This is a genomic window from Legionella drozanskii LLAP-1, from assembly GCF_001467585.1.
Classification (GTDB): Bacteria; Pseudomonadota; Gammaproteobacteria; order Legionellales; family Legionellaceae; genus Tatlockia; species Tatlockia drozanskii.
This window is the reverse complement of the sequence record NZ_LNXY01000008.1, coordinates 1-57,671: the sequence shown is the minus strand read 5'-3', so window position 1 is coordinate 57,671 and position 57,671 is coordinate 1. Positions and strand designations below refer to the sequence as shown.

The following is a 57,671-nucleotide window of genomic DNA, read 5'->3' as shown; positions in this document are numbered from 1 at the left end:
ATTGTTTTGTGACAAACCTCTGCAGATATTGCTGTTTTTAAAAAAAATAGGTGGATGAGGAATATCATTACTCTATATAAATTAGGATTCTTCGCCCAATTAATCATGTTGCCTCGCTAGCTATTTCACGTAAATAGAGATACAGAGTAGGTTTTGAAATGCCCATCCACTTGACAAATTTCTTGAACAGTAGGTTCCCTGACCTTGTATAACTTAATAATCAACTGACATTTATTGATATCTAATTGCTTGGGTCCGTCCGCCAAGACGACCACATGGATTTACTTGATCTGCTTATAACAGGAATTTCTGGGAATTCAAAAAAAAATGAACCAATGTTGTCCGAAATGGCTTCGTTCGTATACGCCGTTATTGAGATTCAGGGGTCTATGCCCGGTCCCGAAGGATTGCCTGTATCAGGTGGAGAGTCAGGGGTATCATTGCCAGGTCCAGAAGGATTGCCTGTATCAGGGGAGTCAGGAGTTTCAGGCCCTGAAGGATCATCTGTAACAGGTGATTCAGGGTCTATACCCGGGCCCGAAGGATTGCCCGTATCTGGAGGATCAGGATTTTCAATACCTGGCCCTGAAGGATCGCCAGTGGCAGGGGATTCAGGGCCCCTGCCCGGTTTTGGAGGAATACTTTTATCAGATGGTGAGTCGGTGTTTTCAATGCTTAGGGATAACTGGTAAGGTTCTTCTAGATTCAGAAGTCTTCCAGTACCAATAGTTTTCGAACTATACGTAGCCTGCATTTTAATTACCCTAATGGAACTCTACCTAATAAAACCAAAATGAGATATATCACCAAGATAAGTCCAATAATACTGGCTGGTCGATATCCCCACTCTCTACTATATCCCCAAGTTGGTAATCCACCTATGAGAAAAAGAATTAATAAAATTAATATGATAGTGCCAAGCATCATGTCTTCCTTGATAAAGAGGGTTCTCTTTTAAGTATAGCTCGCAATATAATCTTATGAGAAAAATTCTTAATTATTCTCGATAACCTGTATTTTATTTAGGCCTTTATTCTTTTCAATTTCTTAAGCTTAGAGGTAATTAGCTTTATATTCTTTCCAAGTAACCATTTCCCCTCTTTCTTCGTCGTAAAGCTTTAGAGAAATCAGTTCCGACATATGTTTTAACCCAAATCGTGGTGCAGAATGAAAACAGTTATTCTCTTCATGGCATTTCGGCAACCTATAGAAGGGAATTCGGGGTACTAATGTATGTATGTGGTGATAACCAATATTGGCTGTTAGCCATTTGAGAGGCTGAGGTAAATCATAAAAAGTACTTCCTTTTAAGGCTGAATCTTGTAAATTCCATTCTTTACTCGAAACAAAATATCTATTTTTAAAATTATGTTGAACATAAAATAAATAAATTCCCAAAGCTCCGCTAAGCCATTGCGGTAAAAGTATTGCTATCAAAAAAAATTTTATCCCTCCCAATGCAATTAGAGAGCCATATAGAATAACAATGCCTATATTAGTTACAATCACACTTCGTCGCTCTTTTTTACCAAGTCCTTTTCGTTGACGAAAAAAACGTTGATCAATCATAAAGACGTAAATGCTCCCGAGAAAAAACATCACCAGACTATTTCGATATAAACGATATAACAATTGATTCCATTTAGTTTGTGTCTTGTATTCTCTCACGCTAAGAACCTCGATATCTCCTGCCCATGGGCGTCTATCCAAATTTCCACCACTTACATGGTGGATAAGATGTGCCTTTTGCCAATAATAATAAGGCGTGAAAAGGACAATGCCGGTAAATATACCTACCCAATCATTATGTCTTTTCTTTTTAAAAAGATTTCCATGACCTAACTCATGTTGAAGAATAAAGAGACGAACAAAAAGAAAACTAAGTGGAACTATTAAGATGAATAAAAGCCAATAATTATTTGATATAGCCCAATACAAAGTAAATAATCCAAAAATAAGTAACAAAGCGTTAACTGTTATTTCAGCAACACCACGCCAATTATTAATTGAAGTATAATTGTAAATATCAAATGGAAGCTGTTTCAAATCCCTCTCTCCAAATATGAGGCTATTAACTTTATATTTCAAAAGCTCTAGTTCTTTAGAGTAAGCTAAACGCATACTCAAAGTGAAGTGGATTTTGAAGAAGAACTTAGGGATGCAAGCGCATGACTCGAACCAGGAATCATCCGAGGATGGAGTTTTGTCTTAATCGCTTTGCCAACCATTAATTTTTATATCAAGATGGCTTAATAATGAAATAACTTCTGGGAATGAAAAGCTTGCTTTGGTAATCCTATTTAATTGGGTATCAATACAATAATTCATCGCATCGGTGAAATCAGCATGTTTTAAGTTTGTGTGCATGAACAAACTGTTTTGTAAGTCACTACCTGTAAAGCTCGCATGATTTAAATTGGCCTCTCTAAAATCAACCTCTGTTGCTTTACAATTCTCAATAATTAAATCAGCAAGATCTAGACCGAAAAAAGTCGAATGGCTTAGATTACTGGCGTAAAAATAAAGCGGGCTCGCAAGCTTTACTAAGGGCCAGCTCAATTCTGTCCAATTTATTCCCGAGAGTTTAGAGTTTTTAAAAGAAACTTCCGAAAATTTACAGCCTGGAAATTTTGAGAGCGATATATCACAAGATTCAAAATCACAATCAGTAAATTTTACTTTATTAAAAATAACCTCTCTGAATTTACAGTGTTTAAATTGACAGTTTTGAAATTCAATAAACTCGATTTTTGTATCTTCAAGCACAAGCTTAGTAAAGGTTTGATTAGTATAGGTACTGAGATCAAAAATTGGCATAACTCCTCTAGATGGATGCAGTTGATATTTCTATATACTATATCGTATTGATTCTTTTCTACCGAGAGATGTTGCATGCGTCAACTCAAGAAAAAACAGATTATCATCAAAGAAAAGCATAAACCGAGATCTGAAGATCAGATTCGTCGTGCCACTCAAGTCAAAACCAAGCCTATTAGACCGATCAAACAGGGACGCAAACTTAATTGTACACCCCCCTGCCTGCGAAAAAAACCACAAAATAAGAAACCGCGAAACAAAGGTTTTTATGGCTTAGGTCTCAGTCTTGTCAATGTATTAACGCCAAAGCAATGGATGGCATTGTTCTTTTTAATGAGCATCAGTGGCGCCTATGCCATTAAAGTCAACGAGCAACTCTCGCAATCAACGACAGTAAAAGATGATAATAAAAAACCAATTAAAGGTTCTCTAAATGACAAAGAAGATTGTGAAGAAAGCTCATTAGCAACCTTCAATAAACCAGATATTCGTTTAGGTGCGCGAGAGGGAAAATTAATTCCCGCGTCTTGTTTAGAGGGTAATAATGCTACTTGTTTAATCGATCAAAAAACGATGTCCTCCTTTGAGATTGATGTTCCAAAAATGAATGCTGTTTATGCGCAAATTTTAAAGAAAAATACAAAATGGCAAGCATCGATTACACTAACCTTGAAAAAAATATCAGCCACAATTATTTCTGAAGAAATAAAAGATATTTTTCATTCCTGGATTAGAGAAGTTACTATCTTTAAGAGCGCCTATCATTCTATTCAATCAGCCTATGCAGCCGGCGGTGGAACCTGTGATAATCATAAAGATCTAGCTCTCATCAAAATTTTTAGTCAGGCTATAAAATTCGGCCTCGAAGTGAAAGTTCAAGTCGTCATTGTTTTTACTGATGAAACGCAGACATCCTTCAAAACAAATATTGGAAAAAATCATCCACTTAATGGCCATACTTATTTATTAATTGATAGTGAAATTGAAGATGTCATGATTAAAAATGATAGAGCCGCTGTAGCTAAATATCTTGACGCTATAAAATCCGGGAGGATCCATGATACTTGGAATAAGAATTGTCGAGAAATAAATAGCGAGACAAGTGGTTTTTATCACGATGCAGCTTATTGGGATACTCTTTATATACAATCAGTTACCTTGGATTTTGAAGGCTTAAAAAAATTACCCATTGCTGCTCAACGATTACTTTGTCAAGAACTAGCTAGTGCGGGATTGCCTGTGGAATTAAATCAAACCTGCGGCTTGTTCACTCGAAAAGGTCAAAAACACAGCGAACAGAGGCAAAATCTGCAAACACAGCAATCCTTCGTTTTATAAAAGAAACCCCGCTCTATCTGTTTTTGGTAACTATACTAGACTAATAATTAGCGCCTTCAAGTGACGCAGGGAGAGAGGAATGAGTAACGTAAAAACCATCGTTATTACCGGGGCATCGCAAGGTATTGGAGCAGATACTGTCGAGCTTTTTCTCAACCAAGGATATCAAGTAGTTGCGAATTCGCGACATATTTCCGAGTCAGGACATTTTAAACCCTCTGATCGTCTGAAACTGATTGATGGGGACATTGGGCAACCAGAAACAGCAAAGCGAATCATTGATTTAGCGATTAGTGAGTTCGGAAACATTGATGCCCTCGTTAACAATGCGGGTATTTTCTTTACTAAGCCTTTCATAGAATATACAGCGGATGATTTTAAACGCCTTCTTTCTACAAATGTGGCAGGTTTTATTTATGTAACACAATTAGCGATTAAGCAAATGCTAAAACAAGGAGGCGGAGGCAGCATCGTTACCGTTACCGCTTCTTTAGTAGATAATCCAATAGCTGGGATGAATGCCTCTCTTCCAATGATTACAAAGGGTGGTTTGGATTCAGTGACCCGCTCCCTTGCCATGGAGTACGCAAAAGATAGTATTCGCTTTAATACAGTAGCTCCTGGCACCGTAGATACGCCGTTACACAAAAATACTCCCAACGATTTTTTACGTACACTTTCGCCAATGGGAATCTTATCAGAAGCGAGTGAGATAGCTGAGGCAATCTTCTTTTTAACCGAATCCAAAACTATTACTGGAGAAACTCTACATGTGGATGGCGGTGCTCATTTAGGAAAGTGGTGAAGTGGTATCATCAATGTATTGGCAGCCATGATGAATGAAAACGATTGTCATCAATCAGCATGACCACAGGGACAACAGCAAACCGTCAAAAGTTAACTTCAAAGTGCTGCGTGTAGCAAAATATATCCAGCAGCTTAACCCTCCACGAGCGCTGGAAGTAAGACCTTAGCCCAACGTTGAATCTGTGAAACAACAAGTTTCTTCAGTTAACGAATTGGTGGGCCAAGGCTAACTACTTAATTGTACACACGTCCCATGTTATCTAACTCTTCAGCATTGCCTGCTTGGAGTTCAGTATATTCTTCAATTAAAAAATCTATACCACTCTCAATTTCTTTTATCTGCTTGTCGAACAAATTGCGACCATCTACGTATAAACTATACGCTGCAATCATTAGTACCAGTGCAGATACAATTGCCATGGTTAATGCTAGCAAAGCCATGCCCACAGGACCTGTTGTCATGGCTGCACCAAAAATAATAATGCCAACAGCACTTACAGTCGTTAGCAAACCGTTAGTGAACATAAACAAACCGGAAATTATTTTTCTACCCTCTTCACTATTGAGGTCCTCTTTTAGGTGAGCAAGGCGGTTCTTTATTTCATTATGATCTGTTTTTTTATTATCAATGGTATTAAATATTGCTTGTTGAATACATTTTTCCAGTGGCTCTATAGTTGCAGAACTTGAAAGTCCTTTTAATTGATGAAGGCTAGCGGCCATCTTTGCAACATGACCTTTTAATTTCAATAGAGCATTATATTTATGGCTGCTACCTTCTAGTATTGCAGCGTCGACTAACATCCTTTCAATTAATTTTTCATAGTCCGTTGAAGAAAAGCGAGGAGTTTGAAGTCTTGTGAAAAAGAACATATTAATTAACCTGAGGAGTGGAAAGAATGCATGCTAATCAAATTTTCATCATTCGTCAACTGAATAAAGAACATGTATTGCATCTTATTTTTTAAAAAATTTTGTATAAAAAAGGTAATCTTCTCTTAAGTTATGCTAGGTATAATTGAAGCTAGGACTGTTGTTTTAGGATTGTAAAATGGCCTTTCATATTTTACCAAGAATTACATTAAATAGTGATTTGGATAGCATAAATAATTACATTCAAGAAGAGCATGCTTCCTGGGTAAAAAAACATGCACCCTCTTTCATTAATCACGAACAAATAAAAGGCATCCAATATGGCATTCTAAATTATCCGAAATTATGGTCTGGAACCCGTTTTTTTGAAACAAATATCGATGTAAATATTGATGAAGAATCTAAAAATAAAAACAATGCTTTTGAAGAAATTAACAAATTAATTAAAGATGCTAAAAAGAGTCATTCTAACCAAAAAAAAGAAATAGAAGAATTTGAGAAACAATATAAAAGATTCTTTAATACCTTAAAAGAGCGTTGTTTATTAAAAGCTATCACTAAAACGCTAGAAAGTATTGACGGGCCAGATCTTGATAAAGTTAAAGAAAATTTTCGCAAAACCTTAAACTATTCCTCACTGCTAAACATGCAAACCCGTTTCGATTGTTTGCAAGCTCACCGTGACGTAACCTTGCTTTGCTATGCCCTAAGAGATCAAGCAAATCCTAATGCGCAGAAACAAATTAAGCAACTCGAGGTTCTATCTAAACGCCTCATTGATATCCATTATGTAAACGCGAAAAAAATGAATCTGCTCGATGCTATTGCAAAAGATGTAACTACAGTTACTTCGTTTATAGGATTAGCAACGGGTGTAACCGCAGCGATATTGGCTCTTCTGTCTTTTGCTTTCCCTCCTTTGGCCCTTCCAGCAGTAATTTTAGGATTCATTAGCTTTGTTTCCTATACTTCAACCATTATTTCTACAATAAAAATGGCTCATGAAGCTGCTGAATATGGCAGAGGACCTAATCCAAGTGATGTAAAATGGTTAGTGACTGATATTTTATTGGCTCCTTTAAACCTGGTTGGTGGTTTAATTTTTGCAAAATTCGCTGACCTCTTCCATTCAGAACACGTACAAGCAATTATTAATACAGTTGGATTTGTTTGGAACAACGTCTTAAGTAATTTTGTCCCTGACGCAATCGAAGCCAAAGAAGTGACTATCGACCTATTAGAAGTTGGTTCGTCTTACACTCCAAAAGGTCAGTTAAAACAGACAAAAAGCGCTACATCATGGAAAAAAATGGGAAGTGCCTTAGCACTGCATGACCAAGAAGCTTCTGATAAAATTATCGCCGCTAAAAAATCCATCAGTACTATCCATGGAGTCGATGGCATTACTGCAAAAAACGGACGCGATTTTGCTTATGTAAGACTTACTAATGACAAAGCACCCACTGATTTACCAATAACAAAAAGTTATCATGGTCATATTCTTTTATGGGACCTTGGTTTTATAGGTTTAGGAACTTCAATTTTGGCTCAGAATATCAAAGATGCAGTTGCAGCTTATAAAGAATTAAAACCCGATTGCACAGTGGTTGATAGACTATCTAAACTGCTGATAATTCAATCTCGTTGTACTGCTTATTTAAACGAGTTTAAGCTTGTTGAAACATCAAAAGGTCGTTATAACTTTGTCCAAGAGTTATCTGAACATGTTAAAAAGGAAATAGATAATTTAAATAAATTCGGTCATGATAATGATCAAGAAGCAATTGTTTTGGTTGGATTTAAATCTCGATAGATGATAAAAAAAATATAGACAATAATTTTGTTTATATCTGATCGTAATCAGCTAGAATACTCTCTGTCTGACCTTAAATTATTGTATTTAAATCCATCTCGAATGAACCTGCAACTTCCATTAAATTATCATTCATATTAATTTATAGTGGCGAATTAAATTGAAAACAGTAGCAAATCCATATTTACCAAATTGTTTTAATCGAAGACCACCTTGACCACGAGCTAATTTACCACTCTTCCATCCGCCTAAAAAAGCAGGAACAAGCGGAACTGCCACTAAATAAGGGTTGCGGCCAATTAATCGAGCGAAATAATGTCTATGCTTTATTTCATTTTTTTTAGCAGACTTAACTTTCGTCTCTAATATGGCTATTGAATTCAACAGCTCTTTCCGTTGACTCACTTTCATCTCCCTCCTCTGAGGTTCTTAGGCAATTTCTTGTACGTGCAAAACTCATTTCCTGTAGCCGCTGTTTCATATCACGAATGAGATAAAGTGCTAGTGCCAAATTTAACACTAATATTGAAATAATAGCAGTTAAGGGTTGTTTGCTGAGAAGAATGATGACATAGCCAATTAAAATCATGAATGTCAGCCAAACAGTAATGGCCAGCGCAAGAAGGACAATAAGGCCAACAAGAAAAGGTAAAAGATTTAATCCGGCAAGTTTAGCTTCTAGTTTAAACAGAGCATAAATTCCTTTTGAATACTCGGTTTTATTAGAAAAAAAACCTTTTGCATGCTCGAAAAATTTCATTATTTCTTCAGCAGAGAAGATAAAATAAAGCCAACACCGCCGGCGATTAATAAAGAGGTTAAAGGATTCTCTTTCACATGTCTAATCAGATTGTCAGTAGACTCTTTGAAATAATCCTGCGCATCACAAACAGCCTGCTTCCCTTCTTCATACAATTCGTTGGCTTTGTCTTTCGCTTGTTTGTACATGGCATCAGCTTGATCGATACCCTCATCTACGGATTGTTTTATTTTATCCTCTTCAGAATTTAATTTTGGTGTATTTGATTTGCTCACGATTGACTCCTTGAAAATGAAATAAGCTGAATCTTTTAATATAGTCTAAAAAAATATTTTTTTGCATAAAAATTCAAGAGGAATGACCTAAAATATTTATTTATTTATTTATCTTAGCAAGTACAACGCATACTCGCCAGTCCTGGTCTCCCTCTTTTGTAGATTTTAGAGGGTTAACATCCCCCACCCTCCGCGAAAACGGGGCCGGAGCCCCGTAGTTTGAAACCATGGGTGAGTCTATCGCTTATCTTAGTTCTTATGAAACTGATCACGCTCGGTACTTCCTCTTAAAGCCGTAGTTGAAGATTCACCTTGCATAATAGTGTTTTGCACAGCATCAAAATAACCTGTGCCAACGAAAGCTTGGTGTTTAGTCGCCCTAAAACCTTGAGCTTCTTGGGACATTTCCTTCTGCTGCATGCGAGAATAAGCAAGCATCCCCTCTTCTCGATAAGATTTAGCAATTTCAAACATGCCAAGGTTAAGGCTATGCCAGCCTGCGAGAGTGATAAATTGGTATTTATAACCCATCTCGAACAGCTGTTCTCTAAATGTTTTTAAATCATGCTCTTTAAGATTTGCTTGCCAGTTGAAAGAAGGCGAGCAGTTGTAACAAAGTATCTTTTTAGGGAATTTTTGATGAATAGCATCAGCAAATTGCCGTGCTTGTTGAATATTTGGCTTTGAAGTTTCGCACCAAATCATATCAGCATAAGGAGCATAGGCTAAGCCGCGACTTATTGCTTGCTCAATACCGCTTTTTACATAATAAAAACCCTCAGCTGAGCGTTCACCTGTCAAAAAGACACGATCATTTTCATCAAAATCGCTGGTAATTAACGTGGCGGAGTCCGCATCGGTTCTGCCAATAATAAGTGTAGATACACCACAAACATCCGCTGCTAATCGAGCAGCTATTAACTTGTTCACCGCTTCTATTGTGGGAATCAAAACCTTTCCGCCCATATGTCCACATTTTTTTGCTGAAGAAAGTTGATCTTCAAAGTGAACTGCTGAAGCTCCTGCTCTAATCATGTGTTTCATGAGTTCGAAAGCGTTTAAATTGCCACCAAAACCTGCTTCAGCATCGGCAACAATAGGTGCATACCATTTTGTAGTACGGTCCCCTTCCAAACCATGAATTTCGTCGGTGCGTTGTAGAGCATTATTAATCGCTTCAACTAATTTAGGAACAGAATCAACGGGATATAAGCTTTGGTCAGGGTACATCTGTCCCGCCGAGTTGTGATCGCCTGCCACTTGCCATCCTGAGCAATAAATTGCTTTAAGTCCCGCTTGCACCGCTTGTATAGCTTGGTTGCCTGTTAGACAACCTAAAGCAGTAACTGGTTCATTTTCTTGTAACATTGACCATAGTTTTTCAGCACCATGTTTCGCGATGCTATATTCGATTTTTAGCGAAGGTCTTAATCTAATGACTTCTTCGGCCCTGTAAGGACGCTGAACTCCTTCCCAGCGAAGATTTGATTTCCAATCCTTATTTAGTTGATTCGCTTGTTCTTGCTGGTTCATAGTATTGTTTCCTTTGTTTATTAACTAATATGGAGTAGGCTGGCAGAGTTAAAAATTCATCAAAATCCTCTTTAGTAATCATACCAATGAATAACTGATACGCATTTTCCAATTCAGTCTCTTCTGATATTTTAGCAAATTGCAATTTAATTTTTGCTAATTCTTCTGCTGCCATATGGCTAAATAAACTTTTATCGAATTTTCTACCATCCTCAAGCACAGCGGCAAACTTTAGCCACTGCCATAATTGTGATCGGCAAATTTCAGCAGTCGCAGCATCTTCCATTAAATGATTTATCGGAACGCATCCATTCCCCATAAGCCATGAATGTAAATATAGGATTCCTACGCTAATATTATTTCTTATGCCCTTTTCAGTTATTTTTCCATCTGGAACTCGTAAGAGATCCTCTTGGGTAATCTCATAATGTGGTAAGGCTCTGTTAATTTGGTTTGCATTAGGCATCAATTCATTGAAAGCCTCAAGTGCTATAGGTATTAATCCCGGATGAGCAACCCAAGTACCATCTTGACCGGCATTTGCTTCCCGTTTTTTATCCGCCACCACCTTTTCCATGGCTTCTCGATTTGCTTTTTCATCGCCTTTGATAGGAATTTGTGCAGCCATGCCGCCCATCGCATGCACGCCTCTGCGATGACAGGTTGCTGTCAAAAGCCGAACATAGGACTGAAGAAAATGCCTTGTCATAGTTACTTCTTGACGATCGGGTAAAACAAATTCAGCATGATTTCTGAATTTTTTAATAAAACTGAAAATATAATCCCAACGACCGCAATTTAACCCCGCTGAATGGTCTTTTAATTCAAACAGGATTTCATCCATTTCAAATGCGGCAGTAATTGTTTCAATTAATACTGTTGCGCGAATTGTTCCTTGGGGAATACCAAGTAGTGCCTGAGCTTGTTTAAAGATCTCGTTCCATAGTCTAGCTTCTAAATGGGATTCCATTTTTGGAAGATAAAAATAGGGACCGCTGCCCTGCTTCATTAATTTTTTGGCATTGTGGAAAAAATACAAGCTGAAATCAAAAATTGATGCCGATACGGGCTGACCATTTAGGAGTACATGATCCTCAGAAAGATGCCAACCCCTTGGTCTTACCATGAGCGTAGCTATTTCATTATTAAGCTTATATTCCTTATTATTTTCAGGATTTCGATAAGAAATGGTCTTATCCACTGCATCGCAAAGATTAATTTGTCCTTGAATACAATTATCCCAAGTAGGCGAATTTGAGTCTTCAAAATCGGCCATAAATACTTTTGCGCCACTGTTTAAAGCATTAATAATCATTTTTCGATCAACAGGTCCGGTAATTTCAACGCGGCGATCTAATAAGTCATGTGGAATTTTGGCAACTTGCCAATCTGCCTTGCGGACCGGCTCTGTTTCTTTGAGAAAATTAGGATAGATACCTTGATCAAATTGCTTTTGGTTTTCTTGTCTTAGTTTAAGAAGTTCAATGCGCTTCGAGCCAAATTCAAGCTCAAGTGTTGCAAAAAAATCCAAAGCTTCTGGAGTCAAAATTTTGGCATAGTCTGCGTTTATTTTTGGTTTTATTGACAGTTCTTCCCTGCTCATTTGCTTAGCCTTTTATTTATCTAATCGTTATTATTATTAAATTAAAAAGTGATTATTAGCAATGAATTAAGGAGGCAAAAAACATGCCATGAGCCTAGCTGTTATTCGAAGGAATGTTGGTGGGCCTTGGCCTGAGGTATCGTCACTTTTTTTTGAACAAAACCAGGTGTTGCTCCAATCCGTAGCTCGCTCCGTTCGGGCTAAGTCCTTCGAGAGCCTCAGGATGCTCGGGTGCGCGTAGCGCTGTCTCGAAGTCTTGGTGAAAAGCCCCCTTCGAGTGCCTCAGGACAGGCCTTCGAGACATCGCTGGCGCTCCTCATCAGGCTGAACGTTCAGTAAAACACTGGATTTGGCTCCAAATCTTATTCAAAAAAAAGTGACGATACCTCAGGGCCTTGGCTCAAGCTATAATTCAATCACCCATCGCTATATCGAATGGATAATTTAATGATCTTTAGTGAATTCTAAGTTCAATCGATTGTCTAAAGAACAATATAAATTCGCTTCTTCTTGAATTTTAAAGAGGACTGCAGTGGTCTCTTTATATCGTTGACGTATTATTTGCCCCGCTTCTATCCAAGAATTCATATCTCTTTCTCTCTGCCTTTTCCAAGTACGGTTATATATGTCTTGCATTACTGTATTTTTATAAAAATATTTAACAATTTGATCAATAATGTTAATTTGACAATATTGTTCTTCAGGTATGGGAACAATACCCAAGGAAATAGCCTCAGTTAAACATTGATCACCGGCAACGCCGCATAAATCTGATAGACGCATGAGATCAAGTGTCAAAGCTTGAGGAAATCTATCTCTGAGAAAAACATTAAATTTTCTTCCGCCACGGTTTGATTTGTCGAGCAAGATAATATGATTAGAATTTTCAGAGTTTTTATTATAAAAAAACAAGTTGCTATAACCCATTTTTTTTAAAACGGCTTTAAAACTATTGTCATTTAACATTTCTAAAATAAATTGAGCTTTTTTATGCGGGGCACTTATAAAATAATTCGCATGCTCTTTAGCATTGCTTGCTGCAAATATGACAGCAGCTCTTTTATAACTTATTGGAAGATTATAATAGGCGAATGCAAAACCATTTTTTCCTATGAATTGATCTGGATCACCACCTTCCTTGCCCACAACTTGTCTCTGCAATAATGAATCACTCATCCTAAAAAGAATCTTGGCTTTTTTCACGTTCTTAACAATGGGTTCCAGACGTGAAAATTGCTGTAAATCAGACTCAATGAGTATTCCTGGATAATTTTTACCAATATTGCCACTTAAAGAAATAACGGGGGGGTTGTAAGGAGAATTTTCGTAAGTTCCGTATTCCCCAATAAATATTTTAGTATGAGGTGTTGATGATTTGTTGCGATTAAGTGAGTTGTCAAAAATGGCTGTTTCAATTTCCAACTTTGCTTCTTCAAAGAAGTATCTTGGTAGCTTCCACGACTCTTTTCTGTCATAAAATTCTAAATTAGGATACTGCTTAGTGTTTAAAAAATCGGGGGCAATTTCTTTTATTTTGGTGAAAGAGGTTTTATCTCCTATAATGTTTAAAGATGCTTGAGGATACTTTCTAAGTAAAAACTTGGCAATTTTAATACCCAAGCTAACATCCCCATAACCATTTTGATCTATCAGGTGTAGGATAATAGGCCCAGAAAAATCTGTTTGTATATCTAGCACTTCGTCGAATTTAATCATTCAGTGAAAAGTTTTGCTTTTAACTAATTGTAGACTGTTTTTATATAGTGCAGCTTGTGTTATTATTTGCTTCTTAATTTTATTGGAAGGATAAGATGCGTACATTTTTCTCTTCATTTTCAGCAAATAATAAGGAAGCATTTACTACACAAAGAGAAATCTTGGAAAAATATGGTCTAGCAGTTAATGATCAAGGAGAGGTTGTAGGGATGTGTCGGCCAATGACTAATACTTATCTCAGTCTTATTTTACAAGGAGAAAAACCTAAAAAATATCTAGAGGATGGTAAGAAATTCTTAGCAAACTCAATCGAAAGAGAAAATCGAGAATTGGAAGCAGCGAAATTAGGAGAAACTGATATTGATCATTCTGCTTTTAAAGAAAATAATGTTCCCCATGTCGACCTTATACTTCCTAAAAACCATTTAACCGAAGCAACCGTCACTGCTTTGCTAGAGAAAAATAAGCATCTTTTAATTACCTATCCGCAGGATAAAGCAGATCACGAGATTTATCTGGGAAGAAAAAATGAAGCAGGCCGTTGCCGTTTTTTTGATGCTAATATCAGAGGCGGTGAAAGAAAGGGGCGATGTGACGAATTAATTCACCAAGTAGTGGAAGCAATGAAATCTCAGTATACAAAGGAAGACAAGCCTTTTGGTGTTGGTATGGGGTGAAAAGGAGTGGTTATCCTGCACTATCTTTCAGGCTTATTTTTCAAACAATTACTTCAATGAACACTTCTAATTATGCTGTTATTTACATCAACAAAGCATAAATTTAAATAACATGCTCTTTTTTAAGTTACTTAATATTATATTAATCTTTGTTGGTTATTATATTCTCATATACAAGCACCAATGAGGTAGATAACATGCCAGAGAACAATCAGTCTTCAAATAAACAAGAACAAAAATCTATCCCAGGACTTTGGGAGGCCACTTATAACGTCATAACAGCGGCATTTAAGTCAGAAGTTGATCAGGGCTATAAATACCAATTCCCACAACGGAAAATTTTGCATGAAAAATCCCCACCTCATGTTCAAGCGGTTAATCAACATCTTGATAAAGAAGGAATTGATTTAGACCAAGAACATGTTGGCCATTTTGAACGAGGAACAAAGATCGATGAATACGAAGGTCAAGGATACTTCTCAAAGTTAACAAAATGGGGCAAAACAATAAAAAACGAAAAGAAAATAGCTAACTCCTTTGCCAAAGAAGCCGAAGAAGAAGCCAAGAAAGGTAGTGAAGCCGATCAAAAGAAACTTACTTATGCAAAAGCAGGCTATCTAGCGCATACTTTATTTGGCGCTGCAAAAGCTGCTGCGAATCCATATGTTGCGCAGGAGGACGTATTAGACGTAGGAAGTATAATTGATTATCACCTTGATTATCGGCAAAGTATAAAGTAATACTCTGCGAAATTTATATTAGAGTCTGTTAATATTTCACCTGCCCCCTACGTGCCGCGGCTTGTCCGCGACATCCAGTAGATCTAAATCATTAGCAAATTTCTAACTGTTCGCATAATTATTTTTGAACTAAAGCATACCTAAAGAGAACTTGCATCTGATTTATAAACCTACATACCCGTTATAATATTAAGTTGGTGCAAATTTTAGTCAATTCGCTTTTGCCCCATCTGTAATTTAACCCAAAATTGAAAGGTTCGGATATACAAGAGAGCGACAGGATCGCCGGCTAACATGTTAAACTGCTGGTCAAAAACTCATCGTCTCGTAATGAAAGAATCCCGCGGTCGTCGTTTTCATCTTGGCGATAAACTAGCAATGAGGTGTCTGTGGATAAAGCACTATTAAAATCTTCAGATTGTTTTAAACAATCATAAAATGCTACCAGATCATCAAGGTTGCTATCCCTATATAGCCTATAGCAAGGGAGTAAATGTGTAACTATCAAGGTGATTCCTGCGACTGCCAGCGCTATTCCTAGAACTAGTATTCCAACGGGGTTGATTGTTACTGCTAAGCCAGCAGTTAAGGCGCAGATTCCTATGATTATTGAACTAATGCTAGCTGCCATTATACCTGTAACAATCATTGAGGGAGTGAATGCCTCGTCTAAAATTTTTGTCTGTAAAAATTGACGATCTAATAAAAGTCTTGCGACACACAAATGAAAATTTCTATAATTACCTAAAGACGGATCTTTTATAAAATTTGTTGCATGATATAAGACCTGCGCATAAAAATCTTCATCCCGTCTGGAAATTGTCGCGGGAATACTTTTTAATTTGCAAATATTTTCTAGGAATTTCGCACCTTTTTGGGAGATTTCTATTGTTCTAGCTTTAGTTTCAGGTTGAAAAAAACGTGAGATTGACTTAGTTGCAACATACTTATTGATTTCAGCTTCAAAAAGAGCTTTTTCATCTTCAAATTTCAACATATTTCTCATAAAACATAACTTTGGAAAAATATTATAATAATTTAACCAAAAAATCAAAAAAGTATCCAACAAGGTGGGGTGCTGCTTGCTAATTTTATTATCTTTCGCCAAGGGACAAAAAACGTTTAGTACTTAATTCCCGTGAGTTTTCTAACACATTTTACGAGCATAGCCTTGTATAAGGCTGATTAGTATATTTAATCAGACTTATTGATTTACCAGTTACTTCCCTGCCCTAAAATGAAATTTTCAGTCAATAACTTTAATGAATAGTAGAGAATATTCTATAGAGTGTGCTCCTTGTTTAATCAAACTATCAATGTTTTAATGTCTGAACAGTCTTATTTTAACTCAATTTACTCATTATTAATGAGCGTTACATAGGCTTTCTATCCATTATTGATTCTTGATAAGGAGCAGGTTTTGCACCAGCTATATGGAAAGAACTAAAAAAACGAGAAAAATTAGCTGCGGAAGGCATAGCGGGAGTACATTCACGATCAAGGACAGATTGGATGGCCATGGAATCAAAGAGCTCAGTACATTTGGGCCCTATTTCTACCTCTTTATCAAGAAGAATAGGTTTCAATAAACGCATTGTTGCTACATGATCAATAGCAAATAATTGTTCGATTGTATCAGCTCTATCATGAAGGACGAGAAATAATAATTCCGTTCCATTGGGCTCCTTTTTTCGTTCTTTAAGTACTTTTAAAAATAGAGCCATTGTCTTTTGATACTCAATCCAATAAATACTGGAGGGCTTGGGAGCAGGAGAATTGATTATACTACTAAAAGCTATATCAGGGTCGGCATTATTCGCTAATAAAAATTGCAGCAGCTTGACTTGGTGATGCCCTACTGCTCTATATAGAACAGTACTTCCTTCGATTCCTAAAGCCTGATCAATAGCAATCAGTTGATTTGTTAAGGCGTATTCTATAATTGCAGTTTGCCCTGCACTAGCAGCTTGAAGCATGGCTTTTTCAAAGTTCTCAGTAAACGGTTTTTTTGCTTCTTCTAGGTCGTTCTCGAGAAGAGATACATCGCTAACTGAAGAAGAAACATGAGATAATAAAATGCGTGCTTGTTTTTGTTTCAACTCATGGCGTAATTGAGCATAAACCTTCCTGAAACAGGGCAAATGACCATGATGAGCTGCTATAATCAATGGATCAGTTAAGCTCCTCGCTGATTTAATAATCCGTGCCGAATTTTCATTAGTTGGGGCCGCTTGTCTATGGCGTTCTAAAAAATCACCAAAACCTTTCAACATAGACATTTGTCCTTCTAAAACAATGCTTTTGTAAAGGTAGGATAAATCCCAGGCGGTCTGTAGCGCTCGATTTTGTGAATAATTTAAAAGTTCAAGTAATAAATCCAAATGGCCAGCTTTAACAGCAAAATAAGTAATCGTATCCCTTGGAGCAATTTCAATTAATCCGTGCGAATCGTCAGGTGTTCCCATATTAAGCAACGAGGGGCATTGCATTAAACTCATATGCACCACGTCTCTTTTGTTACAGATTACCGCCCAACGAAGAAGATATAAATCGTGTTCTAATTCAGCAGCTAGGTCTATTGTTGGTGTGTCTTCTTTAAGCTCTTGCAGACCAAGGAGATAAAAATAATCTAAAACAGTTAGCCGGGTAAATCGTGCTGCGATTTTAATCAATAAAAAACTGTTTGCGCTTAAATCCTCAACTGTGAGATTCGCTGCATGAATTTGATCGATTGAACCAGCAATAATTAAAAAAATGCGTTTTCGAGTTTGAGAATCAAAAGATCCATATTCTTCTGCACAGAAGATTGCAAACGTTTCTTTCCAATCAAAGTCTGGATGAGTAGGAATGGAAGTACCTTCAAGGAAAACAGTAAGGAATAATTTTTTCCAAAGCAAATTATCCTTTGCTAACCCTCGAAACCGAGTACTAACCAATTCAACATTCACGAGCGATTTTGGATATAGAAAAGACAGGACAGCGAGCCAAATTTCATCAGATAACATCAGGCTCATATTGCTTTCATCAACTTGATCTTGAACGAGGTCTAAAGGATGATTTTGATTTTCGTTTTGGGTCTTGCCTCTCAATGGTATCTCCACTCTCCAGAAAGCTAACTAATTTATCTTCATGGATAAATACAATACAGAGAATATTTGGATCTTGAAGATTCCAATTTGGAATAGTTTTAATTTTCTATGTTTACTGATCGTCAGCTAACTTTGGAAAAAAAGGTCTTACTGGGCCTCAATCTTGGAGAAGTTTTATCGCAAAGGAAATTGCGTTGATTAAATTCATTTTTGGTTTAAAAATAGATTGACGCAAATGCTTTATAAGAATTGCTTTAGGGTATTGCTCAGCAGAGGTTGCTGATTTTATAAAAATCAGGTGAGTGAAAAATATATCGGATTCTTCTAAAAACGTATCTTTGTTTGATTATCATCCTGGTCATTGTTTGTTGTGAAATCATCAGTCGAAATATCAGAACCAACCTGATGCGTCTCATCCGAAGAGTCGATTTTTACATAACTATAGTTACAATCAACACCTTGATGTTCTATATGGTAATCTAAATTTTCTCTTAACTCTCTGTTTAGTACTTTAACAAGCTTTAAACGATTTTCCATGGTTTTTATATTAGGAAATTTTAATACAGCATAAGGTTTACTATCCGCTATATATTTTAGATTTTCATAAGTCTCCCCTTTTTCGAGAGCGTAAATCAAATCTTTTAAATTGTATTCATAGAGAAATTTATCGTCTACATTGCTGTAATCAACGAATTTCACTTGATTAGGAACGATTTGACAAATTGCTGATAGCAAACCTTTCATTTGCTCAATAGTAGGCCTGTAATGACCACTATTATTATCAATAACTTTTAGCATTCCCTCCTCAAAAAACATAAATCCTGCTCCTTGAATTTTTTTACCATTCGCTAAAAAGGAATGATGCATATTTTTTTGGTAAGGAAGAGCGATTATTTCGGAATCTTTATCAACCACATAGATATATTTTCCATTTAGTAGATTCCCCTTTTTATCACAAAACCTTCCAACCCTATCTGACGTTATTATACAATCGAGTTGTTCCGCTCTATTTAAATATTTAGAACTAAAGCTTTTTGAGTTATTTGCATTAAAAAAATTAGAAGCTTTTACATTTGATTTTAATAAATCGTTCCAAAAATTTCTAATTATTCGCTCAGCTTTTTTCTCAATAGAATAGACTTCATTAAGTTTTATTAACTCTAGATTTCTATGTCTTTGTAACAATTGTTGTAAAATATTCACAGGTAGACCTACAGCAACATTTATGTTGATTATCATTCTATAATTTAATTATTAAATGAACATTAAGAGCACAATTAAATGCAGTTGAATTAAATTAATGCAAAATACAGAATATGCAGCTAGGGGAGAGTTAGTTAATTGAGTTCAAATTAAGATCAAGATGTCATCTTATTGGTAATTGCTTGCGACGTCGCCATAATCGTATCAACTTTCATCCCAATTTTTTTAGAATCTAGTTGATCTTTTATTTCTTGCCATAGTGTGTCGGAGCGGATGCTCTCTAAAAAATCATGACCATACCAAGTGAGACGAATTAAATGAAAACTATGGGGTGAGCCGCCAGGAGTTTTATGTATTTTTCCTTGGAGCAATCCAGCTTCTTCTAATATTTCTAAGTGATAGGAGACTTCGTTGTGTTGATCGACAGGAAAATCATCTAAAGTCAAAAGAGCATTTGGCGCCAATTTTTCGACTTGCAAAAGAATCGTTCTGATTATATTCCAGTTTCGTTTCATAAGGACTTACTCATAAGAAACCTATCTTTAGTATAAAACAAAAATTGTAAGTAATTTATTGATTTTATTATTTGCTAAACCCAAATTACCAGAATAAATTTAAGTCTAGCAACACTTATTCTATATTAAACGAGGACTACTTCCCTGCTCTTCAGAAATATTTTCGTCCTCAGAATCTGAATCATTTCTTTTAGAAACTTCTTTCTCTGAGCCACTTTCAAAATCATCGGATATTTCTTCATAAACACGTTCAAAAGGTTCATCATCAAGCTTTAAACGAGTTTGAACTTTTTCATTTAAATCCTTTACGTACGTTTTTACAAAATGAAGACGCTCTTCTATTACAGTCGTCATAGGAGATTGTGTAACACGATAAGGAATTTTCTCGGCGATACTTATTAATTCATTACTAGCCGCATCACTTTCTACGGCTTTAACAAACTCATTGAGGCTATATTGATGAAGAACTTTTTCCTTTTGATGACTATAGTCTTTGAAACGAACATCATAGGGAAGCTGTTTGCATACATTTGTTAATAAATTTATCATTTGTTCGGTAGTGGGCTTATAATGACCGCTATTATTATCAATCTCCTTCAAAATTCCTTTTTCAAATAAAAGAAATCCTGCCCCTTTTATTTTTTTACCATTTGCTACGTAAGAATGATGCAAAGTTCGCATGTTTGGCAGAGCAACTATTTCATCATTTTTATTGACGATATAAATATATAGACCGTTGGCAGTTTTTCCATTGGTTCTAATAAATTTTCCATCATGATCAATTGTCAATCTGCTGTCTAGCTGTTCTGATTTGGACAAATATCTCGATCTAAATTGACCGAAATCGTGTTCTTTAAACGATTTTCTTTCCAGGCCTGACTTTGATAAATTAGTCCAAAATTTAGAAATAATCCGCTCAGTTTTTTTCTCTTTTTTATACGGTATATCAAGTTCAATTAAACCTTCCTTTCTTGCTTTATCTTTTTCTAATATTTTTTTCATTTCTGCATCAGCTTTCATATATACACCTTTGTTATTAAACTACTACTCAGTGGTATATTGTACTGATAAAAACTTAAACAAAAATTAAGGCGTCATTTAATCAAATGACTTAAGTTATATACAAATTGAAATCAAGTATGCCACTTTCTTGTCTAAACTTATATTCCTTAATTAATTCAGTCCAATAAATAAATAAATAAAAAAGACTAATCAAACAAAAAATCATTATAAAAATTTTAACAAAACTGCGAAGATTCTGAATTGGGGTTGGCTTAAAATTATAATGATAAACAACGAATAAAGCGCAGGCGGCACCGAGCAAAATGCCCCCTACCACATCAGTTAACCAATGAACCCCAAGTATCATCCGGGATAATGATTCTAATAAAATTAAAGTTAATGCAGATACTACAACTAACCACTTATAGTGCTTGATTTGTTGAGTAATGATCAGGGATAAAAAAATTAAGTAGGATGAGCATAAACTAACATGGCGGCTTGGAAAAGCAAATTTGTTCAACTGAATAAACACATCTGGGCGAGGAATTGCTAAGCTATTTTTAAAAAAAGAAGCTAGCAACATTGCTAAAATGACCACGATGATAAAATGCAGACTAAATCGTTTTTGCCGTTGAAAAAAGAAACCAGTTAATAGAACGGTTGGAATAATGACATATTTATCACCCAAAAGAGAAACCAACAGGGCAATATATCTCAGGAAAGAAAATGGTAATTTATTTTCAACGTATTGATTTAAATACGCATTAAGTTGCGCGACAGGAATATACCAATTCACAGCAGCAATAAGAAATAAAAATATAAGACAACATACAATACCTCCCATTAAATAATACTTATTGTTCGCATCATTAATGGAATTTTGCATGAACATCCCTTATTTATAATTTCCATTAAGGCTACATAACCTGATTTCGCAACCAGGTTATGTTCTTGCTAAATAAGACTACTATTTAAATCCATGTGGTGACATTTTTTATGTAAAATTTCAGCACTTCCTGGGTGAGACTCTCTAAGAACAAACAGAGATACAAGCAAACTTATAAAATAACAGGCAGGTAAAATAAATAAAGCGTAATTGTAGCTTTGTACTGGATAGACCGGTACATCGTTAACAATGGTCCATCCACTACTGTGATGGAGAAAGACACCAACTAGCGGCTGAAAAATTGCCCCACCTAATAATACTGCGAGATTATTAAATCCTGAGGCAGTACCAACCAACTCCGGCGGGTTATTATCTTTTACTACTGCAAAGCTTACCGTTTGACCGCCGGCACCGAAACCAAACATAAACAATACAAGATACATCCAGTTAATTGGAACATTCGGTAAATACAGCAGCATAAGCGTTGAAACCAATCCAAAAACCGAACTAATACTTAAAGCTAAGCGTCGACTATAGAAGCGGTCGCTGACCCAGCCTAACAAAGGACTTCCCACACCAATACCTAACCAAATCATTGAACAGAGCCCAGAAGCGACAAGAACACTTACTTGATATTTTTGCTGTAAATAGGGAACTCCCCATAGTGCAGCAAAAACGGCTATTGGTGTCCAAATGGTAAACGCATAAGCACCTATTATCCAGGTATAAGAACGATGACAAACACTTAAAAGTCGCTGCCATTCATCTTTAAACTGGCGTTGCGGTCGCTCCTGAGTTGTCTGATGAGGATAATCTCTTATCACAAACCAAATGAGAGCGGCTAAAGCTAATCCAATAAAAGCCAGGATAAAACTGGCATAACGCCAGCCTACCAGATCGATTAACTTGGCAAGCGGCATCTCCCCAAACATAGCGCCAACGGAGCTCATAAGCTGAGCGATACCCGCAAGAATAGCAAACTGTTGTGGAGGAAACCAACGCGATACTAAGACTAATACCCCGATAAAAGAAAAAGCTGATGCCATACCGATAAGGAAACGGCCAAGGGCGGCAGTATATAAACTATTTGTCGAAGCAAAAAAGAATGAGCCTATCGCACAGGTGATTAAGGCAAAAGTCATTAATTTTCGCGGGCCATAACGGTCAAAAAGCAAACCGGCTGGCAGTTGCATGGGAGCATACGCATAAAAATAAAAAGCCGATATAATTCCAAAGCCTGCTGCACTCACTTGAAAACTTTTCATCATTGAGTCAGCCATGACACTAGGCGCTACCTGCAATACGAACTCGTACAGATAAAAGGTAGCGGAGAGTAAGAAAACAACATAAGCACTAAATTTGCTAGGTTGTTGATTGTTTAAAGTTTGTGTGTTCAAAGGAGTATCTTAATTGGTGAAAAACAACATTACACCCTAAGCGAATTTGATTTGTCAATGCCCCCAGGATAGATTGCCCCTAATATTGTAATTTGCTTCGCTCCAGTGATTTGACTCATATTAAGTGGAATCTTGTTTAAGGTTTTTTCAGCCAGCCAAGCAAACATTAAAGCCTCAATAAAATCGGGGCTAATATTAATTGCATCTGTGCTTTTTACGGGCATCTCAGGGGCTAAGTTGGCTAGGGAATTAAGCAAAGAAGTATTATGAGCGCCGCCACCGCAAATAAAAATTTGCTTAGGTGCTATAGATTCTTTTTTTATTCCTTGCACAATTGTTGTTGCCGTTAACATTAATAATGTTGCCTGTACATCCATTGGAGAATATTCAGCGTCTAGATAATTGTTTAGCCAGGCGAGAGAAAAATATTCTTTACCAATACTTTTGGGTTGTTCACGCTTAAAATAAGGATCAATCAGCATTTTATTTAATAAGGGCTCAATGACTTTTCCTGTTGATGCCCAAGCACCAGCTGCGTCATAATCAAGACCAAGATTTTTTTGGATCCAGGCATCCATTAAGCAGTTGCCCGGACCTAAATCATATCCACTCACAGTCATTTCATTTGGCATATAAGTCACATTGGCAATGCCGCCGATATTGACGATGGCGATTGGGAAGTTTTGCCCTTTAAAAAGAGCTTGATGATAAATAGGAGCAAATGGAGCTCCCTGTCCGCCAACAACCATGTCACGTGTTCTAAAATCCGCAACAACTGTTATGCCGGTTAATTCAGCAATGGTATGAGCACAACCTAGTTGTACCGTGTAGGGGATATCTGCGGTCGCATCGTGACAGAGAGTCTGACCATGACTACCAATCGCTTGGATCGCTTCTCCTGGAACCTTAACTTTGTCCTTAAGCTCAATTGCTGCACTGGCAAACTCTCTTCCTAAAAGAGTATTTAATTGACTGTAGGCCTTTAAACTATTTAATTCTCCGCTTAATACCGCATTAAGATAGTGTTTTGCTTTTGCGCTATAGGGACGGGTAAGGCCAGCGATAAACTGATTAGTTGACAAATCAACGAGCGCAGCGTCGATACCATCCATACTTGTTCCCGACATTAATCCTATAAATAATTTTTTGTTATTTGCGCTGCTCATTTTGGTCCTCTTCTGATTTTCCATTCGTAGGTTAAGCCAAAGCCCACCTCACTTGATACAAATTACACTCTTTTAGGAACTTTAAAACAACGATAGAAATTTTCTGTGGTTTGCTGAGCAATCTCTTCATAACTAGTCTGACGTAATTCACTCAAAGCAATTGCAACGTATTTAACAAGCGCAGGATGATTTTGTTTTCCTCGAAAAGGAACAGGCGCCAAATAGGGTGAATCGGTTTCGATTAAAAGCCGATCTTTGGGAATTTTCTTAGCCACTTCATGCAAAGCGGTGGCATTTTTGAAAGAGACAATCCCTGATAACGAAATATAGAAATTCAAATCCAAGGCTCGTTTTGCAATAGCCCAATCTTCAGCAAAACAATGCATAACTCCACCAACCTCCTGGGCATTTTCTTCTTCCATAAGTCGCAGAGTATCATCCGCTGCTTGACGTGTATGAATAATAAGAGGCTTTGCCGTGGTCAGCGATGCTTGAATATGAGCACGAAAACGCTGTCTTTGATGTTCCTGGGCTATTTCTGTTTCTGTACGATAGTAATCAAGCCCTGTCTCACCTATTGCAATACAGTCAGGATGCTTTGCTAAATTGACCAGCGTGGCTGCTGAAGGTTCTTTATCGATCTCACTGTTTGGATGCAAACCTACCGAAATACTGATCTCAGGATGGTTGTCAGCAAGTTGGCAAAGCACTGGGTAATCTCCAAGCTCAACGCAGACACAAAGAAAATGTTCAACGCCATTCTCTTTAGCTTTCACCAATACTTTTTCTAGGTCATTATCAAATTCGGTTAGATCAATAAAATTCAGATGGCAATGTGAATCTACTAGCATAATATTAAAGTCAATTAAAGGAACTAAGAAGATTTTAGCACGCGGCCTAAGGTTGGCAAAACTAAGCATTGAGCAAATCCTAATTTTATAAGCTAAAGTTAACAACAGAACAATAAACTGTTTTCAAGGAAGGAGATATCATGACTGCGCAATGCTTTGATGCGATTGTTATAGGAACTGGCCAATCTGGCCCTTCTCTTGCTGTCCGACTTGCAGGCACTGGATTAAAAGTTGCCATCATAGAACGAAAAAACTTTGGTGGTACTTGCGTCAATACCGGTTGCATTCCTACTAAAACCCTAATCGCCAGCGCGGAAGTTGCTCATCTCGCTCATAGAGCAGCTGAGTTCGGAATTGATATCGATGGGCCCATCAAAACAAATTGGAAAAACGTTAAAGCACGTAAAGATGCCATTGTTCATAAGGCTTCTCAGGGTGTTGAGCAATGGTTGCGGAATACACCAAATATTACTGTGTTTAACGGCCAGGCAAAATTTGTCGACAATTATACCGTCACCGTGAATGATCAACATTTGACCGGCGATAAAATTTTTATCAATGTTGGTGCGCGTGCATTTGTGCCTCCTATTAAAGGTCTCAGTGAAATTGACTACTTAACGAATTCATCTATTTTAGATCTGGAGACATTCCCCGAACATTTAATTGTCATCGGTGGAAGCTATATTGGCCTCGAATTTGCTCAATCATTTAGCTTCTTTGGTTCAAAAGTAACCGTTATTGAAAAAATGCCTCGCCTTATTCCACGCGAGGATGAGGATGTTTCCGATACCGTCTTAAAAATTATTAAAGACGCCAATATCGATGTACATTTGAACACAAGTTGCTTTGAATGCACCCAATCGGGGCAAGACGTTCATGTTCATATCGGAGATGAAAACAATAAATCAGTCATCAAAGGAACTCATGTATTAGTCGCTATTGGTCGAATACCCAATACGGATGATCTAGGCTTGGAAAATACAGATATTAAATTAGATCAACGTGGTATCGTTGTAGTGGATGATTTTCTTGCAACTTCCGTATCGAATATCTGGGCAATTGGTGAGTGCAATGGTAAAGGGGCATTTACTCATACCTCCTATAATGATTACCAAATTGTTGCGGATAATTTGTTGAATCATACTCAACGTAAAGTCACCGATAGAATTACCGCTTATGCCCTCTATATCGATCCTCCATTGGGCCGCTGCGGTATGACCGAAGCTGAAATTCGTCAGAGGGGCTATAATGCCCTCGTCGCGAAAAGACCCATGTCGCAAGTTAAACGGGCTGTTCTTAAAGGTGAGACGACTGGTTTTATTAAAATATTTGTGGATGCTGATAGTCAAAAGATCTTAGGTGCAGCGATTTTAGGGGTTGGCGGTGATGAAATTATCCATTCTATTCTGGATGTTATGTATGCTGATAAACCTTATACCTTGATTAGAGATGCTGTCCATATACACCCTACAGTTTCAGAGCTAATTCCTACCACCTTAGAGCAATTATCACCTTTGGATAAATCTTAGCTGAGTAATACACTAATCCCCCAAATCACAATTCCCCAATCCATCTGCACTCCAATGAGCATTAATAGAGCGGACGGTCAAACAATCCCGATCCGCACATAAGCTCGTTGCGGGATTGATATGACAGATATTATTAAAATCATCCTCGCTAGTAGAAATTGAAATAGCCTTTGTTCCCCGAGGTAAAGTAGTAAACCCGTCTCTCTGATCAATATTTGCGGCAACAATCCAATTTGTTTGTGAGCCATCTAAGTTGTAACGCAGAACTAACCGTCTAATTGGACCTAACTCCCCTGCTGAAAAATTAACTGTTACGTCCATGGGCAGCGCATCAGTAATCGTCTGAACTGTTTTATCTAAGATATCTACTTTTTGGGGTATTGGATAGTTTTCTCCCTCTGGCCTTCCTCCGTATTGAAAAGGATTAAAATTAAAATTATTCATAATAACCCAGGCATTCGCGTTAATGCTGGCAATCGTGTTGGCATTCCAATCAAAGGGAATGGAAAAACGCTTGCTTGCATGAAGAAAAGCTTGACCAATGACTGGAGGCACAGTGATAAAAAACTCCCTTGGTGTGGCATCAACAAAATTAGAATCAAGATAACGATCATTACGCAAATGAGAAAAATTAAGTTGTAAACTAGCAAGATCTTCTTCTAAATCTCTGACATCAATATCCGAATTTCTGTAAAAATCGATTAAAGAATTCAATGCATTAACCGCAGCGGCCGTTTGTGCTGCCGCCATAATACTTTCAGGCTTGGCACCTACATTATTGTTTAAACTAAAACCTAAACCCCATAATTCGCCGTTATTAAAAAACCCGCCATTATTGCGAACAGTTTGCCATATTTTTAGGGCTGTTCCTCTGCCAAACCAATTATCGATTGTCTCAACGCCTAAAGCTGAAATAGCCCATAAATTAGTACTGACCGCTGTAAAACTTGCACGGAATGATCGGCCTGGCTGCCAATCATCGGTTGCTGAGGGCGTCAAGGCAATGCCACCTGTTATAAAAAGGCCATTTTCCACATCAAAACTGCCATTATAAAGAAAATTCAATAGGCCTAAAGTGCGGAAGCCATTGATTGTCCGGCCACCATATAACATGATATTGATACTCGCAATTGCTTGCCTTACTTCCACGGTCTGAATTGTTTTTTGCAAAATAGCTTTTAATATTTGTAAGCCTGCTAACACTTCAAAATTATCCTCGATGGAGATTTCTCCCAGTTGCAGGGGCACTTGAATTCCTTGTGTACCCAGGGGTGCGAAATAGAATGCACCAATCCCCGTTTGCATAAATCCAAAAGGAATTAGGCTATTAATTGCATTTTGCAGGGCTAAGGAATTGAGCGGAATTCGACCATTATCTAGTATAAATTCTGCTTGTAAGGGGCCGATGAGTTGTGCCCAAGCATTTTTACCTGTTAAGGGCCTGAAATCAGACCAAGTGGTAATAAAATTAAAAAAGGCGGGAAAATGATGGCCCTGCTCAGCAATACTGGCATCCAAAAGATTAAAATCTCGCCTGATAAAATCTTGGAATCTACCATTAAAAAAGGGATCTTTATTAAAGAAATTGATTGCCAGCCGTTGAAAACTGAATGCAAAATTGGGATTAAAAATGGGGGTTTTATTACCGTAGAGAAAGGCCAATCCTGTTGCACGATTAATTGGATTCATGATGTAAAGTAATTCATTTAAGATTAAAATCTTGGCTCTCTCAGGGGCTAAAAAACCATTTTTTGCCGCCAAAGCTAGTGCAATTTGCCGAGTAGCCCCATGATAAATATCAGTAGCATATCTAACCGTTGTCCGTTCAATTTGTGCCTGCGCCTGTAGCCATTCGAGTTCTGTCCCCTCCAAAGGAGGTAAGCCTCGACCTAAGATAGCAAAAGGCGTAAACAGAGTATTAACTACCGTACAACTATTATTTGCAGTGCAAATAAAATCACCGAAATAAGCATCAATATCTTCTTGAGTGCCAAGAAAAAAGCTGAGAGGAACAAGTTTGCGCTCAGGCGTGGCAATTAACATTTTATTGGAGACAATAAAGTTCACAAGCTGCCTAATGTCAGTGTTGTTAATGGTTTCTGACAGGCAAAAAGTACTAAAAAATAAGCAGGTGGCAGCGCAAAGAATTTTCCATTTTTTCATTTATAATAGTCTCGCAATGTCTACTTCATTTGAGCTATTAATTTACATTCAAAAATCAGACCTATTTTTTACCCTCATTGTGCCCAAGTTTGCCCGGCACACCGTTGGATTGCAAAAAAGTGAAGGTAATTTCCTAAAGCATACTGCAAATGCTGAGACATACCTAAAGGTAGGTGGACTAATTACGATTTTTCGTTTTAAGATGAGCTTTTATCATATTAATCAACCCGCCCTTCTTAAGCATTTCTTTTTGTCGTTCAGAAAGAGAATGCGTTACTTCAATCTCTTTATTATTAATTTTAATTTTGAATTCATGATGATCTAACTGTTTACTGAGATAATCAATTTCAACGATGTCATTTAATTGAATTGAGTCATAATCCGCAGGGTTTTTAAACACCAAAGGAAGAATGCCAAAGTTAATTAAATTCTGCCAATGAATACGAGCAAAACTCTTGGCAATCACTACACGCAAACCTAAATATCTTGGAGCTAAGGCCGCGTGCTCACGGCTTGATCCTTGGCCATAGTTGTCTCCGCCAATAATGACATGACCCGTTTTGTGTTTTTTTGCCCGTTCTGGATAATCTTCATCAATATGAGTGTAAGTAAATTCACTAATTTTGGGGATATTGGAGCGATAAGGAAGTACTTTCGCTCCTGCTGGAGAAATTTCATCCGTTGAAATATTATCACCAACTTTCAATAAAACAGGCAATTTAAATATTTCGGGTAAAGCATCAAGCTCCGGTAGAGAAACTATATTTGGTCCTTTAACTAACTTAACTGTTTTGGCTTCGTCTAGAGGCAAAGGGAGTTCAAAACAGGCTTTATCTAAAATTCGATGTTTGGGCATTTTAATTTGAGGATAGGCAGTTTTTAATGCTCGAGGGTCGGTAATAACTCCAGCCAAAGCCGAAGCAGCCGCTGTCTCAGGACTGCAAAGAAAAACTTTATCATCTTTGGTTCCGGAGCGATCGGGGAAATTACGCGGAACAGTACGCAAACTGTTTTTATCGGTCGCTGGAGCTTGCCCCATTCCAATACAACCATTACACCCCGCTTGATGTATACGCGCTCCAGAATGAATTAGGCTACCTAGATGGCCATCTCTGGAGAGCTCTTCAAGAATGGTTCGAGAGCTGGGATTAATATCAAACGAAACATTATTTTTTACGGTATGTCCTTTAACTATTTCGGCAGCAATTGCAAAATCGCGATAGCCGGGATTCGCTGAGGAGCCGATATAAGCTTGATAAATTTCTTCGCCGGCAATATCAGTCACAGGAACAACATTACCAGGGCTTGAAGGTTTTGCGATAAGCGGCACAAGACTTGATAAATCGATTTCCTCATCTTTATCATAGGTCGCGTCCTTATCCGCTTTTAACTCTACCCAATCCTGTTCTCGCCCTTGGCTTTGCAAAAATTCGCGGGTAATTTCATCAGAAGGAAAAACCGTCGTTGTTGCGCCTAATTCTGCACCCATATTGGCAATGACATGGCGGTCCATAGCAGACAGATGTTTTAATCCCTCACCATAATATTCAATCACATAACCAACCCCACCTTTCACATCATGGCGACGTAACATTTCTAAAATAACATCTTTAGCACTGACCCAGTCAGGTAATTTTCCCGTTAACTTAACGCCCAGTACTTTGGGCATTTTGATGTAGAGTGGATATCCCGCAATAGCCATAGCAACTTCTAATCCTCCTGAACCAATGGCAATCATTCCTAATGAACCTCCGGCACAGGTGTGGCTATCAGAGCCGGCAAGCGTTTTACCAGGCTTACCAAAATTTTGCATATGAACGGCATGGCTAATACCATTACCAGGACGGCTAAAATAAATACCAAATCGCTTTGCGGCACTGGCTAGGAACAGGTGGTCATCGGGATTTTTATTATCTTCTTGAATTAAGTTATGGTCGACATATTGCACTGAAATATCGGCTTTCGTACGCTCTAACTCCATCGCTTCTAATTCAAGCATGACTAAGGTACCCGTTGCATCTTGGCAGAGTGTTTGGTCGATTTTCAATGCGATCTCTTTGCCAGGCTCCATTTTGCCTTCGAGAAGATGAGCTTTAATGATCTTTTCAGTGACATTCATTTGGCATCGTCCTTGTGAATTGCTTTATTGACTATATATAGCATAGCAAAAGGTGGAATTGAGGGTGGGTTTAGGGAATGAATTTGTTGGGCCAAGATCCAACCTGCGCTGGTTTGACCTATTACACCTGACGCCTAGCCTCTAAGACATTTGGAATTTGTTCTAACTTGCTCAACAAGCGAGAAAGGCTATTTAAACCATCAATTTCCACGGTCAGGGTAATAAAGGCGGAGTTGTCTTGTTTGTTAATTTGCGTTTGTAATGCATAAACATGCGCTTTTTCGTTAGAAAGCAAGGACGTCACGTCTTTTAAAAGCCCAGTTCGGTCAAATGCTTTAATTAATACATCAACAACATAATGATCGCGAGTCGCGCTTCCCCAACTGACTTGTAAAAACCGTCGTCTTTGCCTTTCACTCGCATGAATAATATTCGGGCAATCCTGGCGATGTACCGAGACACCTCGCCCCATGGTGATATACCCAATTACAGGATCACCAGGCACCGGTTGGCAACAACGAGCCATGTGGGTTAAGAGATTTCCTACTCCTTCAATACGTAAATCCCCACCTCGAACTTCTGGTTTTGCATGAGGTTTCACCAGATTCTGAATCACTGGTGTATCCGCTTCGGCAGGAGATAAGCGGCTAAGAATTTGTCCTAATTTAATATCACCACGTCCTAAGGCTGCGAGTAAATCATCCAAACGTTTAAAATTGAAAGAGGAAACGACATCATGCAAGCGATCGGTTTTAATGCCCAAAGCTTTCAGTTCTTTATCAAGAATTTCATGGCCTTCGGCTTTGTTTTTGTCATAATCCTGCATCTTAAACCAATGCAAAACTTTCGCTTTTGCACGGGAGGTTTTCAAATAATTGAGGTGGGGATTTATCCAATCTCTTGAAGGGCGCTCATCTTTACCAGTCAGCACTTCAACCCGATCACCGGTTCGCAAAGCATAGGTTAAAGGAACGATGGAACCGTTCACTTTTGCACCTCGGCATCGATGCCCAATTTGACTGTGAACATGGTAGGCAAAATCCAAGGGGGTAACGCCCTGCGGTAGATCGAGAACATCACCATCCGGAGTAAATACATAAACCCTATCTTCTAGAAACTCAGTTTCAATGGCTTCAGATACTCCTCTCGAGGTAGCCATTTCTCTATGCCAAGCTAATACATCGCGAAGCCATTCAATTTTACGTTCATGACTTTCCTTTTCTGGCCCGCCACCCTCTTTATATTTCCAATGAGCAGCGACGCCCATTTCCGCTAAATCATGCATCTGAAAAGTACGGATCTGCACTTCAAATACACGTTTTTCAGGGCCTTCTACCGCAGTATGAAGTGATTGATAACCATTCGGTTTAGGATGAATAATATAGTCATCAAATTCAATAGGAACTTGTTTCCATAGAGAATGGACCATTCCAAGCACCTCGTAGCATTGTTCTTTCGTTTCGACGAGGACACGCACCGCAGTCGCATCGTAGATTTCATCTAAGGAAACGTTTTTGCGTTTCATTTTGCGATAAATACTGTGTATATGTTTAGAGCGACCGTAAACTGCAAAATGATGAGCACCGGTAGCCTGAATTTGTTTGTTTAATTCGGCAACTATAAGATCTACATAACGATCTCGTTCCAATCGCTTGGCTTTTAAGCCTTTCGCAATCGACTTATATTCGTCGGGATGTAAATGGCGAAAAGCTAAATCCTCCATTTCCCATTTGATAGCCCCAATACCTAAACGATTAGCTAAAGGCGCATAAATTTCCATCGCTTCGGTTGCTATTTGCTTGCGCATTCCTTCAGGCAGCTGAGAAGAAGTCCGTAACACACAAAGACGCTCTGCTAATTTAATCAATACAACTCGTACATCATCGACCATGGCAAGGAGCATTTTGCGAGTATTATCGATTTGATGTTTGTTTTGTGGATATTTGCTAAGTGCTTGCAAATTATGCATAGCACTCATTTTTTCAATACCTTTTACTAGTTTTGCAATATTTGAACCGAGTTGTTCCTCGACGTCATCCAGTGACAAATCATCATAATGAACGTTTTCAAAAATAATAGCGGCAGTAAGTGTTTCCTGATCAACCTCTAAATCGGCCAAGATGTCTGCCATGGCCAAGCCTTGCTGTAGACAGGATATTCCTGTCTCAGTAGCATGATCATGGCCTGCTAATTGACTTAAATTACAGGCATTGCGAATTAAATCTAAGTCTTGAAAATACCCTTTAGAGCCTAGTTGGTGGAGCCATTGTTCAACATCTATACCACCGTCAGTTAACCAGGGAGTATCCTCTTTAACTTTAACCATTTACTGTTCATCCTTTTTCAAATAAGGCGATGGATTCTACATGTGCAGTATGTGGAAACATATCCATAACGCCCGCTGCTTTTAACCGGTATCCTTTGTGGTTAACTAAAATATCACTATCTCTAGCCAAAGTAGCTGGATTGCAAGAAACATAAACAAGTCGTTGAGGATTAAGTTTATTGATTTGTTTTACAATTTCTAATGCACCAGATCGTGGCGGATCAATTAAAAGTTTAGTAAATTGCTGCTTAAATAGTGTCGATAATGTATTAATTTGTTCTAAATCAGCGCAAAAAAATTGCGTATTCATTAAATTATTTAATTCTGCGTTCATTTTAGCGCGTGAAACCATTGTATCACTGCCTTCAACTCCAATCACCTTAGCACAATGTTTAGCCAGTGGAAGAGAAAAATTTCCTAGCCCACAAAACAAATCCAAGACCACATCGTCTTCAGTTAAAGCCATCAATTCCAGTGCCAGAGAAACCATTGATCGATTGAGGCCTGCATTAATCTGAGTAAAATCGGTGGGATGGAATTGGAAATGAACGCCTTCATTCGGCAACGCATAGCGGAGAAACTCTTGGCCATCTTCAGGATAAAATAAAGTGACCGTATTAACCCCGCCTGGCTGAAGGAACAAACGAAATTTGGATTCATAACCAAAATGGCGAAGTTTCTCTTCATCGTTAGTGCTAAGAGGCTTCAAATTACGAAAAATTAAAGCGATCTCCTCATCCCCTGCTGCAACTTCTACTTGAGCAATGATGTTTGGATCATCAAGGGAATTAATTAATTCTCGTAAGTTAACGATTTGTTGATCAATTTGTGCATTTAAAACTGGACATTGATTAATTTCAGTAATAAATCGTGGATTATTTTTCTCTCTAAATCCCACTAAAACAGTTTGTTTTTTTTCTACGTAACGAGCACTGAGACGTGCTTTGTTGCGATAATGCCAATGATTGCTGGTTAATGGCTCAAGAATTTTTTCGGGTTCACAATGGCCAATACGTTGCAATAAATCAAGCAGTAAAGTTTGTTTTTCATGAATCTGAGCTTGTTCGTTCAGATGTTGCAGTGAACATCCGCCACAGAGATTATAATGCGGGCAACGGGGTTCCACGCGCGCAGTGGAAGCAGTAGAAATGGATACTAGCTTTCCTTCGTCAAAATCACTTTTCATGCGGGTGTATTGAAATGAAACTTGTTCTCCAGGAAGCGCGCCCTGAATAAAAGTAGTTTTACCATCAACTCGAGCGATGCCTCGACCATCGTGACTAAACTTTTCAATCTCTGCTGTCTTAATTGTTAACGGTAAGCGTTGGCGTCTTTTACTCATTATTTAGTCTCTTAATCATATGAAATAAATCTGGCTAAATATTGTGATAGCTACTAGAAAAATATTAAGAATTTTAGAGTGTGGAAGGATACCACAGGCAATTGCTTCCTGTCATGTCGAAAAGTCACCGATAAAAGATTCTACAATATAAGTAACAGGGTAAAAAAGCTGATGTTTATGACTATTGCTATTATTTCTCATTCAGATTGTTTATTACATAACATGGGACCCTTTCATCCTGAGCAGGCAGCACGTGTCCAAGTTATTGGAAAGCAATTGAAACAGAGTGGCTTATCGCAAATTCTAAAAAATTATCAGGCGCCTTTAGTGAAAGAAAACCACTTATTGGCGGTACATAGTAAAGAGCATATTAACAACCTATTTCATGCCTCCCCTGCGCGAGGAATAATTGACTACGCACCAGATGTTTATATGAATCCATATTCGTTAACTGCAGCTCTGCGTGCTGCTGGTTCAGCTATTTTAGGTGTTGACTTAGTACTCAATCAAGAAGTGAATCAAGCCTTTTGTAATGTGCGCCCGCCTGGACATCATGCTGAAAGAGGAAACGCTATGGGATTTTGCTTTTTTAATAATGTCGCAATTGCAGTATCCTATGCCTTGGAGCACTACCAACTTAAACGCATTGCCATTGTTGATTTTGATGTCCATCATGGCAATGGGATAGAAGATATTTTTCGCAATGATCCGCGCGTTTTATACTGCTCTTCTTTTCAACATCCCTTTTATCCTTTTAGCGGCGCAGATACCAAAAGCTCTCATATAATTAATATTCCTCTTCCTGCCGGTACGGGCAGTCAAGTTTTTCAACAAAAAACTGCAGAATTTTGGTTTGATAAAATAAAAGAATTTAAACCCGAATTAATATTTTTCTCAGCAGGTTTCGACGCCTATATTGACGATGAAATGGCTAACTTGTTACTCACAGAAAATGATTATTTATGGATTACTGAAAATATAAAAAAAATTGCTGATCAATACTGTCATGGTCGTATTGTTTCGGTTTTAGAAGGCGGGTATTCATTGCAAGGTTTAAAATCGTGCGTGATTGCTCATATTCAGGGATTGAATAAAGCCTTTTAGAAATCACCACTATCTCTTTCAAAAGACCCACTAAAATGTTGCTCACATTGCAAGCTGTCGATCCCCGTGAATCGACCACGGGGTTCATTTTAAATAGAAAAAAGGGTTATGAACCTAGCGGTAAGGTTCACTGCCTTACAATGCGCGGCTAGATGCAATTTAAAGAGCTTCATAAATCGCAGCGGCGCCCATACCAGTACCAATACACATGGTGACCATACCATAACGTCCTTTTGTTCGGCGCAGTCCATGAAGCAAAGTTGCCGTGCGGATAGTACCAGTCGCTCCTAAAGGATGACCTAAAGCAATTGCCCCACCTAAAGGATTTACTTTATCTCTTGGCAATCCCAACTCCTTAATAACCGCTAAGGACTGGGCAGCAAAAGCTTCATTAAGTTCTATCCAATCAAGCTGGTCTAAGGTTATCCCCGCTTTTTTCAAGGCTAAAGGAATAGCACTAATAGGCCCAATACCCATGATCTCAGGAGGCACACCCGCAATCGCATAACTCAGTAAACGTCCCATTGGTTGTAAATCATAGTCTTTAAGTGCTTGTTCAGACGCTAATAAAGCGATCCCCGCACCATCACTGGTTTGAGAACTATTACCCGCGGTGACAGTACCCTTTAAAGCAAACACCGGGCGCAAACGTGAAATTACCTCATAGGAGGTATCAGCACGTGGACCCTCGTCCTCAGAAATGATTCTTTTTTTATCGACTACTTCTGAGGTTTGTAAATTGGCATGACGTACCGTAATCTCAACAGGAGTAATTTCCGCTTTAAAATCTCCACGTTGCTGGGCCGCTACTGCACGTCGATGACTTTCTGCTGCGAATTCATCTTGTTGTTCGCGAGTTATTTCCCATTGCTTTGCCACATTCTCCGCAGTAATACCCATTCCATAAGCAATCGCTACATGTTCATCATTAAAAATTTCAGGGTTAGCAGTATATTTATTGCCGCCTAAAGGCACCATTGACATCGATTCAACACCACCGGCTAAAGCAAGTGACATATCGCCTTGGCGAATAGAAGCTGCTGCGGTTGCAATGCTCTGGACACCAGAAGAACAAAAGCGATTGATCGTCATTCCCGGCACTGACTGGGGTAAATCAGCACGCAATAAAGCAATACGCGCCACATTCATTCCCTGTTCTGCTTCAGGCATTGCGCAACCGATGACCACGTCCCCAATCGCTTGCCAATCCACTGTTTGGTTACGATTTCTTAGTGTCCTAATAGTATGTGCCAATAAATCATCCGGCATTGTATTTTTAAATACCCCTCTTGGCGCTTTACCAACAGGAGTACGTAACACATCAACTACGTATACATTTGTCATAGCTAAAATCTCCTATCTTAATTGCGCAATGGTTTGCCAGTTTCTAAAAGATGAGCAATACGAGCTTGTGATAAAGGGTTCGCTGCGAGTGCCATAAATGCTTCTTTTTCTAAATGAAGCATCCATTTCTCATCAACTAACTCACCTTGATTCACTTCGCCACCACAAATAACTCTTGCTATTTGATTGGCAAGATAATAGTCGTGTTGAGAAATAAAGCCACCTTCAAGCCAGTTGACTAATCCGGCTTGCAAGCGCGCATGACCTTCACGACCTGCCACTTTAAATCGAGCTTTTAATGGTGGTTGATAATTAGCAGCTTGCAAGGCTTCTATTTCAGCCAAAGCCGCGTACAAGACTTCATTCGTATGCATTAGCCAAAAATCGGTAGAACGTAAATAACCAAACTGTTTTCCTTCAGCAGCTGATCCTGCAACGGATGCTGTAGCAATCTGCTGGAAATAAGGTTGGATGAAGGCCATTAAATCCGCCTCTTGTGTTTTACCCGCTGCACGCATTGCCATTTCTTTGCAGCCACCACCGGCTGGCAACAGACCTACACCAACTTCGACTAAACCTGGATAAGATTCGAAAGCAGCCACCACAGAATCGCAATGCATCATTAACTCACAACCACCGCCCAACGCACGACCCCGAAGTGCTGCGACTACTGGAATCATTGAGTATTTTAAGCGCATAGCTACTCGTTGAAATTGACTAATCATCTCATCCAAGGCATTCATTTTTTTTGCTTGTATTAATTCAGCCACACCCCGCAAATCAGCTCCAGAACAGAAATTCGATGGATCAGTTTGATAAATAATGAGTCCTTTGCATTCCTTTTCCGCTTTTTCTATGGCTTCATGTAGACCGTCTAACACCGCTTGCCCGATTGTATTTGCCTTCGATTTAAAATTAACTACGGCGACATCGTCTTTAAGATGCCATAAATGAACTCCCTCATTTTCAAATAGAGTTGATTTTGGATGTGAAGTTTCTTTTAATACTCGATCAGGGAAAAATTGGCGATGATAAACTGCTAACGGGCTGCGAGGCTTATATTCGTTTTCTTGAGGTGAATAGGCGCCTTTATTACTGTAAAAACCATCTATTTTATTCAACCAATCAGGTAATTGAGCTTCGCTTAAATTTTCTTTAGAGGCTATCGCTTTATTTATACTTTCCAGCATTTCCGAAAATCCAGCAGTTTGCCAAGTTTCGAAAGGCCCCTGTTGCCATCCAAATCCCCAACGAAGGGCTAAATCAACATCACGCGCATTGTTTGCAATGTCTTGTAAATGATAGGCGCAATAGTGAAATAGATCACGGTAACAAGCGGTGATAAATTTTGCCTGCTTATCGTTAGAGGCCATCAATAATTGCATGCGTTGTATGGGATCTGAGGTTTTCATAATCCCTTTTAATTCCTGACTAACCTCAGCTTTTGCTGGGTGATAATTACCAGACTCAATATCAAATACCTCAATGGCTTTACCATTTTTACGATAAATCCCCTGGCCCGATTTTTGTCCTAAATGCCCTTCTTTAATCAGTCCAACCAGCCATTTTGGTAATTTGAAACTATCATGCCAGGGATCATTTTCTAACTGCTCTTCCATGGTACGAACGACATGTTGCATCGTGTCTAAACCAACAACATCCATGGTTCGGAATGTGGCCGATTTTGGTCGACCTAGCAAAGGACCTGTCAGCGCATCAACCTCATCCAAACCTAATTTCATTTTTTCAGCATGATGTATCGTTGCTAATAAAGAAAAAACACCAATGCGATTGGCAATAAAATTAGGAGTATCTTTGGCACGCACAACCCCTTTTCCGAGTCGGCTAGTTAACCAAGTTTCTAAATGATCTAATAAATGCGGCGCTGTAGAGTCAGCAGGTATTAACTCAGCTAAATGCATATAGCGTGGTGGGTTAAAGAAATGTACGCCGCAGAAATGTTCGCGAAACGTTTCAGGTAATACTGTACTGAGTTGATTAACACTTAAACCAGAAGTATTGCTCACTATAATACAATGCTTGTTCAAATGGGGAGCAATACGACGATATAAATCTTCTTTCCAATCTAAGCGCTCTGCAATGGCTTCGATGACTAAATCACAATCAGCCAAATCATTTAAATTTTGCTCATAGTTTTTAGCTTGCAAAAAAGCAGCTGCCTGTGGTGTTCCTAAAGGCGCAGGTTTTAATTTACCAAGATTAGCAATAGCTTTATCAATCAATGCATCGGGAGAACCTTCTTTCGACGCTAAATCAAACAACAAGGTTTCAATTCCTGCATTCACGCAGTGTGCTGCGATTTGTGCCCCCATAACACCAGCACCAAGAACAGCTACTTTTTTGATATAAAATGGTTCCTGCATGATTCACGTCCTTTGTTGAAATATGGAGTTTAGAGATGTTTTATCTAGAGTAATGCTATTATAACAACGAAGCAACCACATCAGCGGTAAAGCCTTCTCCCACGCAACGAATCTGAACAACGGATAGCATTCTTCACGGGAGAAGGTTGGGGAGATGAAAATCACCATTAGCCTGACGGCAATGGGCCTTCACCCTGGGGGGCGTCACTTTTTTTTTGAACAAAAATAGGTGTTGCTCCAATCAGTAGCTCGATCCGTTCGGGCTGAGTCCTTCGAGAGCCTCAGGATGCTCGGGTGCGCGTAGCGCTGTCTCGAAGCCTTGGTGCAGAGCAACCTTCGAGTGCCTCAGGACAGGCCTTCGAGACGTCGCTGGCTCCTCCTCAGGCTGAACGGTTCAGTAAAACACTGGATTTGGCTCGAAATATTATTCAAAAAAAAGTGAAGATACCTCAAGCTTTCACCCAACCTTCCTAGCATCTGAATCAGGCTCGAATTCCTGGCTTAAGGTCCCCCACCTCAATAGTTAAGACAAATCAAAGCGAATACCCTGAGCCAATGGTAAGGCATTACCCCAGTTGATAGTGTTTGTTTGACGGCGCATATAAGCTTTCCACGAATCCGAGCCTGATTCGCGTCCACCGCCGGTTTCCTTTTCACCACCAAAAGCACCACCAATTTCAGCACCTGAAGTACCGATATTAATGTTAGCAATACCACAGTCACTGCCGAGAGTACTTAAGAAATATTCGGCATTCTTGAGATCCTGGGTAAACATCGCTGAGGATAAACCTTGAGGAACTCCATTTTGCAAAGCAATCGCCTCATCTAGACTGTTATAAGCCATGACATAGAGAATTGGTGCAAATGTTTCTTCTTGCACGATTTCCCAGTCATTTTTTACCTCAGTCACTAAGGTAGGCTGAACAAAATAACCGGGCCGCTTTATTAGCTCACCACCACACACCACTTGCCCACCCGCTTCTTTAATTCGAACAATGGCGTGTTTAAATTGATGGACTGCTTTCTCATCAATCAATGGTCCCATTAGATTTTTACTATCAAGGGGATCACCAATAGTGACTTGCTCGTAAGCATGCTGCAAGCGCTTGATTACTTCAGGATACATAGATTCATGCACAAATAACCGACGGGTAGAAGTACAACGTTGACCTGCAGTTCCCACAGCACCAAACACAATGGCTGGTATTGCTAGATTTAAATCAGCTGATTTATCCAGAATAATCGCATTATTACCACCCAGCTCAAGAATAGTTTTGCCAAGTCGTGTTGCTACTTTAGCAGCAACTTGTTTGCCTATCGCTGTAGAACCCGTAAAGGAAATTAAGGGAATACGGCTATCATCGACCATTGAATTAGCAATTTCATGTGAACTTGGAATAATAAGCGAAAAAATTTCAGGGCAATTGTTTTTTTGTAATACTTTATTGCAAATATGCTGCACAGCAATTGCGCATAAAGGTGTTTTCGCGGAAGGCTTCCATAGCGTCACATTTCCGCAGATCGCGGCAATAAACGCATTCCATGACCAAACAGCAACGGGAAAATTAAATGCTGAGATAACCCCAACAATTCCATAAGGATGCCATTGTTCGTACATCCGATGGTTAGGACGTTCTGAATGCATAGTATTGCCATAGAGCATTCGAGATTGACCCACTGCAAAATCAGCAATATCGATCATTTCTTGAACTTCACCATCGCCTTCTTGTTTTGATTTTCCCATCTCAAGAGAAACTAAACTCCCTAACACATCTTTATGTTCCCGCAATGCATCTCCCATCTGACGAATTATCTCACCACGTTGAGGAGCAGGCACTTTTCGCCAGGCTAAAGCCGCTTTTTGCGCTCTTTCCATTATGTGTTGATAATCTTGCATGGAGCAAGTTGCTACTTCGGCAAGCTTTTCACCATTGGCGGGACTGATTGAAACTAGACGACTAGTATTGTTTTCACTATGCCACCCATGTCCACTAAAAGCTCCGGGATTGATTTCTTGAATATTTAAACGTTTTAATAAATCCATCGGTTTCTCCTAAGCGTAGTGACGGCCGAAGCGATTAGCTAACACATCAGCTAAACGGAAGTTTTCTTGCAAAATAAGACCCTGATATTCATTGGTTTGTCCCATCACGAGATCAACAACTGCACAGACACCCGAGGCAGTACTGACTTGGATAGCTGACCAATAAAGTCCACGAATTTCCTCAGGATATACTTTTTTAACATAGCTCTTTTCTGTTAATTCACCCTGCTTGATACCTTCTACAGTCACATAAACGATAACAATATCTTGGTAAGTTTTAGGAATAGCACGCTCTAGAATACGTTTTAGAGTTCCACGATCTTCATTCAATTTTAAGTCATTCATTAAAAGACGCATTTTTTCACAATGCCCTGGATAACGCATTGTTTTATAATTTAAAGTTTGAACTTTTCCTAAGTAAAGCTCTGAAAGGCTACCTAACCCACCAGAGGTATTAAAAGCCTCGTATTCACAGCCATCGATTTGAATTGTTTCACGGCCTTCTAGAGGTTTGAGAATGATGGGTTTGCCATTTTCTATACCATAGCATGGATTACCATACTCATTTATGACGCCATCTGTTGACCAAGTTAATGAATATTGCAGTGCGTTGTTAGCACGTTGTGGTAAAGCGCCAACACGCAGTTTTGCATGATGGCAGTGCTCAAATTCTTTCATCAAACTATTTGCAGCTATGCTAATGAAACCTGGAGCTAGGCCACATTGAGGTACGAAAGCGGTTTCAGAACCCGCAGCGATCGCTTTAACGGCTTCGGTGACGGATGTATCTTCGGTTAGATCAAAATAGTGCGCTTTAGCGGCTTTTGCGGCTTCAGCTACGTGGATATTAAGGTAGTAAGGAAGACTTGAAATAACAGCAACAATTTTATTTTCGTTTAAATAGGCTTGAGTAGACTCTAGGTCTTTAACATCAAGCGCTACCGTTTTAATTTCAGGCATTGCTTGCAATAAACGGTTAACATCTGTTCCCGAAAACTCTAAATCAGCCAAATGGACTTCATAATCGCCACTATCGGCTAATAAACAAGCGATTAAACTCCCAATTTTTCCTGCGCCAGTGATCATAACGTTGTACATACATTCCTTCTCCATTGTAAAACGAGACGTCATCGTACACCAAAAAATCATTATTTGAATACCCTCCGATGGCTAGGTATTTAATTTTTATTTGTAGTCCTTTATACAATTACAGCGCTTAAAATCCTCTCATCCATTTCTAGGAAAGAATAAAATCAAGGAAGTTCTTTGTAAAAATCTTGACCTTTTCAAGCGAGTACTTTATCGTCCCTTTCATTTATCCAACAAAATTATAATGACTCGAACAAGTACAGTTCAAAAGCTGGCTCTTATTTCAGCAAAAGCTAGAAAATACAACCATCTTTTGCGTGCTTTTCTATCGGGTACGCTTTTAACACTTAGCTTTGCCCCTTTTCATTTTTCGGGTTCTGCGATTTTAGGCCTTGCGCTTTTTTATGCCCAACTGAGTCAGGGTCACAGTCGTTATGCGTTTTTTAACGGACTTTTTTTTGGTTTAGGTTATTTTGGACTTGGCACTTCCTGGGTCTATGTCAGCATCCATGAGTATGGACATCTCAATAGTTTCATTTCAGCATTAATCACCCTCATTTTTTTGCTTTATCTTTCACTATTTCCCGCGCTAATGTCCTTTGTTTATCGAAAATTAGTGAATCAGCAAGCTCCCTGGCTTTCTTGTTTGCTGTTCAGCGTGCTTTGGATTTTATTTGAATTTTTCCGCTCACGCTTTTTAAGTGGATTTCCTTGGCTTCTACTGGGTTTCGGACAATTTGATGCCCCCAGCAAATACCTATTACCCATCATAGGTGTATTTGGCGTTGGATTAGTAACTTGCTTTGCTGCAACCTTATTGACCACCAGTATTCAGCAAATTGGCGCGAAACGTTATATTTATTTAAGCGCTTTTATGGCCCTACTCTTATTACCTAACCTACTCAAATACCACAATTGGGCCAAAGAAAGCACTGAACCATTAACAGTAGGTATCATTCAAGCTAATCTATCCATGAGAGACAAGTGGGATGAAAATCTATTTTGGCAGCTTTTAGAGCGTTATAAACAAGACACTGATAAATTACTTGGGACAAAGCTAATTGTGATGCCAGAATCAGCTATCCCCTTACCGCCAAGTTATGTTGTCGATTTTCTTAATGATCTACATGTCCGAGCTGAACAAGCAGGTAGTGCAATTATGTTAGGAATCCCCCAACCGACAACGGTTGATGAGAATTATTTTTTTAATGCTTTAATTGGATTAGGTCAAGCCAAAGGTTCTTACTTAAAACAACATTTAGTCCCCTTTGGCGAATACATACCCAAACCCTTACAGGCGATTAGCAATTGGCTAGCAATCCCTGACGCTAATTTAAAACCTGGTAAAAGAAATCAAGCGCTGGTTAAAGTGCAAAAACATCCCATAGCGACCCTCATTTGCTATGAATTAGCTTTTGGGGAATTACTACGCCATCAATTACCTAAAGCGGAGTGGATAGTATCGATCAGTGATGATGGATGGTTTGGACACTCTTTAGCCATGTATCAACAATTGCAAATGGCTCAAGTTCGATCGCTTCAAACAGCGCGCTATCAAGTTGTTGCTAATAATGATGGCTTATCTTCGGTGATTAATACACAGGGAGAAATTATCACTTCATTACCGGCATTTACTGCCGGAATTATTAAAGCGGAACTTTTTCCAGCAACTGGTTTAACGCCCTGGGTTTATTTTGGCAACTTACCCATATTGCTATTTTGCGCATTAATTATACTTGTTTATATCGTTTATCGATTTCAGAAACCAAAACTAAACACTTAACCTATTGCTGCCGAGTACAAGAGGGGTTATTCTTACCGCCTTACTGAAATTATCATTATGACTATGGATAACAGCTATATACCACGAGAAATAGAAGAACAAGCGCAACAATATTGGCTTAAAAAACAATCTTTTAATGTCTCTGAAGACTTAAATAAAGAAAAATTTTACTGCTTATCCATGTTCCCTTATCCAAGCGGCACGCTACACATGGGACATGTGCGTAATTACACCTTAGGCGACGTTATTGCTCGTTATCACCGTGCTTTGGGAAAAAATGTCCTACAACCTATTGGCTGGGATGCATTTGGCTTACCTGCTGAAAATGCTGCAATTAAGCATGGCATCCATCCCGCTGAATGGACAAGAAAAAATATTGCCTCCATGAAGGAGCAATTTTTAAGATTGGGTAACGCCTATGACTGGAAACGTGAAATTGCAACTTGCGATGCCGATTATTACCGTTGGGAACAGTGGTTTTTTATTAGACTTTATGAAAAAGGTTTAGTCTACAAGAAAAACGCGGTAGTCAATTGGGACCCTGTCGACCAAACCGTACTTGCCAATGAGCAAGTAGTCGATGGCCGTGGATGGCGCTCTGGTGCTTTAGTTGAGCGACGTGAAATCCCACAATGGTTCATCAAAATTACTTCCTATGCCGACGAGCTTTTAGATGATTTGGATACCCTTGATGAATGGCCAGCTCAAGTCAAGCAAATGCAAAGGAACTGGATTGGGCGTTCTGAAGGATGTGAAATTAGCTTCAAGGTGACTGGCTTTCCTAAACGCTTAAAAATCTATACGACCCGTCCAGACACACTCATGGGAGCAACTTATCTTGCTGTAGCCCCTGATCACCCGCTTGCGAAAGAGGCAGCAAGCCATGACTCCAAAGTACAAGCGTTTATTGATAGCTGCCAAGGTGTACGTATGGCTGAAGCAGACCTCGCTACTATGGAAAAACGCGGCATTGATACAGGCATGAAAGCGATTCATCCTATAACGGAAGAAGAAATACCCGTCTGGATTGCCAATTTTGTTTTGATGCAATATGGTTCTGGTGCAGTAATGTCAGTACCTGCTCATGATCAACGTGATTGGGAATTTGCACAAAAATATAAATTACCATTGAAAAAAGTCATAAAACCCGTCGATGGCAATGTTCATGATTATGCAAAAGATGCTTTTACCGCCGAAGGTGAGCTCATTCATTCAGGCCAATTTGATGGTCTTTCTTCAGCGGATGCGATGAAGGCTATTGCTAGTTATCTCGAAAAGCATGAAGCAGGAAAGCTAACCATTAATTATCGTTTACGTGATTGGGGTGTTTCACGTCAACGTTATTGGGGTACCCCTATTCCCATGATTCACTGTGAAGAATGCGGAATTGTGCCAGTTCCTGAAAAAGATTTACCCGTTACTTTACCAGAAAATATTGAATTTACCGGCAGTGGCTCACCTTTAGCCCACTGCAGCGACTTCGTGCAAACAACCTGCCCCAAATGTGGTCAAGATGCAACGCGAGAAACCGATACTTTTGATACCTTTATCGAATCTTCTTGGTACTATGCTCGCTTCGCATGTAAAGGCCAAGACAACGCTATGCTGGATGACCGTGCTAAATATTGGACACCAGTTGACCAATACATTGGTGGTATTGAACACGCGGTTATGCATCTGCTTTATGCTCGTTTTTTTCATAAATTGATGCGTGATGAAGGCCTTGTTAATTCGGATGAACCGTTTAAAGCCTTACTAACTCAAGGAATGGTTCTTAAAGACGGTCACAAAATGTCTAAGTCTTTGGGAAATGTTGTTGATCCTAATCACCTCATTGACACCTACGGCGCAGATACTGCGCGCTTATTTGTTATGTTTGCTGCACCGCCTGATCAATCTCTAGAGTGGTCTGATACCGCTGTTGAGGGTGCTCATCGCTTTTTGAAACGAATATGGGCCTTTGCTTATCAACACCAACAAACAATTATCGATATTAATGATGCCATTATTGGTGGCAACGGTCATATTGATTGGCAAAACACTGAAAATCGTCTTAAAAAGTCACGCTTGGCTATAAACCAAATTTTGGCACAAGCGAATATTGACTATGAGCGCCATCAATTTAATACGGTTGTTTCCGGATGCATGAAGTTACTTAATGAAATATCGAGTTATGAAATTAAGTCTGAAGAAGATAAATACTTTCTTCACTCAGCAATGAACATATTGCTTCGACTTTTAGCACCAATTACTCCACATATTTGTCATCACCTCTGGCTACAACTAGGTTTTGATAAAATTATTATTGATGCCGGCTGGCCCAAAGTAGATAAAAGCGCCTTAAAAACTGACGAGCTGGATTTTGTTGTGCAAATCAATGGGAAGCTACGAGCGCAATTTACCGCTGATAGCGATACTCCAGAAGACGAGCTCATTGAATTAGCAAAACAACAAGTTCAATCCTTCATTCAAGGAAAAGCAGTTAAGAAAGCAGTGGTGGTCATGCATCGGCAGCTCATTAATTTGGTAGTAGGTTGATGGTAAAACGATATTTAATTGTTATTATTACCCTACTTCTAAGTAGTTGTGGATTTCACTTACGTGGTTTAAATGATATGCCTTCTTGGCTCAATAGTGTGGCTATTGTAATTGAGAATGCCCATCGCGATTTAGGCCCCCTGCTAAAAGAGCACTTAGAAGCGTATAAAATTCGTGTTGTACCTGACCCGACACAAGCAGATTATTTGCTTATTATTAAAGCAGATGGTATCCAACAGCAAATGACAAGTGTTGCAGCTAGTACTGCTCCTCGGCAATATCTACTCATTTACGACGCACAATTTGCGCTTGTTAAAACCAAAGGAGAGGAGATTATTCCCTCTGGACATGTTTTTATCACGCGGCAATTAACAGTTAACAACGACAGAATCTTAGGCTCTAACTTTGAAGAATCGCAAATAAGTTATGAAATGCGTCGCGATGCAGCGATGCAAATCATTAATCGTATAGGACGCGAAACCAAAAAACTTCCTATGAATCACGGAGCTGCAACTAAAAAGAGTTAAAACGTCATTGCAAACCTAGTGAGGCAACCCAAAAAATATCAATCTGGGTTAGATCGCAACGCTCGAAATGATGTAAATCGAAAAGCAAAATCCTGAGGCAATTATGCTCATTAAACAACAAGCATTAGCGTCCATTTTAAAGCAGAAATTAGCAGCAGTTTATATTTTATTTGGCCAAGACCCCTTTCTTTTATCTAGTGCTGCTGAGTCAATTAAATTAGCCTGGCGAACTGTAAATCAAGAGTCTGAAGAAACTGTTTTGCACATGAATAATCCATCCGACTGGGCTTTATTGGATACAGAAGTGAATAGTTATTCTTTATTTTCTGACCATTTTTTAATTGATATTCGCTATGAGAAAAAAACAATCGATGCCCATGCAAAAGAGTTTTTAACTCGTTATCTGCAGGATATTAATCCCTCATGCCTACTGCTTTTACGTGCTCCTAATTTACCCAATAAGCAATTACAATGGTTAATTAATAATGAGCTTGTTCATGCAGTGCAAGCGAATCCTCTCAATGATCTTGCAATAGAACATTGGATTTTTGAGCAATTACAAACTAAAGCATTAAAATTTGTACCGCAAATTCCTTCTTTAATTCACCAATATACTCAAGGCAATATGTATGCCTGTGCTCAAGTTATAGAAAAGCTTGAGTTGGTCGTTGATAAAAACGACTGTCTTACAGTGGAATTTGTGCAAGAACAGTTGGTAGATCAATGCGAGTATCAACTTTTTGAATTAGTGGATGCCTGTTTAACACAGAAACCAGATAAAATTATTCAATTGCTACGTCACGCAGCAAGGAGTAAAGTAGAACCAACTCTTGTTTTATGGATCTTAACTCAAGAAATAAGGCTGCTCATTCAGTTGACTGAAAAAACCATTGATCAAGCACTACCCTTTAATACTGCGTGCAGCCAATTGAAAATATGGCCGCAAAAAGCAAACCTTTATCATGCAGCTTTAAAAAGAACTCAGCTAACCCATTTATTTCAATTACATCGATTTTGTAAAACTATTGATGAACGTATAAAATCAAGCCAAAATAATCAAATCTGGCAGGCATTAGAACAAATTGCCCTCTCCCTTTGTTTAGCTAAACAGGTAGGAAGTTTTGCGTAATCTTATTATATTTGGTGGCACTTTTGATCCCCCGCATAATGGTCATATTAATACAGCCATCAATGTGCAAAATCATTTCAATTTCGAACGCTTTTTATTTCTTCCTTGCAAAACACCGCTATTAAAAAATCAGGCAACCGCCACTCCAATTCAACGAATTGATATGTTGAACCTAGCTTTAACAACTGTAGATAAGACACTCAATTTTCAAATTGATTTATCTGAAATAAATCGAGATACTCCTTCCTACATGGTAGATAGTCTACAACATTTTCGTAAACAATTTGGGGAACAGATTGTTCTGACTCTATTGATGGGCGCGGATGCATTTAGTCAATTGCCCTATTGGCATGCCTGGACAAAACTTTTAACACTCGCAAATATATTAGTCATTAAACGGGCTGGATTTGATGACAAAACTCATTCTGATTTAATTAGAGAATTATTAATAAAGCATGAAACCAAGGATAGTACAGCAATATGTGAGCAAAAATATGGTGCAATCTATCGTTTTGATGCTGGAAACTTCGATTTTTCTTCAACCTGGGTTCGTAAAGAACTTCGTGACAATAAGGACTTGAGTCATTATTTGCCTGAGTCGATTATGCAATATATCAAACAAAATGGCTTATATTCACACTAGCTATTCTAACCATCCGATAATTCATAATCATTTGTATCAAGCAAGCTAGTCGGCATTAGCTTATTCTGTAAATTCTCAATGGGTTTTCTAATATTAATATTCTGCTCATCGAATATTTTTACTTTTTTGATAAAATCTGGCATAGCAGAATATAACCAGTTTACTAAGGGATCAAATTTAGCATAGAGTTGGGAATCACGCGAATATTGATCTACGGGCAGCGAAGTCATTTTTATAACAACCATAATCAATGCAACAATAAATACCCCGCGGACAAACCCAAACGCCAAACCAAGTATACGATCGGTACTACTTAGGCCTGAACGTCTGAGAATAATGCTAAGTAGGCCATTTACAATTGCACCAGCAATGAGAGTAGCAATTAAAATAAAGACAAAAGCAGCGACGGTCCTAGCTGTTTTATCTTGAATATATTTTTGTAACCAAGGGTCTAGACTTTGCGAATAATTATAGGCTAACCAGAATGCCAAAACCCAAATACAAAGCGCAACGAGTTCTTTTACGAACCCTCGAATCATTCCTGTTAGCATTGACAAGCCAACTATTGCAATAATGGCTATATCGACCCAATGCAACATTTTAACTATCCCTGATCCGTAGACACGATAAAGCCTCTAATTTGAACAGCACTCGCTAATTTCTTTTGTAACAACTGCGCTTGTTCTCGCTTTTGTATTTGTCCTACTACGACTTTATATACAATTCCTTCGCTTGTTTTTACTTTGTTATAGGTTGCCTTATATCCTTTGCCTCTCAATTTTGAGATTAGAGAATCAGCATTACGTAATCGAGTGAACGTCGCTAGCTGCACAGCATATTTCCCCTTAACAGGAAATGCATTTTTCGCAGTTTTTTTAATGGCAGGTTTGCTTATAGGTTTTGGCTTCACCACTGATAATTTCGGTTTTGTAATTGATTTTACTACAGGTTTTACAGGCTTATTATTGTTTTTAGCAACGACTTTCACTTTCGGTTTAATCTTGAGAGGAAAAGTTTCTGCTTTGGCAATTTTATGAACGACTGCCACATTAGTCCTATTGATCTGTGCAGCTGCTGTTTTTTCCATTACATCTGGCATATCTTCTCTTGCTAAGTTTTCGACTTGTAGTGAGTCTCGGTCTTGTGCAAAATTCTGATCAACAGATTCTACTGTACGATGATTAACTTCTTTCATTTGACTAAGAGATTCAGCTTTGGCAAGGGCTGGAGCAGGTTGCTCTTCAGCGACCTCTGGCAGCTCAACATGAGCAACCTTCACATTCTCAAACATTGCGTTTTTTTCGGTCATAGCAACATCTGGTTGCAGCGGCTTTGGAGGTAATTCGACGGAAACACTCATATTACCATCAATGCGCTGATTTGATTTCTTCATAATAGCAGGTGCAAAAATAGCCGCTATAGATAAGATAACAGCAAGACCTATAAGCCGGTGCTTAACCCGCTCATCAATCACTAGTTTCATCATATCTCCTCGGATTTGTGGGTTATATTGACAGCTAGTCTCTTATTCCTACTTTTCAATACCAGATGTAAAAAGCCGGAAATGAGCAGCTTAGGCTTTTACCTAACTACTTGTCAACTCAACCGCACCATTATAAACGTAATAGATCCCCCCGACTACCAAACGGGTTAATTTGATTCAATTTGGATTGAAATAGTACCATTAAACGCGTAGACCTAGCCTTGTTTTTCAGTGGTTACGTTTTGAAGTAAAGGCCTGCATAACCATACCCACTGTAACAAACGAACCATAAACTACCATTAAATCCCCTTCATTTGCTCTACTACAAGCGGATTGATAAGCAGAGATTGGATCATCGTGACAGAGTAAGTCCTCCTCCCCAATCAGACTCATGGCTTTATTGAGCTGTTCTCTTGATGCTGCCCGTTTACCTGTCAGCAAGGCCGGATACCAATAATCAACAACATTTTTTAAAGGGGCAACTATCCCGGAAATATTTTTATCCTTAAGTGCTGAAAAGACTGCATGAACAGTCTTTTTGGGATGGTAGTTTTTAATAAACTCAGCCAAATACTCCGCCGCTTGCGGATTATGAGAGACATCAAATAAAATTGTAACACCCTCTTTTTGCTTTAATTCCAATCGACCCGCTAAAGATACTTTTTCAATAGCTTCTTTTAGATGAGGATAATTCAACGGTAATTCTGTTTTTAAAAGCAAGCTAGCGATCATCGCGGCAGCAACTGAATTAGAATGAAGCTTAGGTTGCGGGAAGACAAGATATTCACCTTGAAATTTAAGTTCAAAATTACCATTATTAAGTCGATGATGGTAATCACGCTCAGCTAAATACATCGAAGCACTAAGTGCTAATCCATGATTAACTATGCTTTCGGGTGGGTTCGTATCAGCAAATATAAAAGGTTTATTCACTCTCAGAATACCTGCTTTTTCCAAACCAATTTCTTCCCTTGTATTTCCTAAGAATTCTTGATGATCTAAATCGATGGTTGTAATAATAGCTAAGTCAGAAGCAATAATATTTGTCGCATCTAATCGTCCACCAAGACCCACTTCAAGAATGATGAGATCTAATTGCTGCCGCTTAAAATGCCATAAAGCAGCCAAAGTCGCCATTTCAAAATAGCTAAGATGGATATCCCCCCGCCCCTTCTCTATTGCCATAAATGCTAAACATAAGAGCTCATCACTAATCGGCTGTTGATTAACGCGAATACGTTCATTAAAAACGAGTAAATGCGGTGAGGTATAGCTAGCAACCCGATAGCCCGCCGCTAAATATATCGCCTCAAGCATAGCCACGGTAGAACCCTTCCCATTTGTTCCCGCGACTGTGATGATTTTAGCTTGAGGATTGGTCAAAGAAAGTGATTCAGCGACCTGATGAATCCGAGATAAACCTAGTTGAATCTCTTGCGAATGGCGATTTTCTAAAAAATCTAACCATTCTCTAAGAGTAAAATCTTTATACGGCTTCATTGCTCAAATCACGATGAGATAATTTTGCAATTATCTCTGCGACCGTTGATTGCAGTGCTTTTCGTTCAACAACCATATCAATATGACCGTGTTCCAGCAAAAACTCACTTCGTTGAAACCCTTCAGGCAAGGTCTGTCTCACAGTTTGCTCAATCACTCGTGGTCCTGCGAAGCCAATTAATGCATTTGGTTCAGCAATAATAATATCTCCGAGACTTGCAAAACTCGCTGAAACGCCGCCCATAGTAGGATCGGTTAGCACAACTATAAAAGGTAATCCTGTCTCTCCGAATTTAGAAAGAGCTGCTGCAGTTTTGGCCATTTGCATTAATGAGAATAAGCCCTCTTGCATTCTTGCACCACCGCTGGCTGTAAAACAGATATAAGCACGTTTTTCGGCAGTCGCAACATTAATTGCTCTAACAAATTTTTCACCAACGGTGGCTCCCATGGAACCGCCCATAAAATTAAATTCAAAGGCAGAGACTACAACAGGTTGGTGCTTTAAATTGCCTTTTACGACAATTAATGCTTCTTTTTCTCCAGTTGCTTTTTGCGCTTGGCTGATACGATCTTTATATTTCTTAGAATCTTTAAATTTTAATCGATCGATAGGCTCTAAATTTCCCGCAATTTCCTCCTGGCCTGTCTCATCCAAAAACTGTTCAATACGTTCTCGAGCAGATAAACGGTGATGATGATTACAGTTAGGACATACCGATAAGTTTTTTACTAGTTCGCTGCGATATAGTACAGAGCCACATCCTATACATTTTACCCAAAGCCCTTCAGGAACCCCTTTTTTCTGAGAAGTTGCTGTTCTAATTCGTGAAGGTAGTAATTTTTTTAACCAACTCATACAAAGATCCATTAATCTTAATGTCGAATAGTATAACCTGAAATTCTTTTTAGAGCTTGTATTTCTTGGAGTGAATAAGCTGAATTTCACATCAATCCAAAACTTGACTGGAGACATTTTATTCTCTCATTTTAGATTTTAACTCATAAATGGTGCCAACTTTGATTTTTTTAATAAGATTGTCATTCATCAAGACTAACAAATGACATATTTTGCACACCATGCTCTTTATATGCCTCGGATTTCATTCACTTTTTTTAATAAAAACAGCAATTAACCCTAAAGTTTTTTCCTCTTCTACCGATAACCTTTTTGGGTGCGATAAATTCATAGATAAATTTATCGATAACAAGGGAAATCCCAAATCCTAGGGATTTAGGTCGAGGAGAATTCAGTCATGACTGAAGTGATTAATACCAATGTGATGTCGCTCAATGCTCAACGCAATTTGACCGCTTCACAAAAAATGATGCAAACAGCGATCCAGAGACTTTCTTCGGGTTTAAGAATCAATAGCGCTAAAGATGATGCGGCAGGTATGGCTATTTCCGAAGGTATGACTGCTCAAATAAGAGGTATGGATCAAGCAATTCGAAACGCGAATGATGGTATCTCCTTATCGCAAACTGCTGAAGGGGCAATGCAAGAAACAACTAGCATTTTACAACGTATGCGTGAGCTTGCATTACAATCAGCTAACTCAACAAATAACTCAGATGACCGTCAAGCGATTCAACAAGAAATCACTCAGTTACAAGCTGAATTGGATAGAAACGCCCAAAATACTCAGTTTAATGGTCAACGTATTTTGGATGGCTCATTCCAAAACGCTAGTTTCCAAGTGGGAGCAAATGCTAACCAAACAATTACCTTTTCGATTGGAAGCATTATGTCTTCAGCAATTGGAGGGATTGCGAGTCAAACAGGTACTGCGGTAGGTGCTGCGGCTGCAACGGATATAACCATCAGTCTCGGCGGTGGTGCTGCGGTAGCCATTAACTCAAGTGCTGGATTTGTCGGTTCTAATGCTAGCCAAGATGCGACTTCTGCTTACGCTAAAGCAGCTGCTATTAATGGTGCTGGTATAGCTGGACTTCAAGTGACAGCCTCTACTTCAGGTACTCAAACGGTAGGCGCTATCGGTGGTACTGCGAGTGACACTTATAACCTAACTCTTAATGGCGTGGCAGTATTTACTAACACTGACGTTTCTACTGCATTGAGCAACACTCAATTGCGCGATGGTATCAATAGCGTAAGTAGTCAAACTGGTGTTGTTGCCAGTCTGAATGGTGGAGATATCACTCTTACTGCTAATGATGGACGCAACATTACTGTCACTGAAAGTGGTACCGGCTTTACAGCAGGTACTGACGGATTGACAGTCACTGGCGGCCCATTCGCTGCTGTATTGCGTGGGGAACTATCAATTAGCGCAGTAAACTCAATCGCTATTGGTGGAACTGTAGCTAACATCGGCTTATCTGCAGCAATTGCGAAAGACACCTTGGGTGTTAATACCATTGACGTAACGACAGAAGCTGGAGCACAGTCAGCTCTTTTGCGAATTGACTCTGCATTAACTTCTGTAAACTCGAACCGCGCTGCGATGGGTGCGTTGCAAAACCGCTTCGATTTAACCATTGCAAACTTGCAAAACGTAGAAGAAAACCTTTCAGCAGCACGAAGTCGAATTCAGGATGCAGACTTCGCTGCAGAGACCTCAAACTTAACGAAAGGTCAAATTTTACAACAAGCAGGTACAGCAATGCTTGCCCAAGCAAACAGCCTGCCTCAATCTGTGCTGAAGTTACTCGGATAATCAATAATCTAAAACATCATGCAGGTTTCTCTGCATGATGTTTTTATGCCCATTGCTTCTTAGGGTATAAGGAGATGCATGATGAATGTTGACTTACCAACAATACTTAACTCTTCTCTTTTAGGCTCAACAAAAACCATGGAAGGTACTACAACTTTTAATAATACAACCCCTCCAACAACTACAGCTGATTCAGAAGAGGCCCTGCAAACAACGCTTAATGAAGCAAGTCGATTATTACAAATAGTCACTACAAAATTATCTGGAGCAGTGATACGTAAGGTATCTCCCAGTGAATACGCACAACTTATCGCTTTGTTGGATCAGATAATTCGTGATTCAGTCGATGAGCAAGTTTGACTGGCACAATTTTTGCTTTTAGTAATTTTTTTTAAATTTGGTAAAAGATAAGGAAATCGAGCGTGCCCAGTATATCATCTGCAGGAATTGGATCAGGTCTTGATGTTAAAGCAATAGTGGAGGCTTTAGTTAAGGCAGAAATTACTCCTAATAAAAATAGACTAGATCGACAAGAAGCAAGTTTGAGTACTCAACTATCTGCTTTGGGTCAAGTTAATAGCGCTTTAGCAAAATTACAGGCTACTATGCTGAAATTTTCTGATCTTAGTCAGTTTCAGACCTTAACAACCACAATAAGTAATACAACAGCCCTTGGTGCATCTGTGAACAATAGTGAAGCGATAGCAGGTAATTATCAAATTCAAATTCAACAGCTTGCAACTCAGCAAAGTTTAGCCTCTGCTCCCTTCCCTAGCTCTACCTCAACAGTAGGAAGCGGAACAATAACGATTAATTTTGGATCCTATAGTAATAACAACACTGTCTTTACCGCAAATCCTAATCAACCACCGTTAACGCTTAATATTATTCCTGGGCAAGATAGTTTACTCGCTATACAAGATGCGATTAACAGCAGTGCTTCTGGAGTACAAGCAGCTATTGTGCAGGATAATTCAGGCACCAGACTGACTTTGATGAGTACTAACACAGGTACTGCATCAGCCATGCAAATTTCTGTCGTAGACAATGATGGGAATAATAGTGATCTCTCTGGGCTTTCAGCTCTTGCTTATGATCCAACACAGGGGGTCAATTCGCTTTCCCAAACAATCGCAGCCAATGATAGCTTAGTGTACATTAATGGTTTGCTATTAACACAAAGTTCTAACCAGCTACAAAATGCTATTCAAGGCGTGACACTTAATCTTTTACAAGCTCAACCAGGCGTCACTGTTAATATGACAGTGGCCAATAATCCAGCTCAAACTACCGCAATAGTTAATGAATTTATTCAACAATATAATGACACAATGACGACTTTGAATTCATTGACTAGTTACAACAAAGAAACTAAAAAAGGAAGTTCTTTGCAAAGTGATGCGGGTATACGAGCTTTAAAATTCAACTTGGCAAATCTAGTAAGTCGACCTATCGATAATTTGCAAGGCCCAATAAAAAGTCTTGTCGATTTTGGTATAAAAACAGATTTAAAAGGTTTACTCAGCATGGATAGTGATCTTTATAATAACGCTCTAGCTAGCTATCCACAGGCGATAGGCAATTTTTTTGCTAAATCCGCTACCGCAACCGATCCCAACATACACGTTAAATCCCTTGGCATTGATGTGCAAGCCGGTCTTTATGATTTAGTGATTAACAGTTTTATTCCAGGAAATACTTTGACGGGGACTCTAGGAGGAGTGAACGCTGTTTCTCCTGACGGTATTACTTTAGAAGGAACTGGGCCATTTGGGGAGCTTAGGCTTGAAGTTTTAGGTGGCGGTGTAGGCGACCGTGGGTATATTAATATTACTGATGGGTTAGCGGTACAATTCACTAACCTTCTATCAACCTATCTCGGCGACGAAGGCGATCTTTCTGCAAGAACTGAGCTGATCAAGGACAGTTTAAAAGATATTGACCAACAACGTGAGCAGCTAGGATTCAGAGCCATCTCTCTTGCTACGCGCTACACCAAGCAATTCACCGCTTTAGATACCCTATTGTCGCGAATGCAAAGTACCAGTCAATTTTTAACACAGCAATTGGCCAATCTGCCCCAAATCAATCAAAAAAGGAATTAGACCATGAAAAACCCTTATACCCAGGCCCATGAACATTACAAATCCATTGAATTACAAACTCGTGTTGAGTCTGCTACTCCCCACGAATTAATTCATTTATTACTGCAAGGTGCCCGCTCTCACATCGCCACAGCTCAAGGAAATATTCAGAGACAAGAGATTAGCGAAAAAGGTGCGCACATTAGCAAAGCCATTAGTATTATAGAAGGCTTAAAAGTCAGTCTAGATCATGAGAAAGGGGGCGAAATTGCCAACAACTTAGAAAAATTGTACGACTATATCCAACAAATTCTCTTGAAAGCAAATCTTCATAATGACCTTGAATTGTTGATTCAAGCGAATTTATTACTTGCAGATATTCATCAAGCTTGGCAAGGAATTAAGTTAGAAAATGCATAGGACTCCAGCAACTAGGCTTGCTTACGCGATGGACCCGATTCAACTCAGAAGTGGACCTAGAAACAAGTTGGGCCAAGGCCTGGGGGATCTTCACTTTTGAGGTTTTGCTCCAATCAGTACTCGCTCTTCGGGCTGAATGGTTCAGTAATACCCTGGTTTTGGCTCGAAGTATTATTCAAAAAAAAGTGAAGATACCTCAGGGCCAAGGCCCTACCAAAAGAACGAATTCCAAAATGGAATGTGACTCGGAAAATAATTCGTTTTGATGTGACCTTGTTTTGTGGCCAAATTGCATCCATTTAGTTTGTTATAGAGGCACACTGTTGTGAGAGAGAAAGAACCGTTAGATAAACAACCAACAAACCAGTTACCTGTCAG

At 38.8% G+C, this 57,671-nt stretch carries 50 protein-coding genes (1 of these 50 running past the window's edge); 17 read left to right on the top strand and 33 right to left on the bottom strand.

Features of this window, described 5'->3' with window-relative positions; translation table 11 throughout:
* The 5 genes from Ldro_RS03765 to Ldro_RS03750 form a co-directional block, all read right to left on the bottom strand.
* On the bottom strand, nt 1-107 hold the 5' portion of the coding sequence (locus Ldro_RS03765) for a serine hydrolase domain-containing protein (protein WP_058495094.1). It extends 1,111 nt beyond the left edge of the window; the window shows 107 of its 1,218 coding nt (coding positions 1-107); the start codon lies at nt 105-107; its stop codon lies beyond the left edge, outside the window.
* Nucleotides 108-379: 272 nt separating this feature from the next.
* Nucleotides 380-754 (bottom strand): hypothetical protein, encoded by a 375-nt coding sequence (locus Ldro_RS03760; protein WP_058495093.1) that lies wholly within the window; start codon nt 752-754, stop codon nt 380-382.
* A gap of 5 nt (nt 755-759) precedes the next feature.
* Nucleotides 760-927: a DUF3309 family protein gene (locus tag Ldro_RS15895; RefSeq protein ID WP_202972523.1), complete on the bottom strand. Its 168-nt coding sequence runs from the start codon at nt 925-927 to the stop codon at nt 760-762.
* Between the two features lie 126 nt (nt 928-1,053).
* A complete protein-coding gene (locus Ldro_RS03755) occupies nt 1,054-2,046 on the bottom strand; it encodes a fatty acid desaturase family protein (RefSeq protein WP_162263965.1) in 993 nt (330 codons plus the stop codon).
* A gap of 162 nt (nt 2,047-2,208) precedes the next feature.
* Entirely contained in the window at nt 2,209-2,817 is a 609-nt protein-coding gene (locus tag Ldro_RS03750) for a pentapeptide repeat-containing protein (protein WP_058495091.1), read from the bottom strand.
* Between the two features lie 75 nt (nt 2,818-2,892).
* Here Ldro_RS03750 and Ldro_RS03745 point away from each other — a divergent pair, with 75 nt between their 5' ends.
* Together Ldro_RS03745 and Ldro_RS03740 are read left to right on the top strand one after the other, a co-directional pair.
* Complete coding sequence (locus tag Ldro_RS03745; protein WP_058495090.1) at nt 2,893-4,155, top strand: hypothetical protein; 1,263 nt, start codon at nt 2,893-2,895, stop codon at nt 4,153-4,155.
* A 79-nt stretch (nt 4,156-4,234) separates the two neighbouring features.
* Complete coding sequence (locus Ldro_RS03740; RefSeq protein ID WP_058495089.1) at nt 4,235-4,960, top strand: SDR family NAD(P)-dependent oxidoreductase; 726 nt, start codon at nt 4,235-4,237, stop codon at nt 4,958-4,960.
* A 236-nt stretch (nt 4,961-5,196) separates the two neighbouring features.
* Here Ldro_RS03740 and Ldro_RS03735 read toward each other — a convergent pair whose 3' ends face one another.
* Complete coding sequence (locus Ldro_RS03735; protein ID WP_058495088.1) at nt 5,197-5,835, bottom strand: hypothetical protein; 639 nt, start codon at nt 5,833-5,835, stop codon at nt 5,197-5,199.
* Between the two features lie 178 nt (nt 5,836-6,013).
* Between Ldro_RS03735 and Ldro_RS03730 the strand changes: the two genes are divergently transcribed.
* Nucleotides 6,014-7,648, top strand: a complete 1,635-nt coding sequence (locus tag Ldro_RS03730; protein WP_058495087.1) for a hypothetical protein — start codon at nt 6,014-6,016, stop codon at nt 7,646-7,648.
* A gap of 132 nt (nt 7,649-7,780) precedes the next feature.
* Here Ldro_RS03730 and Ldro_RS03725 read toward each other — a convergent pair whose 3' ends face one another.
* From Ldro_RS03725 to Ldro_RS03700, 6 genes are all read right to left on the bottom strand, one after another.
* Nucleotides 7,781-8,053 carry a hypothetical protein gene (locus Ldro_RS03725; protein WP_131764420.1) on the bottom strand — a complete coding sequence of 91 codons (273 nt, stop codon included), beginning with the start codon at nt 8,051-8,053 and terminating at the stop codon, nt 7,781-7,783.
* On the bottom strand, nt 7,998-8,408 hold the full coding sequence (locus Ldro_RS03720; RefSeq protein WP_058495085.1) for a hypothetical protein: 411 nt from the start codon (nt 8,406-8,408) through the stop codon (nt 7,998-8,000). The genes Ldro_RS03725 and Ldro_RS03720 overlap by 56 nt, the downstream gene beginning before the upstream one ends.
* Nucleotides 8,408-8,683: an ElaB/YgaM/YqjD family protein gene (locus Ldro_RS03715; RefSeq protein WP_058495084.1), complete on the bottom strand. Its 276-nt coding sequence runs from the start codon at nt 8,681-8,683 to the stop codon at nt 8,408-8,410. The genes Ldro_RS03720 and Ldro_RS03715 overlap by 1 nt, the downstream gene beginning before the upstream one ends.
* A 249-nt stretch (nt 8,684-8,932) precedes the next feature.
* On the bottom strand, nt 8,933-10,216 hold the full coding sequence (aceA, locus tag Ldro_RS03710; protein WP_058495083.1) for an isocitrate lyase: 1,284 nt from the start codon (nt 10,214-10,216) through the stop codon (nt 8,933-8,935).
* Nucleotides 10,182-11,819: a malate synthase A gene (gene aceB / locus Ldro_RS03705; RefSeq protein ID WP_058495082.1), complete on the bottom strand. Its 1,638-nt coding sequence runs from the start codon at nt 11,817-11,819 to the stop codon at nt 10,182-10,184. Before aceB ends, aceA begins: the two co-directional genes overlap by 35 nt.
* Nucleotides 11,820-12,263: 444 nt before the next feature.
* Nucleotides 12,264-13,535: a hypothetical protein gene (locus tag Ldro_RS03700; RefSeq protein WP_058495081.1), complete on the bottom strand. Its 1,272-nt coding sequence runs from the start codon at nt 13,533-13,535 to the stop codon at nt 12,264-12,266.
* Between the two features lie 95 nt (nt 13,536-13,630).
* On the opposite strand from Ldro_RS03700, the gene Ldro_RS03695 reads away from it, so the two are divergent.
* On the top strand, nt 13,631-14,212 hold the full coding sequence (locus tag Ldro_RS03695; protein ID WP_058495080.1) for a hypothetical protein: 582 nt from the start codon (nt 13,631-13,633) through the stop codon (nt 14,210-14,212).
* 197 nt (nt 14,213-14,409) lie between these two features.
* Nucleotides 14,410-14,952, top strand: a complete 543-nt coding sequence (locus Ldro_RS03690) for a hypothetical protein (protein WP_058495079.1) — start codon at nt 14,410-14,412, stop codon at nt 14,950-14,952.
* 289 nt (nt 14,953-15,241) lie between these two features.
* Here the strand turns inward: Ldro_RS03690 and Ldro_RS03685 are convergent, their stop codons facing one another.
* The 9 genes from Ldro_RS03685 to Ldro_RS03645 all read right to left on the bottom strand — a co-directional run bounded on the left by Ldro_RS03685 (nt 15,242) and on the right by Ldro_RS03645 (nt 25,061).
* Nucleotides 15,242-15,949, bottom strand: coding sequence for a hypothetical protein (locus Ldro_RS03685; RefSeq protein WP_131764421.1), 708 nt, complete (start codon nt 15,947-15,949; stop codon nt 15,242-15,244).
* Between the two features lie 376 nt (nt 15,950-16,325).
* Nucleotides 16,326-18,041: an F-box-like domain-containing protein gene (locus tag Ldro_RS03680; protein ID WP_058495077.1), complete on the bottom strand. Its 1,716-nt coding sequence runs from the start codon at nt 18,039-18,041 to the stop codon at nt 16,326-16,328.
* A 324-nt stretch (nt 18,042-18,365) separates the two neighbouring features.
* Nucleotides 18,366-19,244: a hypothetical protein gene (locus tag Ldro_RS03675; RefSeq protein ID WP_131764422.1), complete on the bottom strand. Its 879-nt coding sequence runs from the start codon at nt 19,242-19,244 to the stop codon at nt 18,366-18,368.
* A gap of 155 nt (nt 19,245-19,399) precedes the next feature.
* Nucleotides 19,400-19,759, bottom strand: coding sequence for a DUF2513 domain-containing protein (locus Ldro_RS03670; RefSeq protein WP_058495075.1), 360 nt, complete (start codon nt 19,757-19,759; stop codon nt 19,400-19,402).
* 120 nt (nt 19,760-19,879) lie between these two features.
* Nucleotides 19,880-20,779 (bottom strand): hypothetical protein, encoded by a 900-nt coding sequence (locus Ldro_RS03665; protein ID WP_058495074.1) that lies wholly within the window; start codon nt 20,777-20,779, stop codon nt 19,880-19,882.
* A 91-nt stretch (nt 20,780-20,870) separates the two neighbouring features.
* The gene (locus Ldro_RS03660; RefSeq protein WP_058495073.1) at nt 20,871-21,647 is read right to left on the bottom strand and encodes a phosphatase PAP2 family protein; all 777 of its coding nucleotides are present in this window, start codon (nt 21,645-21,647) and stop codon (nt 20,871-20,873) included.
* Between the two features lie 68 nt (nt 21,648-21,715).
* Nucleotides 21,716-23,044, bottom strand: a complete 1,329-nt coding sequence (locus Ldro_RS03655) for an MFS transporter (protein WP_058495072.1) — start codon at nt 23,042-23,044, stop codon at nt 21,716-21,718.
* Nucleotides 23,045-23,073: 29 nt separating this feature from the next.
* The gene (locus Ldro_RS03650) at nt 23,074-24,210 is read right to left on the bottom strand and encodes an anhydro-N-acetylmuramic acid kinase (protein ID WP_058495071.1); all 1,137 of its coding nucleotides are present in this window, start codon (nt 24,208-24,210) and stop codon (nt 23,074-23,076) included.
* 62 nt (nt 24,211-24,272) lie between these two features.
* Entirely contained in the window at nt 24,273-25,061 is a 789-nt protein-coding gene (locus Ldro_RS03645) for a TatD family hydrolase (protein WP_058495101.1), read from the bottom strand.
* A gap of 140 nt (nt 25,062-25,201) precedes the next feature.
* Between Ldro_RS03645 and Ldro_RS03640 the strand changes: the two genes are divergently transcribed.
* Nucleotides 25,202-26,590 (top strand): FAD-containing oxidoreductase, encoded by a 1,389-nt coding sequence (locus Ldro_RS03640; RefSeq protein ID WP_058495070.1) that lies wholly within the window; start codon nt 25,202-25,204, stop codon nt 26,588-26,590.
* Nucleotides 26,591-26,602: 12 nt separating this feature from the next.
* Here Ldro_RS03640 and Ldro_RS03635 read toward each other — a convergent pair whose 3' ends face one another.
* The 4 genes from Ldro_RS03635 to rlmD all read right to left on the bottom strand — a co-directional run bounded on the left by Ldro_RS03635 (nt 26,603) and on the right by rlmD (nt 34,540).
* Entirely contained in the window at nt 26,603-28,753 is a 2,151-nt protein-coding gene (locus tag Ldro_RS03635) for a hypothetical protein (protein ID WP_058495069.1), read from the bottom strand.
* A 178-nt stretch (nt 28,754-28,931) separates the two neighbouring features.
* Nucleotides 28,932-30,872 carry an aconitate hydratase gene (locus Ldro_RS03630; protein ID WP_058495068.1) on the bottom strand — a complete coding sequence of 647 codons (1,941 nt, stop codon included), beginning with the start codon at nt 30,870-30,872 and terminating at the stop codon, nt 28,932-28,934.
* 121 nt (nt 30,873-30,993) lie between these two features.
* Complete coding sequence (relA, locus tag Ldro_RS03625) at nt 30,994-33,198, bottom strand: GTP diphosphokinase (protein ID WP_058495067.1); 2,205 nt, start codon at nt 33,196-33,198, stop codon at nt 30,994-30,996.
* 7 nt (nt 33,199-33,205) lie between these two features.
* The gene (gene rlmD, locus Ldro_RS03620) at nt 33,206-34,540 is read right to left on the bottom strand and encodes a 23S rRNA (uracil(1939)-C(5))-methyltransferase RlmD (RefSeq protein ID WP_058495066.1); all 1,335 of its coding nucleotides are present in this window, start codon (nt 34,538-34,540) and stop codon (nt 33,206-33,208) included.
* Between the two features lie 177 nt (nt 34,541-34,717).
* Between rlmD and Ldro_RS03615 the strand changes: the two genes are divergently transcribed.
* Complete coding sequence (locus Ldro_RS03615) at nt 34,718-35,644, top strand: histone deacetylase family protein (protein ID WP_058495065.1); 927 nt, start codon at nt 34,718-34,720, stop codon at nt 35,642-35,644.
* A 159-nt stretch (nt 35,645-35,803) separates the two neighbouring features.
* On the opposite strand, the gene Ldro_RS03610 is transcribed toward Ldro_RS03615, so the two are convergent.
* Both Ldro_RS03610 and Ldro_RS03605 read right to left on the bottom strand, forming a co-directional pair.
* On the bottom strand, nt 35,804-36,988 hold the full coding sequence (locus Ldro_RS03610) for an acetyl-CoA C-acyltransferase (RefSeq protein ID WP_058495064.1): 1,185 nt from the start codon (nt 36,986-36,988) through the stop codon (nt 35,804-35,806).
* A 17-nt stretch (nt 36,989-37,005) separates the two neighbouring features.
* Complete coding sequence (locus Ldro_RS03605) at nt 37,006-39,372, bottom strand: 3-hydroxyacyl-CoA dehydrogenase/enoyl-CoA hydratase family protein (RefSeq protein WP_058495063.1); 2,367 nt, start codon at nt 39,370-39,372, stop codon at nt 37,006-37,008.
* Between the two features lie 294 nt (nt 39,373-39,666).
* Between Ldro_RS03605 and Ldro_RS03600 the strand changes: the two genes are divergently transcribed.
* Nucleotides 39,667-39,846, top strand: a complete 180-nt coding sequence (locus Ldro_RS03600; protein WP_058495062.1) for a hypothetical protein — start codon at nt 39,667-39,669, stop codon at nt 39,844-39,846.
* Nucleotides 39,847-39,895: 49 nt separating this feature from the next.
* Here Ldro_RS03600 and amaB read toward each other — a convergent pair whose 3' ends face one another.
* On the bottom strand, nt 39,896-41,416 hold the full coding sequence (amaB, locus tag Ldro_RS03595) for an L-piperidine-6-carboxylate dehydrogenase (RefSeq protein ID WP_058495061.1): 1,521 nt from the start codon (nt 41,414-41,416) through the stop codon (nt 39,896-39,898).
* A gap of 9 nt (nt 41,417-41,425) precedes the next feature.
* Nucleotides 41,426-42,514 carry a saccharopine dehydrogenase family protein gene (locus Ldro_RS03590; protein ID WP_058495060.1) on the bottom strand — a complete coding sequence of 363 codons (1,089 nt, stop codon included), beginning with the start codon at nt 42,512-42,514 and terminating at the stop codon, nt 41,426-41,428.
* A gap of 235 nt (nt 42,515-42,749) precedes the next feature.
* Here Ldro_RS03590 and lnt point away from each other — a divergent pair, with 235 nt between their 5' ends.
* The 5 genes from lnt to nadD all read left to right on the top strand — a co-directional run bounded on the left by lnt (nt 42,750) and on the right by nadD (nt 49,125).
* Nucleotides 42,750-44,288 (top strand): apolipoprotein N-acyltransferase, encoded by a 1,539-nt coding sequence (gene lnt / locus Ldro_RS03585; protein WP_058495059.1) that lies wholly within the window; start codon nt 42,750-42,752, stop codon nt 44,286-44,288.
* A gap of 63 nt (nt 44,289-44,351) precedes the next feature.
* Nucleotides 44,352-46,826, top strand: a complete 2,475-nt coding sequence (leuS, locus tag Ldro_RS03580; protein WP_058495100.1) for a leucine--tRNA ligase — start codon at nt 44,352-44,354, stop codon at nt 46,824-46,826.
* Complete coding sequence (locus Ldro_RS03575; protein ID WP_058495058.1) at nt 46,826-47,353, top strand: LPS-assembly lipoprotein LptE; 528 nt, start codon at nt 46,826-46,828, stop codon at nt 47,351-47,353. Before leuS ends, Ldro_RS03575 begins: the two co-directional genes overlap by 1 nt.
* A 103-nt stretch (nt 47,354-47,456) precedes the next feature.
* A complete protein-coding gene (gene holA / locus Ldro_RS03570; RefSeq protein WP_058495057.1) occupies nt 47,457-48,482 on the top strand; it encodes a DNA polymerase III subunit delta in 1,026 nt (341 codons plus the stop codon).
* On the top strand, nt 48,475-49,125 hold the full coding sequence (nadD, locus tag Ldro_RS03565; RefSeq protein ID WP_058495056.1) for a nicotinate-nucleotide adenylyltransferase: 651 nt from the start codon (nt 48,475-48,477) through the stop codon (nt 49,123-49,125). The genes holA and nadD overlap by 8 nt, the downstream gene beginning before the upstream one ends.
* A gap of 5 nt (nt 49,126-49,130) precedes the next feature.
* Here the strand turns inward: nadD and Ldro_RS03560 are convergent, their stop codons facing one another.
* From Ldro_RS03560 to accD, 4 genes are all read right to left on the bottom strand, one after another.
* Complete coding sequence (locus tag Ldro_RS03560) at nt 49,131-49,724, bottom strand: CvpA family protein (protein WP_065235895.1); 594 nt, start codon at nt 49,722-49,724, stop codon at nt 49,131-49,133.
* A gap of 5 nt (nt 49,725-49,729) precedes the next feature.
* A complete protein-coding gene (locus Ldro_RS03555; protein ID WP_083497890.1) occupies nt 49,730-50,611 on the bottom strand; it encodes an SPOR domain-containing protein in 882 nt (293 codons plus the stop codon).
* A 225-nt stretch (nt 50,612-50,836) separates the two neighbouring features.
* Nucleotides 50,837-52,108, bottom strand: a complete 1,272-nt coding sequence (gene folC, locus Ldro_RS03550; RefSeq protein ID WP_058495054.1) for a bifunctional tetrahydrofolate synthase/dihydrofolate synthase — start codon at nt 52,106-52,108, stop codon at nt 50,837-50,839.
* The gene (gene accD / locus Ldro_RS03545; RefSeq protein WP_058495053.1) at nt 52,095-52,967 is read right to left on the bottom strand and encodes an acetyl-CoA carboxylase, carboxyltransferase subunit beta; all 873 of its coding nucleotides are present in this window, start codon (nt 52,965-52,967) and stop codon (nt 52,095-52,097) included. Before accD ends, folC begins: the two co-directional genes overlap by 14 nt.
* Before the next feature lie 397 nt (nt 52,968-53,364).
* On the opposite strand from accD, the gene Ldro_RS03540 reads away from it, so the two are divergent.
* The 4 genes from Ldro_RS03540 to fliS all read left to right on the top strand — a co-directional run bounded on the left by Ldro_RS03540 (nt 53,365) and on the right by fliS (nt 57,293).
* Nucleotides 53,365-54,789: a flagellin N-terminal helical domain-containing protein gene (locus Ldro_RS03540; protein ID WP_058495052.1), complete on the top strand. Its 1,425-nt coding sequence runs from the start codon at nt 53,365-53,367 to the stop codon at nt 54,787-54,789.
* 78 nt (nt 54,790-54,867) lie between these two features.
* The gene (locus Ldro_RS03535; RefSeq protein WP_131764424.1) at nt 54,868-55,149 is read left to right on the top strand and encodes a hypothetical protein; all 282 of its coding nucleotides are present in this window, start codon (nt 54,868-54,870) and stop codon (nt 55,147-55,149) included.
* A 62-nt stretch (nt 55,150-55,211) separates the two neighbouring features.
* The gene (fliD, locus tag Ldro_RS03530) at nt 55,212-56,894 is read left to right on the top strand and encodes a flagellar filament capping protein FliD (RefSeq protein WP_058495050.1); all 1,683 of its coding nucleotides are present in this window, start codon (nt 55,212-55,214) and stop codon (nt 56,892-56,894) included.
* 3 nt (nt 56,895-56,897) lie between these two features.
* Nucleotides 56,898-57,293 carry a flagellar export chaperone FliS gene (gene fliS / locus Ldro_RS03525; RefSeq protein ID WP_058495049.1) on the top strand — a complete coding sequence of 132 codons (396 nt, stop codon included), beginning with the start codon at nt 56,898-56,900 and terminating at the stop codon, nt 57,291-57,293.
* Nucleotides 57,294-57,671: the final 378 nt, after the last annotated feature.

Bases quoted from the DNA above. Each gene is read 5' to 3' on its own strand.
- rlmD (WP_058495066.1), bottom strand. From the start codon at position 34,540: ATGAGTAAAAGACGCCAACGCTTACCGTTAACAATTAAGACAGCAGAG.
- leuS (WP_058495100.1), top strand. From the start codon at position 44,352: ATGGATAACAGCTATATACCACGAGAAATAGAAGAACAAGCGCAACAA.
- Ldro_RS03740 (WP_058495089.1), top strand. From the start codon at position 4,235: ATGAGTAACGTAAAAACCATCGTTATTACCGGGGCATCGCAAGGTATT.
- Ldro_RS03695 (WP_058495080.1), top strand. From the start codon at position 13,631: ATGCGTACATTTTTCTCTTCATTTTCAGCAAATAATAAGGAAGCATTT.
- Ldro_RS03665 (WP_058495074.1), bottom strand. From the start codon at position 20,779: ATGAAAGCTGATGCAGAAATGAAAAAAATATTAGAAAAAGATAAAGCA.
- Ldro_RS03735 (WP_058495088.1), bottom strand. From the start codon at position 5,835: ATGTTCTTTTTCACAAGACTTCAAACTCCTCGCTTTTCTTCAACGGAC.
- Ldro_RS03535 (WP_131764424.1), top strand. From the start codon at position 54,868: ATGATGAATGTTGACTTACCAACAATACTTAACTCTTCTCTTTTAGGC.
- amaB (WP_058495061.1), bottom strand. From the start codon at position 41,416: ATGGATTTATTAAAACGTTTAAATATTCAAGAAATCAATCCCGGAGCT.
- Ldro_RS03730 (WP_058495087.1), top strand. From the start codon at position 6,014: ATGGCCTTTCATATTTTACCAAGAATTACATTAAATAGTGATTTGGAT.
- Ldro_RS03605 (WP_058495063.1), bottom strand. From the start codon at position 39,372: ATGCAGGAACCATTTTATATCAAAAAAGTAGCTGTTCTTGGTGCTGGT.
- aceA (WP_058495083.1), bottom strand. From the start codon at position 10,216: ATGAACCAGCAAGAACAAGCGAATCAACTAAATAAGGATTGGAAATCA.
- Ldro_RS03750 (WP_058495091.1), bottom strand. From the start codon at position 2,817: ATGCCAATTTTTGATCTCAGTACCTATACTAATCAAACCTTTACTAAG.
- Ldro_RS03615 (WP_058495065.1), top strand. From the start codon at position 34,718: ATGACTATTGCTATTATTTCTCATTCAGATTGTTTATTACATAACATG.
- folC (WP_058495054.1), bottom strand. From the start codon at position 52,108: ATGAAGCCGTATAAAGATTTTACTCTTAGAGAATGGTTAGATTTTTTA.
- lnt (WP_058495059.1), top strand. From the start codon at position 42,750: ATGACTCGAACAAGTACAGTTCAAAAGCTGGCTCTTATTTCAGCAAAA.
- holA (WP_058495057.1), top strand. From the start codon at position 47,457: ATGCTCATTAAACAACAAGCATTAGCGTCCATTTTAAAGCAGAAATTA.
- Ldro_RS15895 (WP_202972523.1), bottom strand. From the start codon at position 927: ATGATGCTTGGCACTATCATATTAATTTTATTAATTCTTTTTCTCATA.
- accD (WP_058495053.1), bottom strand. From the start codon at position 52,967: ATGAGTTGGTTAAAAAAATTACTACCTTCACGAATTAGAACAGCAACT.
- Ldro_RS03555 (WP_083497890.1), bottom strand. From the start codon at position 50,611: ATGATGAAACTAGTGATTGATGAGCGGGTTAAGCACCGGCTTATAGGT.
- relA (WP_058495067.1), bottom strand. From the start codon at position 33,198: ATGGTTAAAGTTAAAGAGGATACTCCCTGGTTAACTGACGGTGGTATA.
- aceB (WP_058495082.1), bottom strand. From the start codon at position 11,819: ATGAGCAGGGAAGAACTGTCAATAAAACCAAAAATAAACGCAGACTAT.
- Ldro_RS03540 (WP_058495052.1), top strand. From the start codon at position 53,365: ATGACTGAAGTGATTAATACCAATGTGATGTCGCTCAATGCTCAACGC.
- Ldro_RS03560 (WP_065235895.1), bottom strand. From the start codon at position 49,724: ATGTTGCATTGGGTCGATATAGCCATTATTGCAATAGTTGGCTTGTCA.
- Ldro_RS03690 (WP_058495079.1), top strand. From the start codon at position 14,410: ATGCCAGAGAACAATCAGTCTTCAAATAAACAAGAACAAAAATCTATC.
- fliS (WP_058495049.1), top strand. From the start codon at position 56,898: ATGAAAAACCCTTATACCCAGGCCCATGAACATTACAAATCCATTGAA.
- Ldro_RS03685 (WP_131764421.1), bottom strand. From the start codon at position 15,949: ATGTTGAAATTTGAAGATGAAAAAGCTCTTTTTGAAGCTGAAATCAAT.
- Ldro_RS03610 (WP_058495064.1), bottom strand. From the start codon at position 36,988: ATGACAAATGTATACGTAGTTGATGTGTTACGTACTCCTGTTGGTAAA.
- Ldro_RS03745 (WP_058495090.1), top strand. From the start codon at position 2,893: ATGCGTCAACTCAAGAAAAAACAGATTATCATCAAAGAAAAGCATAAA.
- Ldro_RS03630 (WP_058495068.1), bottom strand. From the start codon at position 30,872: ATGAATGTCACTGAAAAGATCATTAAAGCTCATCTTCTCGAAGGCAAA.
- Ldro_RS03660 (WP_058495073.1), bottom strand. From the start codon at position 21,647: ATGCAAAATTCCATTAATGATGCGAACAATAAGTATTATTTAATGGGA.
- Ldro_RS03645 (WP_058495101.1), bottom strand. From the start codon at position 25,061: ATGCTAGTAGATTCACATTGCCATCTGAATTTTATTGATCTAACCGAA.
- Ldro_RS03650 (WP_058495071.1), bottom strand. From the start codon at position 24,210: ATGAGCAGCGCAAATAACAAAAAATTATTTATAGGATTAATGTCGGGA.
- Ldro_RS03700 (WP_058495081.1), bottom strand. From the start codon at position 13,535: ATGATTAAATTCGACGAAGTGCTAGATATACAAACAGATTTTTCTGGG.
- Ldro_RS03635 (WP_058495069.1), bottom strand. From the start codon at position 28,753: ATGAAAAAATGGAAAATTCTTTGCGCTGCCACCTGCTTATTTTTTAGT.
- Ldro_RS03575 (WP_058495058.1), top strand. From the start codon at position 46,826: ATGGTAAAACGATATTTAATTGTTATTATTACCCTACTTCTAAGTAGT.
- Ldro_RS03720 (WP_058495085.1), bottom strand. From the start codon at position 8,408: ATGAAATTTTTCGAGCATGCAAAAGGTTTTTTTTCTAATAAAACCGAG.
- Ldro_RS03760 (WP_058495093.1), bottom strand. From the start codon at position 754: ATGCAGGCTACGTATAGTTCGAAAACTATTGGTACTGGAAGACTTCTG.
- Ldro_RS03640 (WP_058495070.1), top strand. From the start codon at position 25,202: ATGACTGCGCAATGCTTTGATGCGATTGTTATAGGAACTGGCCAATCT.
- Ldro_RS03590 (WP_058495060.1), bottom strand. From the start codon at position 42,514: ATGTACAACGTTATGATCACTGGCGCAGGAAAAATTGGGAGTTTAATC.
- Ldro_RS03670 (WP_058495075.1), bottom strand. From the start codon at position 19,759: ATGAAACGAAACTGGAATATAATCAGAACGATTCTTTTGCAAGTCGAA.